Source organism: Candidatus Omnitrophota bacterium (assembly GCA_016209275.1).
Lineage (GTDB): Bacteria > Omnitrophota > Gorgyraeia > Aquiviventales > Aquiviventaceae > JACQWM01.
Genome location: JACQWM010000040.1, coordinates 1 through 44,947 on the forward strand (window position 1 = coordinate 1; position 44,947 = coordinate 44,947).

Annotated in this window: 45 protein-coding genes; all 45 read right to left on the reverse strand. The window is 60.7% G+C overall.

Annotated features, from left to right (window positions below):
* On the reverse strand, positions 1-656 hold a 656-nt coding region (locus HY737_05535; GenBank protein ID MBI4597845.1), incomplete at its 3' end, for a PhoH family protein.
* On the reverse strand, positions 656-1,177 hold the full coding sequence (locus HY737_05540; GenBank protein MBI4597846.1) for a LysM peptidoglycan-binding domain-containing protein: 522 nt from the start codon (positions 1,175-1,177) through the stop codon (positions 656-658). The genes HY737_05535 and HY737_05540, both read right to left, overlap by 1 nt.
* Before the next feature lie 18 nt (positions 1,178-1,195).
* Entirely contained in the window at positions 1,196-2,590 is a 1,395-nt protein-coding gene (gene aspS, locus HY737_05545) for an aspartate--tRNA ligase (protein MBI4597847.1), read from the reverse strand.
* A complete protein-coding gene (locus HY737_05550) occupies positions 2,581-3,867 on the reverse strand; it encodes a histidine--tRNA ligase (GenBank protein MBI4597848.1) in 1,287 nt (428 codons plus the stop codon). Before HY737_05550 ends, aspS begins: the two co-directional genes overlap by 10 nt.
* A 26-nt stretch (positions 3,868-3,893) precedes the next feature.
* Complete coding sequence (locus tag HY737_05555) at positions 3,894-4,172, reverse strand: integration host factor subunit beta (protein MBI4597849.1); 279 nt, start codon at positions 4,170-4,172, stop codon at positions 3,894-3,896.
* A gap of 40 nt (positions 4,173-4,212) precedes the next feature.
* Positions 4,213-7,728 (reverse strand): DNA polymerase III subunit alpha, encoded by a 3,516-nt coding sequence (locus HY737_05560; protein MBI4597850.1) that lies wholly within the window; start codon positions 7,726-7,728, stop codon positions 4,213-4,215.
* 21 nt (positions 7,729-7,749) lie between these two features.
* Entirely contained in the window at positions 7,750-8,805 is a 1,056-nt protein-coding gene (locus HY737_05565; protein ID MBI4597851.1) for a TIGR00730 family Rossman fold protein, read from the reverse strand.
* A gap of 111 nt (positions 8,806-8,916) precedes the next feature.
* Positions 8,917-9,543, reverse strand: coding sequence for a cation transporter (locus HY737_05570; GenBank protein MBI4597852.1), 627 nt, complete (start codon positions 9,541-9,543; stop codon positions 8,917-8,919).
* 12 nt (positions 9,544-9,555) lie between these two features.
* Positions 9,556-11,829: a heavy metal translocating P-type ATPase gene (locus HY737_05575; protein MBI4597853.1), complete on the reverse strand. Its 2,274-nt coding sequence runs from the start codon at positions 11,827-11,829 to the stop codon at positions 9,556-9,558.
* Position 11,830: 1 nt separating this feature from the next.
* Entirely contained in the window at positions 11,831-13,513 is a 1,683-nt protein-coding gene (glgP, locus tag HY737_05580) for an alpha-glucan family phosphorylase (protein MBI4597854.1), read from the reverse strand.
* A complete protein-coding gene (pfkB, locus tag HY737_05585) occupies positions 13,510-14,631 on the reverse strand; it encodes a 1-phosphofructokinase (protein MBI4597855.1) in 1,122 nt (373 codons plus the stop codon). The genes glgP and pfkB overlap by 4 nt, the downstream gene beginning before the upstream one ends.
* 40 nt (positions 14,632-14,671) lie before the next feature.
* On the reverse strand, positions 14,672-14,827 hold the full coding sequence (locus tag HY737_05590) for a hypothetical protein (protein MBI4597856.1): 156 nt from the start codon (positions 14,825-14,827) through the stop codon (positions 14,672-14,674).
* A 127-nt stretch (positions 14,828-14,954) separates the two neighbouring features.
* The gene (locus HY737_05595) at positions 14,955-16,415 is read right to left on the reverse strand and encodes a PilT/PilU family type 4a pilus ATPase (protein ID MBI4597857.1); all 1,461 of its coding nucleotides are present in this window, start codon (positions 16,413-16,415) and stop codon (positions 14,955-14,957) included.
* 11 nt (positions 16,416-16,426) lie between these two features.
* The gene (locus HY737_05600) at positions 16,427-16,939 is read right to left on the reverse strand and encodes a hypothetical protein (GenBank protein ID MBI4597858.1); all 513 of its coding nucleotides are present in this window, start codon (positions 16,937-16,939) and stop codon (positions 16,427-16,429) included.
* A 135-nt stretch (positions 16,940-17,074) separates the two neighbouring features.
* Complete coding sequence (locus HY737_05605) at positions 17,075-17,470, reverse strand: hypothetical protein (protein MBI4597859.1); 396 nt, start codon at positions 17,468-17,470, stop codon at positions 17,075-17,077.
* Between the two features lie 23 nt (positions 17,471-17,493).
* A complete protein-coding gene (locus tag HY737_05610; protein ID MBI4597860.1) occupies positions 17,494-17,682 on the reverse strand; it encodes a DUF2934 domain-containing protein in 189 nt (62 codons plus the stop codon).
* Between the two features lie 16 nt (positions 17,683-17,698).
* Positions 17,699-17,947, reverse strand: a complete 249-nt coding sequence (locus HY737_05615) for a hypothetical protein (GenBank protein MBI4597861.1) — start codon at positions 17,945-17,947, stop codon at positions 17,699-17,701.
* Between the two features lie 205 nt (positions 17,948-18,152).
* Positions 18,153-18,488 carry a hypothetical protein gene (locus HY737_05620; GenBank protein MBI4597862.1) on the reverse strand — a complete coding sequence of 112 codons (336 nt, stop codon included), beginning with the start codon at positions 18,486-18,488 and terminating at the stop codon, positions 18,153-18,155.
* Between the two features lie 22 nt (positions 18,489-18,510).
* Positions 18,511-18,777: a YHS domain-containing protein gene (locus HY737_05625; protein ID MBI4597863.1), complete on the reverse strand. Its 267-nt coding sequence runs from the start codon at positions 18,775-18,777 to the stop codon at positions 18,511-18,513.
* 185 nt (positions 18,778-18,962) lie between these two features.
* On the reverse strand, positions 18,963-22,319 hold the full coding sequence (locus HY737_05630) for an efflux RND transporter permease subunit (protein ID MBI4597864.1): 3,357 nt from the start codon (positions 22,317-22,319) through the stop codon (positions 18,963-18,965).
* Positions 22,309-23,727, reverse strand: a complete 1,419-nt coding sequence (locus HY737_05635; protein MBI4597865.1) for an efflux RND transporter periplasmic adaptor subunit — start codon at positions 23,725-23,727, stop codon at positions 22,309-22,311. Before HY737_05635 ends, HY737_05630 begins: the two co-directional genes overlap by 11 nt.
* The gene (locus HY737_05640; protein MBI4597866.1) at positions 23,724-25,013 is read right to left on the reverse strand and encodes a TolC family protein; all 1,290 of its coding nucleotides are present in this window, start codon (positions 25,011-25,013) and stop codon (positions 23,724-23,726) included. The genes HY737_05635 and HY737_05640 overlap by 4 nt, the downstream gene beginning before the upstream one ends.
* A gap of 428 nt (positions 25,014-25,441) precedes the next feature.
* Positions 25,442-25,711, reverse strand: coding sequence for a metal-sensitive transcriptional regulator (locus HY737_05645; GenBank protein ID MBI4597867.1), 270 nt, complete (start codon positions 25,709-25,711; stop codon positions 25,442-25,444).
* An 81-nt stretch (positions 25,712-25,792) separates the two neighbouring features.
* Positions 25,793-26,344 carry a DUF2231 domain-containing protein gene (locus HY737_05650; protein ID MBI4597868.1) on the reverse strand — a complete coding sequence of 184 codons (552 nt, stop codon included), beginning with the start codon at positions 26,342-26,344 and terminating at the stop codon, positions 25,793-25,795.
* A gap of 142 nt (positions 26,345-26,486) precedes the next feature.
* A complete protein-coding gene (locus tag HY737_05655) occupies positions 26,487-26,957 on the reverse strand; it encodes a DUF2231 domain-containing protein (protein ID MBI4597869.1) in 471 nt (156 codons plus the stop codon).
* Positions 26,958-26,962: 5 nt separating this feature from the next.
* On the reverse strand, positions 26,963-27,364 hold the full coding sequence (locus HY737_05660; protein ID MBI4597870.1) for a hypothetical protein: 402 nt from the start codon (positions 27,362-27,364) through the stop codon (positions 26,963-26,965).
* A 33-nt stretch (positions 27,365-27,397) separates the two neighbouring features.
* Positions 27,398-28,891, reverse strand: a complete 1,494-nt coding sequence (locus tag HY737_05665; GenBank protein ID MBI4597871.1) for a copper oxidase — start codon at positions 28,889-28,891, stop codon at positions 27,398-27,400.
* A complete protein-coding gene (locus HY737_05670) occupies positions 28,888-30,258 on the reverse strand; it encodes a TolC family protein (GenBank protein ID MBI4597872.1) in 1,371 nt (456 codons plus the stop codon). Before HY737_05670 ends, HY737_05665 begins: the two co-directional genes overlap by 4 nt.
* 699 nt (positions 30,259-30,957) lie before the next feature.
* On the reverse strand, positions 30,958-31,137 hold the full coding sequence (locus HY737_05675) for a twin-arginine translocase TatA/TatE family subunit (GenBank protein ID MBI4597873.1): 180 nt from the start codon (positions 31,135-31,137) through the stop codon (positions 30,958-30,960).
* A gap of 48 nt (positions 31,138-31,185) precedes the next feature.
* Positions 31,186-31,521, reverse strand: a complete 336-nt coding sequence (locus HY737_05680; protein MBI4597874.1) for a hypothetical protein — start codon at positions 31,519-31,521, stop codon at positions 31,186-31,188.
* Positions 31,522-31,539: 18 nt separating this feature from the next.
* The gene (locus tag HY737_05685; protein ID MBI4597875.1) at positions 31,540-32,076 is read right to left on the reverse strand and encodes a hypothetical protein; all 537 of its coding nucleotides are present in this window, start codon (positions 32,074-32,076) and stop codon (positions 31,540-31,542) included.
* A gap of 13 nt (positions 32,077-32,089) precedes the next feature.
* Positions 32,090-33,457: a polysulfide reductase NrfD gene (gene nrfD / locus HY737_05690; protein MBI4597876.1), complete on the reverse strand. Its 1,368-nt coding sequence runs from the start codon at positions 33,455-33,457 to the stop codon at positions 32,090-32,092.
* Positions 33,458-33,459: 2 nt separating this feature from the next.
* Entirely contained in the window at positions 33,460-34,125 is a 666-nt protein-coding gene (locus tag HY737_05695; protein ID MBI4597877.1) for a 4Fe-4S dicluster domain-containing protein, read from the reverse strand.
* A 140-nt stretch (positions 34,126-34,265) separates the two neighbouring features.
* Positions 34,266-36,536: a molybdopterin-dependent oxidoreductase gene (locus HY737_05700; GenBank protein MBI4597878.1), complete on the reverse strand. Its 2,271-nt coding sequence runs from the start codon at positions 36,534-36,536 to the stop codon at positions 34,266-34,268.
* Between the two features lie 7 nt (positions 36,537-36,543).
* Complete coding sequence (locus HY737_05705) at positions 36,544-37,068, reverse strand: cytochrome c3 family protein (GenBank protein ID MBI4597879.1); 525 nt, start codon at positions 37,066-37,068, stop codon at positions 36,544-36,546.
* Positions 37,069-37,090: 22 nt separating this feature from the next.
* Entirely contained in the window at positions 37,091-37,978 is an 888-nt protein-coding gene (locus tag HY737_05710) for a slipin family protein (protein ID MBI4597880.1), read from the reverse strand.
* Positions 37,975-38,385 carry a hypothetical protein gene (locus HY737_05715; GenBank protein ID MBI4597881.1) on the reverse strand — a complete coding sequence of 137 codons (411 nt, stop codon included), beginning with the start codon at positions 38,383-38,385 and terminating at the stop codon, positions 37,975-37,977. Before HY737_05715 ends, HY737_05710 begins: the two co-directional genes overlap by 4 nt.
* Positions 38,386-38,403: 18 nt before the next feature.
* Positions 38,404-38,673: a cytochrome c gene (locus tag HY737_05720; GenBank protein MBI4597882.1), complete on the reverse strand. Its 270-nt coding sequence runs from the start codon at positions 38,671-38,673 to the stop codon at positions 38,404-38,406.
* 19 nt (positions 38,674-38,692) lie between these two features.
* On the reverse strand, positions 38,693-39,946 hold the full coding sequence (locus HY737_05725; protein MBI4597883.1) for a hypothetical protein: 1,254 nt from the start codon (positions 39,944-39,946) through the stop codon (positions 38,693-38,695).
* Between the two features lie 150 nt (positions 39,947-40,096).
* Complete coding sequence (locus HY737_05730; protein MBI4597884.1) at positions 40,097-41,488, reverse strand: HAMP domain-containing histidine kinase; 1,392 nt, start codon at positions 41,486-41,488, stop codon at positions 40,097-40,099.
* On the reverse strand, positions 41,489-42,169 hold the full coding sequence (locus HY737_05735; protein MBI4597885.1) for a response regulator transcription factor: 681 nt from the start codon (positions 42,167-42,169) through the stop codon (positions 41,489-41,491). It abuts the gene before it with no gap.
* 163 nt (positions 42,170-42,332) lie between these two features.
* Positions 42,333-42,482 carry a hypothetical protein gene (locus HY737_05740; protein MBI4597886.1) on the reverse strand — a complete coding sequence of 50 codons (150 nt, stop codon included), beginning with the start codon at positions 42,480-42,482 and terminating at the stop codon, positions 42,333-42,335.
* 69 nt (positions 42,483-42,551) lie between these two features.
* Positions 42,552-43,595, reverse strand: a complete 1,044-nt coding sequence (gene pyk / locus HY737_05745; protein ID MBI4597887.1) for a pyruvate kinase — start codon at positions 43,593-43,595, stop codon at positions 42,552-42,554.
* Positions 43,595-44,113 carry a hypothetical protein gene (locus tag HY737_05750; protein ID MBI4597888.1) on the reverse strand — a complete coding sequence of 173 codons (519 nt, stop codon included), beginning with the start codon at positions 44,111-44,113 and terminating at the stop codon, positions 43,595-43,597. The genes pyk and HY737_05750 overlap by 1 nt, the downstream gene beginning before the upstream one ends.
* Positions 44,114-44,205: 92 nt before the next feature.
* A partial coding sequence (locus tag HY737_05755; protein MBI4597889.1) for a prohibitin family protein occupies positions 44,206-44,947 on the reverse strand: 742 nt, incomplete at its 5' end.

Below are 44,947 nucleotides of genomic sequence, written 5' to 3' on the forward strand. Positions count from 1 at the left end.
AAGGCCAGCGGAGCCACCTCAATAATGCCGCGGTTGATGTATCGCTGGACCATATCGAATTCCATCATCTCATACAGCGCATCATAGAGAGGTCGAAGGTAGGGATTAATCTTTTCGGCAAGATCCCCTGGCAGAAACCCGAGTCGCTCCCCGGCTTCAACCGCTGGCCGCGTCAAAATGATTCGTGACACTTCACCTTTGGTCAGCGTTTCGACCGCCATCGCCACAGCCAAAAAGCTTTTCCCGGTACCGGCAGGGCCAATGGCAAAGACAATATCGTGCGCCCGCATGGCTTCGACATAGGATCTTTGGCCCGGGGTGCGCGGAATAATAAACCGGCGCTTGGAGGGCACATCGATCCGCTGCTGATACATCTGGTTCAACTGCATCAGATTCGGATCGGAGAGGGTACGCAGCGCGTAATCGAAGTCTTCTTTATGCAAGGGCGAGCCGCCGCGCACGATCACCAGGAGATCCTCGAAGAGCTTGGAGGCCTTGGCCACGGAAGATTCGGCTCCGGTCACCTTCACCTCTTCCCCGCGCCAGACCACCGAGACGCTCAGGGCCTGCTCGATGCGCCGCAAATGCTGGTCGTGCTTGCCGAAGAGGGTTTGGGCTTCTTGGGTATTGCGGAGCGTCAAACGATGTTCAGCCATTATTTCTTCAATGCCGTTCCTTCGTCGTTCTGCTGGGTCGTCTTGCCACGGGGAATCTTGAGCACCATGCCGGGACGGACCTGATCCGGGGTCTTGAGGATATCGCGGTTGGCATCATAGATGCGGCGCCAGCGCGTGGCTTTGCCGTACACCTCCGGCTTGGCCGCGATAGACCACAACGACTCGTTCTTCTTCACGGTGTAGGTGTCATAGGGGCCGGGCTCCACCGCGGCTGGAGCGGCGTCCTGTTCCGATAAATCGACTTCGGGCGGGGCCACCTCCTTCAGCACCTTGCCGCCGCCGGGCTTCGGTTGATACAGGCTGGGAATTTCCACGTCGGTCTGGACCATTTGCCGGCTCGTCTTCTGCTCCATCGGAGGAGGGGGTGTGCCGATCAGGTAGCCTCGATTGCCGCCTTCAAGGACGAGATCAACCCGCGGCACATCGGCCACGCGCGTCGCCGTCCGGCATCCTGCCATGAGCAATCCGACCGCGCTGATGAACAATGTTCGCTTGACCATGTCTGTTCGCTCCTCCTCTTATGATTTTTTGGGTACCAATACGGCGATGTGCAATTCTTTCAATTGTTGATCGTTCGCCGGCGAGGGCGCATTCGTCACCGGATCAACCGCCTTCGCCGTCTTGGGAAACGCAATGACGTCGCGAATCGACGGGGACTGCGTCATGAGCGCCACGAGCCGATCCAAGCCGAACGCAAAGCCGCCGTGCGGCGGGGCCCCGTAAGAAAACGCCTTGAGCAAAAATCCGAACCGCTCCTGCACTCGCTCATTGGATAATCCCATCACCTTAAACACCTGCTGCTGTATCGGCGTTTGATGGATACGAATGCTGCCGGAGCCCAGCTCCATCCCGTTGAGCACGAGATCATAGGCGCGCGCGCGCACCGCGCCAGGGTCGGTTTCGAGCCGCCCCGCATCCTCAGGATGCGGCGCGGTAAACGGATGGTGCTCCGCATCCCAGCGCTTGCCCTCAGCATCCCACCGGAAGAGCGGAAAATCCGTCACCCAGCAGAACGCCCAGGGCTGCTGCTCCGTGTGCAGGTCTGGCTTGTCCGTCTGGTGCTTGGCCATCGCCTCCTGATGAGTCATCCGAGGAAATGGGATGGGCAACTCGATGCTGAGTTCGGCCTTGAAGACGCGGCCGATGACCTGCTCAACGATCGTATACACGTCCTCTTCGTCGACGAACGACATCTCCAGGTCGAGCTGGGTAAACTCCGGCTGGCGGTCCGCGCGCAGATCCTCATCGCGGAAACAGCGCGCCACCTGAAAATACCGCTCCAGGCCGGAGACCATCAGCAGCTGCTTGAAGAGCTGCGGCGATTGCGGCAGCGCAAAAAAATGGCCGGGATTCACCCGCGACGGCACGAGATAGTCGCGAGCGCCTTCCGGGGTGGATTTCGTCAGAATCGGCGTTTCGATTTCCAGAAACCCCAACTCGTTCATGGTCTGGCGAACGTTGTGGATGATGCGATGGCGCGCGATCAATTTCTGCTGGCTGGCGGGCCGCCGCAAGTCGACATAGCGCCATTGCATGCGGACTTCTTCGGACGCTTCGATGTGGTCATCGATTTCAAAGGGGGGCACCGTGGCGGTATTGAGCACGATTATCGCCGTCGCTGCCACCTCCACCATCCCTGAGGGAAGTTTCGGGTTCTCCGTGCCTTTCGGCCGCGCGCGGACCGTGCCCGTGACCTGCAACACATACTCCGGGCCAAAACTCTTGGCCTCTTGATGCAACGCGGCGTTGGTGTTGGCATTGAGCACCACTTGAGCCAGACCTGAGCGGTCACGCAGATCAAAGAACGTGAGTCGGCCGTGGTCGCGCCGCCGGTGCAGCCAGCCGCACAGCGTCACGGTTTGGCCGACGAACGCTTCTTTCAGCTCTCCACAACCATGCGTTCTCAATGACATGAAGGCTTCAGCATGTTGGCGACTTCATCGACAAATGCCTCAAGACGTGCGGGGGTTTCTTTGCCCTGTTCCAGGTCTTTGATCGCAATCGTCTGCTGCTCCAGCTCCTTCGGCCCAAGGACCGCCACGAATCGGCACCGGGCTTTGTCCGCCTCGCGCAATTGGGCTTTGAGGCTCTTGCCGTCATAATCCATGAGCGCGGTCACCCCGCGAGCGCGCAGCTGCTGCACATATCGGAAGCCCTGGGCGATCAGCGTCGGCTGCGCGACCGCAAGGTAGATGCCGTGACGAGGCGGCACGGTTTCAGCGCTGGGTGCGGCGGACTCCATCGTGAGCAAGACGCGCTCAATGCCTGCGGCCCACCCCACGGCTCCAAGTGACGGCCCGCCGAGCTCTTCCACCAGATGGTCATACCGGCCGCCGGCGGCCACCGCATCCTGCGCGCCAAGGCCCTGAGCCCGGACTTCGAACACCGTGCGCGTGTAGTAGTCCAACCCGCGCGCAAAGACTTTGGTGTCATCGAACGGGATGCCGGCATCGCGCAGTCCCTGGCGAACCGCATCGAAATGTTTCTGGCAATCCTCGCACAGCAGAAACGGCGAGCCGGTGATCGGTTTCCAGACCAGATCATGGCAGGCGGGATTCTTGCAGTCCAGCACACGGAAGATATTCTTCTCAAAACGCGCTTGGCATTCTTTGCACAGTTTCGCCCTATGCGGAGCCAGGCGCTCCCGCAGCAGGGCTGCGGAGCGCTCCTGATCCTTGCGGCAGCCCATGCTGGAGAGCCACACGACAAAATCTGCAACACCGCACTCTCGCAAGATATGGCAGGCGAGCACGATGACCTCCACATCCACCCAGGGACTTGCAGACCCGATGGCTTCAACCCCATACTGATGAAACTGCCGGAACCGCCCGGCCTGCGGCCGCTCGGCACGGAACATCGGTCCGACATAAAAGAGCTTGGCGAACCCTTCGGTTTTATCAAGGTTCTGCTCAAGGTACGCGCGCACGACCGACGCGGTGCCCTCGGGACGCAGCACAATGTCATGGCCGCCTCGGTCCTCAAAGCGAAACATCTCTTTCTGCACGATGTCGCTGGTCTCCCCCACCGAACGCAGAAAGAGCCCGGCCTCTTCGATGAGGGGAGTGCGGATGTCGTGATAGCCGTAGCAGCGCGCGAGGCGCTTGGCCGCGTGCTCAACCACAGACCAGCGTTTCAGCTCGGCGGCGAGCACATCGCGTGTTCCGCGAAGGGCTTGGAATTGGCGGGTCACAGTTGCAGGGTCGTTTCGCAGAGAGGTTACTTGATGTCCTGGCGCATCAGCAGGCCAGGTTTAAACACGACAACCCGCTTTGGCGGCACAGGCACTTCTTGGCCGGTTTTCGGATTGCGCCCCCGGCGGGGCGCTCGCTGCCGCACCTTGAAGACGCCGAAGTTGCGCAGCTCAATGGTGTTGCCTTCTTTCAGGCTTTGCACCAAATGATCAAGCGTTCGCTGAACAACCCGCTTAACCTCCACCTGGGTAATGCCGGTCTCCTTGGAAACCAACAGCACTAAGTCCTTCTTAGTCAGCGTCATAGGATGAGTTAGGCTAACACAGCATCAGAAGGCTGTCAAGCTATTCGTCGAAGGTGCGGCTGGATTTGAAGGAAGGCTGAAAGGCCGCGGGCGGTTTTGGCGGCTGGCGGGTGATCACCACGGACTCATCACCCAGCAGCCGGCCAAGCTCATCGAGCAGCTCGGGTTTCGGCTCCACCTTATACTGGTCGGACAGGCGCAGGCGCATCAGGGGCTGCTCCGTTCCCTGCACCCGCAGGTAGGTGGGGACGGCGCCTGGGAATTTGGCCAGCAACTCCTTCAGCTGCCCTAATAACTCCTTCTCCCCGCGTTTGTTATTGAGAATGAGATCCAACGCCTGGGCCAGTTTGCCGACGCCCTGCTCCAGCGGCACAATTTGCTGGGCAATGAGCCTCGGCCGATCATCGCGAATCGCCACGCGGCCTTCGACAAAGACAACCGCGTTGGGCTTCAGTTGGGGCGCGAGTTGGATAAAGGTGTTGGGAAAGACCAGAACTTCAACGTCGCCTTGCAGGTCTTCGAGCACGCAGACGGCCATCTGCTCATTGGTTCTCTTGGTCGTGGTATGCTTGATTTTCGTCAGCATGCCGCCCACGGTCGCCGCAGCCCCTTCTTCTTTCTGGAGCAGCTGCTGGGACGTCGCGGTTCCAAACGCTTTGATGGTGCGCTCATAGCGCGCCAGCGGGTGTCCCGAGACGTAGAATCCCAGCAGCGCTTTCTCAAACGCCAGCTTTTGGCTCTCAGGCCAGTCGCGCAATCGGGCGGGGGATCCGGCAGCCCCTGGGCCAGCCGCAGGCGGCTCTGGAGCCAAGCTCTCGAAAAACGTCAGTTGGCCGCGCACCCGATCCCGCTGCGCGCTGGTCGCCTCCTCCATCGCTTGATCAAGGCTCGCCAGGAGGCCTGCGCGCGAGAGGCCCATGCTGTCGCAGGCCCCCGCCTTGATCAGGCTCTCGCACACTTTGCGATTGACCAGCCGCAGGTCCGCGTCGCGGCAGAGCTGCTGCATCGAGGAAAATCGTCCGACCGCTCGGCGGGCCGTCACGATCGACTCAATCGCGGAGAGACCGACATTTTTGATCACGCCAAGCCCGCAGCGGATGGCGCCGTCTTCCACGACGGTAAAGTTCGCGTCGCTTTCATTGACGTCCGGCGGCAGGATGGTCACCCCCATGCGCTTGGCCTCATCTAAATAGATGACGAGCTTATCCGTATTGCCCATTTCGCTGGTGAGCAGCGCCGTCATAAACTCGACGAGATAATGCGCCTTCAGGTAGGCGGTCCGAAACGAAATCATGGCATACGCCGCGCTATGTGATTTATTGAAGCCATAAGAAGCAAAATGTTCAATGAGTTCGAACATCTTCGTCGCCACGCGTTCACTGATATGATTTTTCTTACAGCCATCCATAAAGGTTTTGCGCTGCTTCTCCATGACCTCGGGGATCTTCTTGCCCATCGCGCGGCGCAACAGATCAGCTTGGGCCAGCGAAAACCCCGCAAGCTCATTCGCCACGCGCATCACTTGCTCCTGATAGACAATGATGCCGTACGTCGACTTCAGCACCGGCTCCAGGCGCGGATGCTCGTACTTGATGGGGATCTGCCCATGCTTGCGCCGCATGAAATCATCCAGCATGCCCGAGCCCATCGGCCCCGGGCGGAACAGCGCGATCACCGAGATGATGTCTTCAAACTCGGTGGGTTTGATTTTCCGTAAGAGATCGCGCATGCCGCCGCTTTCCAGCTGGAACACACCCATGGTCTCGGCGCGCGCGAGCAATTGGTAGGTCTTGGCGTCATCAAACGGCAGCGTGTCGATGTCGACGGCCACACCGTGCCGCTGCTGAATGAGCTGTTGGGTTTCGCTGATGACGGTCAGCGTGCGCAAGCCGAGCATGTCCATCTTGAGCAACCCGATATGCTCAAGCGACGTCATGTCAAAGCCGGTCGTGATCTGATCGTCGTTGCTCTTAAACAGGGGCGCGTACTCGGTGAGCGGCTTATCGGCGATGGTAATGCCGGCGGCATGCGTTGAGGCATGGCGCGTGAGGCCCTCGAGCACCATGCCGGTATCAACCAATTGGCGGATCTGCTCGTTCGTCCGATAGAGATTCGCCAGCTCCGGCACCTCGGCCAGCGCCTGCGAGAGTGTCATGTCGAGCTGATTCGGAATCAGTTTGGCCAGCCGATCCGCCTCGTTATACGAGAACTTCATGACGCGCGCCACATCCCGGACCACCGCCTTGGCCTGCATGGTCCCGAAGGTGATGATTTGGGCGACGTTCGTCTTGCCATATTTCTGAATCACATAGTCGATCACTTCCCCACGGCGCTCATAGCAGAAGTCGATGTCGATGTCCGGCTGGGTCACGCGCTGGGGATTCAGGAATCGCTCAAACAGTAAATCGTATTTCAGTGGATCGATGTCGGTGATGCCGAGGCAATAACTCACGATGCTGCCGGCCGCCGAGCCGCGCCCGGGCCCCACCGGGATGCCGCGCGATTTGGCGAAGCGGACGAAGTCCCAGACGATTAAAAAGTAGCTGTTGTAGTTGGCCTGATGGATGACCGACAGCTCGTATTCCAGGCGATCGGTCATCGTCTTGGTCGGCGCGCCATACCGACGAGACAAGCCCTCGGTGCACAATTCGCGCAGATACTGCGGCTGCGTCTTGCCCGCCGGCGGCTCGTAGTACGGCAGATGGAGTTTGCCCAGGGCGAGTTCCAGATTGCAGCGCTCGGCGATTTCCAACGTGGTCTTGACCGCCTCCGGGGCCTCCGGAAACAGCGCGCGCATCTGGTCGGCGGATTTGAGATAAAACTCCGGCTGCTCATAGCGCAGCCGGTGGGGATCATCGATCGTGGTTTGCGTCTGGATGGCCATGAGCGCGTCATGTGCCTGGGCATGTCCCTGCTCGATGTAGTGCACATCATTGGTGGCGACGCACTTCAGCCCCGCGTCCGCAGCCAGCCGCTGCAACAGCGGGCGGACTTTATGCTCCAGCGGAAGGTTGTGGTTGTGGAGTTCGATATACACATTGTCCTTCCCCATGATGTGGATGAAGTCATCCAGTTCCCTCCGCGCTAAGTCATACTGATCTTGCGTCAAATACACATTGAGCACCCCTTTGAGGCAGCTCGTCAGGATGATGAGGCCGTCTTTGTGTTTGGCGAGCGTCTCTTTATCGAAGCGGGGCTTATAGTAGAAGCCTTCGAGGTAGCCGATCGTGACGAGCCGCATGAGGTTGGCGTAGCCGACCTCGTCTTTGGCGAGGAGCACGATGTGGGCGTTGCTCTCGCGGATCCCCATGCCTGATTTGTCGAAGCGACTCTTGGGGGCGATGTAGCCTTCCACGCCGATGATGGGCTTGATCCCCTCTTTCTGGCACGTCTCGTAGAATTCGACGGCCCCGAAGAGGTTGCCGTGGTCGGTCATGGCGATCGCGGGAAACTTCAACTCGACCGCCTTCTTGATCAGCGGCCCAACCCGGCACGCGCCATCCAGGAGGGAGTAGTTCGTGTGGAGATGCAGGTGGGCGAATTCGCTGTGGAGCATGACCTTGCTAGTCTACGACTTCTACGTCTTGGTAGCAAACTCGTTGATGCGGTAAATCAATTGCATGAGGCGGCCGAATTGCTGGCGGTTGAAATTGAACACCAGGCGCGGCAGCAGCGCGAGCTCCGGTTCATCGGCTTCTCCGGGAAGGACCGACCCCTGCACGATGGCGCCGGAGGCGAGCAGATCGCCAAATTCACGGGTCAGTTGAGCGGGGGCTTGGGTTGGCAGCGGATGCTGCAAGCGCAACACCAATTTGTCCCCCACATACCGCATCGAGTGATAGATGCTGTAAAAGCGCAGAATTTTTCGGGCCGCCTCCTCCGGCGAAGACGCCATTTCGTAGATCGCGCGATCGCTCTCTGAAATCATCTTTTCATGGATGAGCTGCCGATCAAAAAATTTCAGCAGCGGTTTCCAAAACGTCTTCTTCGGCGGGTCGACAAACACGATCGGGCGCGGATCAGATTTTCCTGTCTGCACCAGGGTGAGGGATTCGAATCCTTCGTCGAGCGTTCCGAAGCCGCCGGGAAACAAGGCCGTGGCATGGGATTCCTTGATGAACAGCAGCTTTCGCGTGAAAAAGTACTTGCAGTTAATCAGCTTCGAGTCTGTGGCGATGACCGGGTTGGCCTCCTGCTCAAACGGCAGGCGGATGTTCAAGCCGAAACTCGCGGAGCGGCCCGCGCCCTCATGGCCGGCCTTCATGATGCCGCTGGCGGCTCCGGTAATCACCATCCAGCCGGCCTTGACCATCAGCCGCCCGAACTCTTTCGCCATGCCGTAGGCCGGATGCTGGCGGCCAACCCTGGCGGAGCCGAAGAGGGCGACTTTCCGCAGATGCCGATACGGCTGAAAGATCTTGAAGGCGTACCGCAGCTCCTTGAGCGCCGCGTTGATGATTTTCAAATCGCCTGTCGAGGCGCGATCCGCCCCAAGACGGTACACCGACACCATCAGCTCCGTCAACAGGCGCCGATCTAACTCGTCTGGCACTTGCTTGACGAGACTGGCGATTTGCGCATCGATGGCTGCGTTATGCGTGGTGTAGATGCGTGTCGAGGGTCGAAGCGCCATCGTTACCTCCGCTGTCTGCTCCTTACTTCCATAGGTGTAATAGTATGCCCACTCCTGCGACCAGAGGCAATGCCACAATGCTCAACCACACGACGGTGCGCCGACCGATGTTCATCCACTTTCACAGGTCGCCTCCCACCCCTCTTTCACCATCAGCGGCACCATGGCTAGGGCGGCCGCCGGATCGGCCCACCACCACCCCCAGAAGGCGTTCAGGCTCAATCCCAAGAGCAGCGTGAACGACAGATAGGTGCAGATCAAGGTCTCGATGGCATCAGCCGCTAATGCCCGACTGCCAAGTCGCTTGGCGAGCACTCGCTGGCGCGCCGCGGCGAGCGGCATCATGACCAACGACAGACACGAGAGGATGATCCCAACGAGGCTGACCTCAGGCGGCTGGTGTTGTGCGAGTGTGCTTCCAGCCTGATACAGGACATAGGCCGCAAGCAGGAAGAACGTCACCCCGACGATTCTCAGCGCTTGCTTTTCCTTGGCCGTTTCCTCATCCGGGGAACCCCGATGAGACAGGCGCCACACCAGCATGCCAGCTGCCAAGACTTCAATGACACTATCGATCCCAAATCCGACGAGCGCAATGCTCCCAGCGGCGATGCCCGCCGTGATGGCGATGAGCCCCTCCAAGACGTTGTAGCCCACCAAGAACCATTGGATGAATAGCGCCTGCTTGAGCAGCTCACTGCGTCCAGCGCCCTGTGAACTTTCAGGTTCCCGGTTCATACGAGACCCCCCTCAGAGCTTGATGTTGCGTAAGCGCAGGGCGTTGCTGATCACGGACACGGAGCTGAACGTCATGGCTGCACCCGCCAGCATGGGGCTCAGGAGCACACCGCAGAATGGATAGAGCGCCCCAGCGGCCACCGGCACACCCAGGGCGTTATAGATGAAGGCGAAGAATAAATTCTGCCGGATGTTGCGCATGGTCGCCCGACTCAAGCGTCTCGCTCTGGCAAGGCCACGCAGATCGCCCTTCACCAGCGTGATGTCCGCGCTTTCCATCGCGACATCGGTGCCTGTGCCCATGGCGATACCGACGTTCGCCTGCGCGAGGGCCGGCGCGTCGTTGACCCCATCGCCGGCCATGGCGACGATGCGGCCCTCGGCTTGCAGTCGCTTGATCAACGCGCCTTTCTGCTCCGGGAGCATGTCCGCGTGCACGTGCTTCAGGCCCAGTTGCCGAGCAACCGCCTCCGCCGTGGTGCGACCGTCTCCGGTCACCATCACCACCTGCACGCCGGCTCGGCGGAGAATCTCCAAAGCTTCAGGGGTTGAGGATTTGATCCGATCGCCGATCCCCAAAAAACCCGCCAGTTTCCGATCCACGGCCACGAAGACCACCGTATGTCCCTCGTTGCGCACGGCCTCGGCACGATCCGCGAGCGCCTCGACGGCGATTCCACGGTCCTCCATGAGTTTCTGGCCGCCGACAACAATGGCACGTCCGTCGATGGTTCCGCTCACCCCTTTGCCTGTGAGCGATTGAAACGCTTGAGGCTGCGCCAACGTCAACTCCCGGGCCTTAGCACCCTCCACAATCGCCGCGGCCAGCGGATGCTCACTGCCACGCTCAAGGCCGGCCGCCGCTCGGAGGAGGTCTGATTCGCTCCAGCCGGGTGCCGGCACCACAGTGAGCACTCGCGGTTTGCCCTCGGTGAGCGTGCCGGTCTTATCGACGATCACCGTATCCACACGTCCCATGACTTCCACGGCCTCCGCGTTCTTGATCAGGACTCCTACCTGCGCACCGCGACCCACCCCCACCATGATGGACATCGGCGTGGCCAGCCCCAACGCGCAAGGACAGGCAATGATCAGCACCGCGATGGCGCTGATCAACGCATGGGCGAGCCGCGGCTGCGGTCCCACCAGATTCCAGACGAGAAAGGTGCTGAGGGCGATGACGACCACGGCGGGGACGAACCAGGCCGAAACCACATCAGCAATCCGCTGGATGGGCGCTCGGCTGCGCTGGGCTTCGCTGACGAGTCGCACGATTTGCCCCAACAAGGTTGCCTGGCCCACCCGTTTGGCTTCCATCACAACGCCGCCGGTGCCGTTGACGGTTCCTCCGGTCAGCCAGCCACCAAGACGTTTCTCGACGGGCATAGGTTCACCGGTGATCATCGACTCATCGACGGAGCTTGTGCCTTCGATGACCATCCCATCAGCGGGAACGTGCTCACCGGGCCGCACGCGGAGCCGATCTCCAACCTGAACCTGCGTTAGTGGCACATCCACTTCACGCCCGTCAGTCTCTAGGCGTCGAGCGGTCTTCGGCGCAAGATTCAGCAAGACCTTGATGGCCTCGCTGGTGCGGCTCCTGGCTCGAAGCTCCAACACCTGCCCTAAGAGTACGAGCGTGGTGATGACGGCGGCTGCCTCGAAGTAGACCGGCACGGTCCCGTGCGGTCCGACCACGGAGGCTGGAAACAGGCCCGGCGCGAAAACGGCCAACACGCTATAGCCGTAGGCGGTGCCCGTGCCAATCGCAATCAGCGCGAACATATTCAGGCGTCGTCGGACGATGGACTGCCAGCCTCGTTGAAAGAACGGCCCACCGCCCCACAGCACCACCGGCGTGCTGAGTAAGAGTTGCAGCCACAGGCTGAGGCGGACGGAGATCACGTGTCCCAGCGGATTGCCGGGGATCATCTCCGACATGGCCAGCGCCAAGACTGGAATGGCGAGGACGAGGCTCAGCCGAAATCGGCGAGTCATGTCACGCAGCTCAGGGTGTGTCGGCTCCTCGGCGATTGGCTCGAGCGGCTCCAGCGCCATCCCACAGATCGGACATGCGCCGGGTCCGGGCTGACGAATCTCAGGATGCATCGGACACGTGTAGACGGCGTGGGCGGCTGGCTGAGCGGCAGCCGGCATCTGTTGCCGTCGCTGCCGTCGCTCAAATTCGGCGGCGCAACGCTCGCTGCAAAACCATCGGCCATGACGCTCAATCGTGCCGGTCATCCCGCAGATGGGATCTCGAATGGCAAGCGGGGGAACGGTCATCTTAGCGAGTGTACGCGTTCATCACATACTGCTGGAGCATCCGCTGCGTATTGAAGAATGCGCCATTGATGGCGATCGCATGGCGCATCACATCGATGAACCGGTCTCGGTTGCGATAGAACAAGGGCGCCACGGTCTGTTCCAGCGCGTCGTACAGAAAAGCGGCGTCCTGCGCAGCGTCTCGTGGCGTTCCCTCGTTACCGCCATCCTGGCCAATCGCCCAGCCTGTGATCCCTTCAATGTGACCCTCGAGCCACCAGCCATCGAGAATGCTCAGACTCGGCACCCCGTTGAGCGCGGCCTTCATGCCGCTGGTCCCCGAGGCCTCGAGCGGTGGCTGAGGGGTGTTCAACCACACGTCCACCCCCGCCGTTATGAACTGGCCCAGCTCCATGTCGTAGTTCTCCAGGTAAGCCACTTTGAGGTAGGGTTGCAGCGCCTCCTTGGCCTTGATGATGCGCTGAATGAGCGCTTTCCCTTCCTGATCCTGTGGATGCGCCTTGCCCGCATAGATCACTTGGATCGGGCCGGTTTTCGCCACGATGCGCTTGAGCCGCTCCAGATCGTGGAATAGCAAGTCGGTTCGCTTGTACGTCGCCGCCCGCCGCGCAAACCCAAGCGTGAAATGATCGATGTCCATCCCCAGATTCGTCTGGTCGTTTACGTACTCGAGGAGCCGCTTCTTGGCCTGCAGATGGGTCGCCCACAACTCTTGTCTTGAGATGTTCAGGGCATAGCGAAGGCTGAAGTTGTCCCCTCGCCAGCCGGAGATGTAGCGATCGAATAACTGCTGAAAGGGTGGTGAGGTCCATGTCGCGGCGTGGACGCCATTGGTGATCGCATCGATCTTGTAGCGGGCGAACATGAGCTGGGAGACTTCTCCATGGCGCTTGGCGACCCCGTTGACGTAGTGGCTCAGGTTCAGTGCCAGATAGGTCATATTCAGCAGCCCTTCGCAGCAGAACACCTCGTGCATGTCATACACGTCGCGGCGCCCCAGCACCTGGATGACGAGGTCCATCGGAAACTTGTCATGCCCGGCCGGCACCGGGGTGTGGGTCGTGAATACGCATTGCTTGCGGACGACGTCGACATCGTCATGCGTGATGGCTGTTCGTCCTGCCTGCGTGGCCGCCTCATCGAGCAATTCCAAGGTCAACAAACTTGCATGCCCTTCGTTCATGTGGAACCGCGTGATCTGGTCATGGCCCAACGCCCGGAGCATCCGCACCCCGCCGATCCCGAGGACAGTTTCCTGGCAGAGCCGATAGTGCTGGTCCCCGCCGTAGAGGTAGTGGGTCAGCGTCCGATCACCCTCGGCATTCTCCGGCAGGTCAGTGTCGAGAAGAAAGACCGGCACGGTAAATCCCTCGGCACCCTTGACGTCGTACTGCCAGGCACGGATGTGGACGGCGCGTCCCTCAATCATGACTGTGACGCGCTGGGACCGTTCGGTCAGGTAGTCCTCGATCGCCCACGCCACCGGCTCTTCTCGCTGCCAGCCAGTGGCATCCAGCCGCTGGTAGAAATATCCTTTCCGATAGAGCAACGTGACCGCGACCAGGGGAATCTGAAGATCAGCCGCCGAGCGAATCGTATCGCCCGCCAGCACGCCCAACCCACCGCTATACGTGGGAATCCCGTGTTCCAAGCAGATCTCCATGGAGAAGTAGGCGATGCTCATGCCGTAACGTTCCTGACGAATCGTTGGGGAGCTGCCTCAAATTGTTGCTGGCACTTGAGGGAACAGAACTGATAGACCGTCCCTCGATCGGTCGCTGAAAAACCAGAGAGCGCGGGGTCCACGTCCATGCCGCAGACGACATCTCGCACGCTCGTCGTCTCTGCTAGCACCTGGGACGATGCGGCAGTTTTCAGCGGCGTGATCGTGATCTGATCCACCAGTCGCTCCACATCTTCTCTGCGGCAAAGCTGGGTGCCCTCGTGCATGACCGCGGCTGTGCCGGCGGCGGTGCCCAGCCTCACGGCCGATTCCAGTGATTGCCCGTGCGAGAGCGCGAGCACAACGCCCGCGAGGAAGGAGTCGCCAGCCCCGACCTTGCTGCGGACTTCCACATCAGGGCTCGCGACGTGAAGAGCCTTTCCTTGGCTGACGATCAACGCACCCTTGCGCCCTAACGTGATGGCCACGACCTGAACCCCGCCGGCGATGACTTCTTGAGCGGCGTCGATCAAGGACTGTTCCGTGGGCAGCGGACGGCCGATCAGACGGGCAAACTCATGTTCGTTTGGTTTGATCAGGTATGGGTTGGCTTGCAAGCCGAGTTTCAGGGCTTCGTCATCGGCATCCAGCAGACATTTCGCGCCGCGCTGCTGGAGGCTGCTGATCACTCTGGCATAGAAGTCGTCCGGAACGCCCGGCGGCAGGCTGCCGCCGAGGACCCACCACGCCGGAAATGGTTCACAGCTCACGATCTTGGCGGTGAACTGCTCAAGCTCTGCCAGCGTGATCCGAGGACCTGGCGCGCTGATGCGGGTTTGCGTCCAGTCGGACCGGTCGGTGAGGATCACGTTGATGCGGGTCTCCTCCGGGACCTCGATGGCCTCACATGGAATGCTATGCTCGGCCATGAGGTTCTTCAGCATGTACCCGGCGCAGCCGCCGGACACCCCGAAGGCCACCGTCTCGCCACCAAGCTCTTTCACAACCCGCGAGACGTTGATCCCCTTCCCGCCTGGGTCTCGGCGAATCTCGCGCGCCCGGATGGCGTCATCCTTCGTCAGCCTGTCGATGAGAATGTGCTGATCGATGGATGGGTTGATGGTAACCGTGCCGATCATCGCTGCTTTCCCTCGAGATGCGGTACGCTCTCAACTGCTTTTACTGGCAGTCGCACGTCTTGCCCTGCGCACAGTCCGGGCAGCAATAGATCTTGCCGTTGATTGTGACTGCGGCGGTCTTCAGGATGCTCCTCTCGCAGCTGCTGCATTTGACATATTCCTGCTGTTGTGTGGCCTGGTCCTTTCGCTTCGCCATCTCAACCTCCCCTCTGAAGCGGCTGCCATCAGGGCAGCCGCGGCCGGAGCCCTTCCGGCTCCGGCACTCCGCGCCGACCCTGATGGTCGGCGCTCTGGAATACCGAGCGCGGCGGGCGCTCGGCCTTCTACTTGACGCCCAGCCAGCGGCTCAGTGTTGGTCGCTTCCGCGGTTCCTCATCCGATTCGATCGGTCCCACCAAGGTTGAAGCCGCCTCGCGCAACGCCTCCTCTCCGACGATCCCCTGCGTGACCAGCGACTTGATGCTGCTTTCCAGCGCGTGCATCCCTTCATGGACTCCGAGCTCGATGTAGCCGCGCAGCTCATGCAGCGCGTTGCGGCGGATGACGTTGCGCACCGCCAAGGTGGCCAGGAGCACCTCGGTCGCCGCGACCATCCCGGAGCCATCCCGTCGTTTCAGGAGGCGTTGCGCCACAATGGCCTGCAGCGACTGCGTCAGTTGAATGCGGATTTGTCCCTGGAGCTCGGCCTCGAACACGTCCAGGATCCGCGTGACTGCCTGAATCGTCGTCCCACTGTGGAGCGTGCCCAGCACCAGGTGGCCGGTCTCCGCCGCCCGGACGGCCAGCGCGATACTCTCCCGGTCCCGCAGCTCCCCGACCATGATGATGTCCGGGTGTTCGCGCAGGGCGCTGCGCAACCCATCGGCGAAGGACCTGGTATGCGCGTCCAACTCCCGCTGGTGAATCAAGGAGCGCTTGTTGGGAAACACATACTCAATAGGATCCTCAATCGTAATGATGTGCCGCTCATCCTGCTGGTTGATGGCATCAATGAGAGCCGCCAGCGTCGTGGACTTGCCGCTTCCCGCAGGACCGGTTACCAGGATGAGGCCCCGCGAGCAGCGGCTGAGACTCTCGAAGATTGGCGGCAGTCCCAACTCCGCCAAGGTTGGAATCCGATGGGGCAGGGGACGAAACGCGATGGCCTGCCCGTCTTGTTCCCGGAAAACGTTTACCCGGAAGCGTGAGAGGCCCTCGATCCCGATCCCCACATCCACCTCACGGCCTTCGAGGAATTGCGCTCGCTTAGCCTCCGGCAACAACGCCTCGATGATTTGGGACATACGGTCTGTGGTCAGCGGAGGTTCATTGAGCGGCTTAAATGAGCCATACACCTTGAGCGTGGGCCGATCGGCGACAGCCAGGAAGAGGTCGGATGCATGCTGCCGAACCGCCTGTTCCAACCATGGCAGCAGTCCGCAGTGAGTCAGGCGTTCGATGAGGTTGTCCGGCTGCTGGGCACTTTGAACAAGAGATGGTACGGGGCGTTCGCCAGATTGACTCAGAAACACTGAGGCACAGGTCGGACAGCAGAACTGGTACGTTGATCCCCGAATTGTGAGCGGGGAAACCGTTTCACCCACGTGAATCGTCTTGCGGCACAGCTCACAATGTCCTGTGGGCGCTTGCGGCTGCTGAGCGAGAAAGCGCTCCGGCTTCATGAGGAAGACACGTCGGCAGGCCTCAGCACAGAAGACATACCGTGTGCCGGCGTGGTCCTCAGAGAACTGCGCTTGCTCGCCCTGTTCGACCACCACCTCCATCCCACATACGGGATCACGCATTGGGACCTCCTTCACTCACGCAGGGCTTTAAGGAGCGCCTCGAGCCCCTGATCGTCGTACAAACGCTGTAGTCGCTTTCGCTCCGTCCGAAGCGCGGCATCAGCTTCAGGGGTCTGAATCTCCTGCATCGCCGGAAGCCAGATGGTCCCATCTTGGAAGCGCACCATTTTCACCATCAGGAGGGCTTTCACCACCTCATCAGCCTTGGATATTTGCTGTTCCCACCGGCGATCATGTGTTTCCCCGGGGGCAAGCTCTTCGCTGTCCGTCACCTCGACAACCCACTGGGGCTGATCGAACGCGTCGAGCAACTTCCACTGAAACCGGACGGCACTGACGCTCCGTTTACTGCGGTTGCGATACTGAAGCCGACCCTCCCAGTGGGTGAACTGCGCACTCTCGATGTTCACCGACTTCGTCTGCGTGTGCCGCGAGACACCGACCCGCGAAGGGACCGCTTGATACTCCAGGAGCTGCCCTGTGGTATCGAGCACGTCGATCGGTGCATCAGGCACCTTCGCCACCCCAACCGGAACCTCCTGATCAGCAAGCGCACGCCCCAATATTGAGCCATACAACATGGTGGCCACAACCAGCCATCTGAGTAACCGGCGCACGGCGTGTTTTGGGGATTGCCTCTCGCTTCGCATCACACCCTATCACCAACCCTTCAGCAACTCCTGGAGCCCTTCCAATCCTTCCGCGTGTCCTTCGTGCTCTTCGGCCAGCGCCTCAGCAGCCTCGGCCGCCTCGAGGTACTTCTTGCTCAAATACTCGCAGTGCGCTAGCCACTCGTCCCGCTCCCGCGGCCCGCTCCACGACGGGTTGGCGCGGACCTTCTCCGCCATCGCCGTGTGGTAGGCCGCCCGTTTGCGAAGCGTCGCCGCTTCTTTGTGATAGGCGGACGCCAACCGCTGATGGGTCTTTGGATTCAGGGAGTGCGCGGCCGTCTTCTCATACCACGAGAGCGGCAGTCCGCTGGTCGCACAGCCTTGGAGGGTGAACGCGAGGAGCCCCATGATCACCGTCAGGAATACACGTACACGCTGACCCATCGTCCCCCTCAACGCAGATTGATTCAGTTCCGCACGCCAGATTGAGCTCTCACCAACCGCTCAGCTTCCAGCCAGTGCTCCAAATCCCGACCTTCCACGCGGCCGCTCTGCTCGTACAGCTCATACGCCTTCTTCGCGACCAGTTGTTGCAGGTCTTGATTTGTCCCTACCTGCTGAGTCGCGAACCTTGCGTCTTTCCGAGATTGCGCCATTCTAATCTGCCTCCCCTCAGCGTGTTGGTTGCTGCGCAATGTGCCCCATCGGACACCACCCGATCCGGTGGTGGAGCGCAGGGCAAGCGAGAAACGTCCACACCAGCATGACCCCGGTAGCCGCCACCAGCGTCCACATCAACAACCGGCGGTACCGCCCTCGCACGCCCGCCACGACTCCGCGAAAGAACGACTGCTCAGCCAAGCGCAGCTCAAGATTGGCTTGTTCCACGTCTATCCCTGTATGCCCCTCTCGCGTATCCATCGATTCCCTCCGTGCTAGTGGCAGCTCCGGCTTTGATCCTTCGGCGCGTCCTTGTCGTCACCTTTCCCCATGCCGCAACAGCCACCCCGCCGCATGAACCAAATTGCAACACCGATCACGACGAGCATCAGCAGCATCTGCCACATCGCATATTCCTCCTTGCGGTTGAACTCCCTCGATGTTTACCGTCCTGCAATGTCACCGCCTAATCGTGACAGGTGCACTCTCCCGATGAACAGCGACATGGCGCCAGGGCATTGGCCGCCAATTCAGTCTGGGTTTGCTCCGCGGCCGCCACCGCCTGTTTCAAGGTGCTCGCCAGCACTGACAGGCCTGTGACCTCACCACTCAAATCCCGTCCTGCCGCGTCAATGCGCTCCAAGAGCGCAACCCGAGCGCACGCAGTACACGGAGGTAATGTCTGCAAGGCGTTCTCAAATGCTGCGGCAAGGCCCTGAACTCGCACTAGGGCTTGCCGCAGCTCATCGAGTCCGACACGCCGCCAGAGATCTTCGCTATTCAACTCCGGTATCGTCGCCATTGTGACACCCCCGCTCCTTCGCTCAATGCTGATGCTCAAGAGGCGCCTCATCACCGGATGACGGCTGTGTCTGCCGCAGAAACTGCGCGGGCTCCTTAGCAAATGCCCCGAGATGCGCTTCATTGGCGAAAAAGTAAGCCTGCCCCTCGTAGCCATAGATCAGCGCTTGCGCCTTGTCGACTGGCTGGCCACTGACCGGGTCTGTGGCATGGCTAAACCGCTCCGGGTCGCTGCCGAATCGCTTCAGACAGCCGGCGCAACAGAGGTAGTAGGTTTTGCCTTGGTACATGTATTCCAAGCCTGGTTGACTCTGAAGGTTATCATCAATCATGCAGACACGACTGCGGTCTTCCACTCGACCTGACGGGATCGCCGTGGTCGGCACACCTTCTGCGCTTGCGAAGGCCATGAGTAATCCAGACACTCCAATAGACAGCACGAGTCTAGTTAGTAGTCTCATGTGCTCCTCTCATGTTATGACACCGCCGCCTGCCGAGCCACCCAGTCAGCCTTGCCCTCTTTCATCTCAAACTTCCATTTCCAAATCGCGTAGACGGACGGGTAGACCAACAGCTCCATGATGAATGACGTGAAGAGGCCGCCAACCATGGGTGCTGCGACGCGCTTCATCATGTCCGCTCCGCTTCCGATCGACCACATGATGGGCAGCAACCCCATGAAGGCCGCCATCACGGTCATCATTTTCGGCCGGACCCGTTTCACCGCGCCATGGATGATCGCTTCTTCCAGATCGTGCTCGTTGCGCATCTTTCCCTTCTGAATCGCCTCATGATACGACAGGTCCAAAAACAGCAGCATGAACACGCCGGTTTCCGCATCCAGCCCCATCAACGCAATCATACCCACCCAGACCGCGATGGAGATGTTGTAGCCGAGAAACCAGAGCAGCCACACCGCGCCGATCAGGGAAAACGGCACCGCCAGCATGACGATCGCCGTCTTCACCATGGACTTCGTGTTCATGTAGAGCAGCAGACAGATGATGAAGATGGTCAGCGGCAGCACGACCTTCATCCGCTCTTTGACCCGGATCATATTCTCGTACTGGCCGCTCCACGTCAGAGCGTAGCCAGCGGGAAGCGCGAGCTCCTTCGCCACGATCTTCTTCGCCTCGGTCACATAGCTGCCGATGTCTCGTCCGGCCATGTCGACGTAGACGTACCCCGCCAACAATCCATTTTCATTTCGAATCATGGCGGGGCCGGAGACCGGCCGGATATCGGCCAACTGCACCAAGGGGATGTGCTGACCCGCCGGGGTGGGTACGAGGACGCGCTTCAATTTCTCGATGTCATCCCGAAACTCCCGGGAGTAGCGGACATTGACCGGATACCGCTCGCGACCCTCAATGGTCGTCGTGATGTTCTCCCCGCCAATCGCGGACATGATGACCATCTGGACCTCACCGACGGAGAGGCCATACCGGGCCAGCTCGTCGCGCTTGAGATCAACATCCACGAAGTAGCCGCCCGCCACACGTTCGGCGTAGATGCTGCGCGTGCCGGGCACGTCCTTGAGGACCATCTCCAAGTGCGTGCCAAGCTCCTCGATCTTCTTCAGATCCGCGCCGAAAATCTTGATGCCGATCGGCGTGCGCACTCCGGTCGTGAGCATGTCAATACGATTCTTGATCGGCATCGTCCAGGCGTTCGTGACGCCGACGATCTTGAGTGAACGGTCCATCTCATCGATGAGCTGTTCATACGAGATATGGCAGGGCCAAAACGGCCGAAAGGGTGCCTCCATCCAGTCCGGCAGCCACGAGTACCACCGCGTAACCTTGCGCCATTCCCGCTCCGGTTTCAGCAGGACGACCGTCTCCATCATCGAGAAGGGTGCGGGATCGGTCGAACTCTCCATACGGCCCGATTTACCGAACACCCGCTCGACTTCAGGAAAAGTCTTGAGCACCTGGTCCTGCTTTTCCAGAAGCGCTTGGGCTTCAGTGACCGAAATCCCCGGGAGGGTGGTGGGCATGTACAGGAGGCTGCCTTCCCGAAGCGGCGGCATGAACTCTGAACCCAGCCGCAAGTAGATAGGAATCGTGGTCAGAACCAACCCGAGGGCCGTCAAGATAGTCGCCTTGCGGTGCTTGAGGACGAACCGGCAGGCCGGCTCATAGATGCGGAAGAGCACTTTACTGACTGGATGCTTTTCCTCTGGATAGTAGGTGCCGACGGCAATCGTCGTGGCGATTTTAGACGCCATCCCCCGGATGCGCTGCGGGATCCAGCGGGTTTTCAGCGTGATCGGCTCCATGCGGGTGAACAGCATCCGCATGGCGGGATCAAGCGTCACGGCCAGAATCGCCGCGATCGCCATCGCCAGGTTTTTTGCCCAAGCGAGCGGCTTGAACAGACGCCCCTCTTGATCGACCAGCGTGAAGATCGGCATGAACGCGACGGCGATCACGAGCAGCGAAAAGAAGACCGAGGGGCCCACTTCCTTGAGCGCCTTAAGCCGGATGGCATGATAGTCGCCCTTGCGGCCGCCTTCAATCCACTGCTCCAAACGTTTATAGGCGTTCTCCACCTCGACGATCGCCCCATCGACGAGTACGCCGATGGAGATGGCAATCCCCGATAAGGACATGATGTTGGAGGTCAGCCCCATCCCGAAGAGGGGGATGAAAGAGAGAATGACGGAGACCGGGATCGTCACAATCGGAATGACCGCAGAAGGAAAATGCCAGAGGAAGATGAGGATGACGATGCTGACGATGATCATCTCTTCCACAAGCTTTTCCTTCAGATTCTTGATGGAATGCAGGATCAGCTCGGAACGATCATACGTCACCTCGACCTTAACCCCGGCCGGCAGCGAGGGCTCGATCTCGTTCAGCTTGGCTTTGACTCGGTTGATGACATTGAGGGCGTTTTCGCCGAAGCGCATGATGACGGTGCCACCTACGACGTCGCCACGGCCGTCGAAGTCCGCCAAGCCGCGCCTGATCTCAGGACCCAGCACCACGGTCCCGATATGTTTCACAAGGATCGGGGTGCCCTTTTGATCCGTCCCGACGACGATTTTCTCAATGTCCTCGACGGACTTCAGATACCCGCGGCCTCGAACCATGTATTCCGCCCCGGAGAACTCCAAGAGTCGGCCGCCGACCTCCTGGTTTCCCATTCGGATCGCGTCGACCACCTTTGTCAGCGGGATGTTGTAGGCGAGTAACCGGTTGGGATCGATCGTGACTTGATACTGTTTGACGAATCCGCCGATTGAGGCGACTTCCGCGACACCCGGAACGCTCTGGAGGTAGTACCGCAGATACCAATCTTGGAAGCTCCGAAGTTCTTGCAGGTTATGCTGGCCGGACTCATCGACGAGGGCGTACTGGAACACCCAGCCAACCCCTGTCGCGTCCGGTCCCATCTCCGTTTTGACACCTTCGGGAAGCCTCGGGATGATCTTGCTGAGATATTCCAGAGTGCGGCTGCGCGCCCAGTAGATGTCGGTGCCGTCCTTGAAGATCACATAGACGTAGGAGAAGCCAAAGTCGGAGAACCCGCGGATCGCCTTGACCCGTGGAGCCCCCAGCATCGCGGTGACGATGGGATAGGTCACCTGGTCTTCGATGATGTCCGGGCTGCGATCCCACCGGGAGTAGATGATGACCTGCGTGTCGGAGAGATCTGGAATGGCATCAAGGGGAATGTTGCGCATCGCCCAGATCGAGGCAACCAGGGCGAAGGCTACGAAGATCAGGACGAGGAATTTATTGTGTGCCGAGAATTCGATGATTTTCTCGATGAATCCCCCCTGGCGCAGGGATGGAGACTGGCCGGCTTCGGTTTCACTGGCCATGTTGGTGCCCTCCACTTCCGCTCATCCCTTCCAAGGCGGCTTTGAGGCGGCTCTCCGAGTCGATCAGGAAATTGCCGCTGGTGACCACGAGTTCCCCTTCGGCGACACCACTCTTAATCTCGTAGGAACCCTCTGCCTTGATTCCGACCGTCACATCACGCGGCTCAAAGAGCCCCTCGCCTTTGTCGACGAAGACGACCCGCTTCGTTCCCGTATCAAACACCGCCTCTTCGGGAATCGCAAGCACCTCGCCTGCAGCGATCTGAATTGAGGCGTTTACGAACATCTCTGGCTTGAGCGCACCTTCAGAGTCGGTGAGGATCGCGCGGACCCTGGCTGAGCGTGAGGCCGGATCCAACACCGGGTCGATGGAACGGATGATCCCCTCCCAGGTCTTGCCTGGCACCGACGCTGATTCGGCGACAATGGTTTGTCCGATCTGGACGAATGGCAACTCGAACTCATAGATGGGGGCGTAGAGCCATACCTGCCCGCTGGGATCGGCCAGGAGCAGACGCTGGTCAGGCCCGGTCCAGCTCGCCATCTCATCGATCAGCTCATGGCTCAGACCCAATCGACGCAGCCGCAGGCGGCTGGAGTCGACGAGCCGCTGCGCTCGCTCAGTCACCTCTGGCATGGTGCCGGTCTTGGCTTGTCCCAAGGCTTTCAGCGCCTGAAGGTATTCCTGCTGCGCTTGGTAGAGTTCCGGGTCGTTGGCGATCTGGCCCACGGTTCGGATGATTTTGTTGATCGTCCGCCGCTGTACGGGTGCTGTGGTCACACCGATGAACTGCCGTTTCTGCGGCGCGACCAGGATCGGCGCATAACCCTCAGGAGCCGCGGCGGTCGCAGCACCCGGAGCGCCGTTTTCCTCGTAGACTGGAATCAAATCCATCCCCATGGGCGATTTGCCGGGCTTGTCCGATTTGTAGCCTGGCAGCATCGGATCAGTCCAGTAAAGAGTTTTCTTCTCCCCCATGGCCGGTGTGACGGACGGACCGGTCGCTGCCTCGGCCACATGGGTTCCACAGATGGGGCAGACGACTTTCTCGCCCGCCTTGGCCACGACGAGCATCGGGCATTGTTGGCCCGGCTTCATCATGGGGCAGTTGTGCATGTAGCAAATGTCTTTGGCAGCTCTGGGCTCTGGGCTCTGGGCTCTGGGCAGGCTCGGTTGGCCCTGCGCCCCCAACCCCGAACCCTGAGCTTCTCTTTTCACCAGCGTCATATTGCAGATCGGGCAGCTCCCTGGACGGTTCGAGGTGTACGTCGGATGCATGGGGCAGTAGTAGACCACAGCCTGATGCGCGCCATGGCGCCTGCCGCTCCTGGCGACTACGGCACCGACCCCGATGAGCAGCGCGGCGGCAAGGCCGATGATGAGCACTTGTTTTCGACTGGGCGTCATGGTCGTCCTCCTTGAGATGTCAGATCCGTTCCAATGGCCCGCTCGAGGGCTGCGAAACTTTTCATCGCCTCGGCCAGCGCTTGGTAGTACGCGACTTGGGCGTTGAGATAGACACGTTCGCTGTCAATAAGATTCAGCACATCGACACGGCCGGCCTCATATCCGGCTTGATCAGATTGGAAGGCGACCTGCGCTTCTGGGATCAGGGCGTTTTGATAGACTTCCACCACTTGCTTGGCCGCCGTGAAGCGGTAGTAGGCATCCTTGACGTCGTACTCGGTGAGGTTCTCGGCCTGTGCGAGTCTGGCCTGGCTGGCCCTGAGGTTGCGCTTGGCTTCGAGCACACTGGGAATCAGGCGGTTTTGCCACAGCGGCACGTTGATCTTCAGCGGCACCATCCAGGCATCGCGTCCGTCATTGGGCTCGGTCGTCATGCCGGCGCCAATTGTGGTGTATTGGAATCCCACGGTCAGATCCGGCACATACTCCAACTTCGCCAACATATTCGCATGCTTCTCCCGCTTGACCATTGCCGACGCCTCTCCTAATTCAGGGCGGGATTTCTGCGCCATGGCCAAGAGCTCCTCAAGTGTTGAAGACAGCGTCGGCAGCTCGGGTTTCTCAGCGTGTCCTACCGGCGTATGAGGATCGCGGTCGAGCAGCGCGTTGAGCAGCGCCGCAACGGTCTGGCGTTGCTGACGCAGCATTAACAACCGCTGAAGCACATCGGAGACTTCCGTCTGCGCCTTGGCCACATCACGCTGCGATCCGCCTTGAGCCGCGTAGCGCGCCTGCGCGATCCCCTCGAATTTCTTCAACGCCTCGTCGATTTCTTCGACCGCACCAGTCACAGCATCGACGGCGTAGAGGTCGTAGTACACGTCGGAAACCTTGAGGATCACGTCGCGCTCCGTCATCCGCAACTTGGCTTGTGAGGCTCGGGCTTCCGCACCGGCGATCCAATGCTTTTCCCAGAGTTTGCCGGGAAACGGAATCATCTGCTCCGCTTCATAGACGTTCATTTGGGGCCCGACCCTGGTTTCCAGGTCTGGTCCCATGATGGCGTAGCCCACGGTTGGGTCGGGGAGCGCTGAGGCCTGCGGGATGCGCAATTTCGCGGCGTGCCACTCTTCCTTCGCCGCCTTCAGTCCAGGATTTCTCTGGAGCGCCTCAGCAATGATATCCTGCAGGCCAAGCTCCTTCGACGGCTGGTCATTCGCCGCAGCATCAGGCAACCGCACCGCCTGCAGGACGAGCATTAGGACCCACAGAAGAACTCCCCGCATCCGCAACCTCCTTCTCAAACGTCCCCCATTCATGTGGTGAACCAGCGCCTAGACACATCTTCTCAAGAAATCGTGCGCAGCACAACCTCTTCGGGAGGATTACAGGCGAAAAATACAGGCCAGGAGATACCGCCGCAAAGGCGGGGCGTGAAGCGAAGGTGGATCATACCGTGCGGGTTGAAGCCTTACGGGAGCAAGGTCGGGAGAACGTACTGCAACCATCGCGACCAACGGCGTGGGTGAGCTGGTCAACATCGGTGCCGGGGTGATTTCGGTTGCGACTGGCACAGCCGGCTGAATCGAACACGGCATATGGCAAGGGACGGAAGATTGTGACGCTGGCTCGCAACAACATGGGTGCTGCGCAGCCGAGGCCAACGGAGCCGCCAGAAACACCGTGGTCAGCACCAGCGCGAGAGTTTGTCGAGTCATTTGACGAACCTCGTAATCGTCTGCATCAACTCGTTGATCTTCCCTGCTCCCTCGCGCTTACGGATGGCCTCGCTCACGCACGTATTGATGTGGCTGTTCATGATCTGCAGTGAGACTTGATCCAAGGCCTTGCGGGCCGCCGTGAGCTGCTGCACGATATCGATGCAGTAGCGCCGGCCCTCCACCATGCGCGTGATCCCTCGAATTTGGCCTTCGATCCGCCGAAGCCGAGGTACGACGCTGTTATGTCGAGGATACCTGGCCATCCTGATATACACCTGGGGAGTATATACCATACTCCCCAGGGGTATGTCAAGCCAAAAAAAGTGTCTGACACTTTTTACGCCTTAGTGGCTGTGCTGATGCCCTTCTTCGTGATGGTGCTGTGGCTCAGCCTCCGCTTCCCTGTGGTCATGTTGATGGCTCTTGTTGATCACGGGGATAGCGGCCTTGACACCAGCGCCTTCAACAAAAACCATCCGGGCCCCGAGATCGGCGGTTTGAGTCACCAAACCGGTGACGACGGTGAGCGTCAGCAAAAAGCCGTAGCGGAAGGTCGGCTGCTGGGCCTTGTGCCGGAAGCTCCAGCCGGTCAACAGCAGCGCCAGTGGAGCGATCGTGAGGCCGAGTGTCCTGTGCGTCATCATCAGGTGATGGATGCGTTCGTTATGCGGGATGCTTTGGGCGGTCAAGCCCGTCACCACTGCGATGAGAGTCCCGGCGGTCGCCAGATACAGGCACGCCCGCCCAGCGATACACGCCGCGCGCCAGTCCAGCACAATGCCGAGACCATACAGGAGCAACGCGCTTGGAAAGAGGGCGATGGGGAAATGGACGAATACCGGGTGCACATTGAAGACTTCCCGCAGCCCTTGTAGTCCGAACAGTAATGGGTCCATTTCCACCCTGCTGCTCCCAGCGACTCAGTGGCTGTGTCCCGAGTGCCCGTCTCCGCACCCGGTCACCATCAGGACCACACTCACCACCATCAACAATGTCGGCCAGTGCCGAAGATACGTCAGGTACATTGAGTCCTCCTCCTTATTTCGTAAACTGAATCGGTTGCCGGCACGCCGTGCCGCCGGCGTTGTAGTCATAGACCATCCGCCCGCCGAAGTCGGCTCCCACCGTCATCACCCCGATCATCGCGAGCACCAGGAGCAGAAACAGCGGTCGGCCCCTCTTGGGAAACGGCCGTGCCGAAATCGCCCAAATGGTGAGAACCGTACAGATCGCTGTGGTCGCCAGCATGTAGCTCTTGTGCGGCGTCAGCAGCGCGTCGCGGACCGAGAGGGCCAGCATGACGCCTTGTTCCGCGTAGAGACCCGTCGCTACGGCTCCCACCAGAGACAGCGCACCCAGGATCAGCACCACAAAGGCCGAGTGCGCGAAGCGTTCGCTCTTCAACAGCCACGCCGCCACGTACAGAAGCGCAGCACCGCACAGAAACGCGATCGGAAAGTGGATCACAAGCGGATGGACATTCTGTAGGTGCTGCGCTCCGGATAACATCGTCGTTACTCCACCGACTCGACGGTCACGTAGCGTTGGCCGCCGTTCTCATAGAGATCACCTTTCAGGGTCACGGGCTCTCCCATCTTGTTGATCACATCCGCCGGATAGCCGGTCTTGTCTTCTTTGGGCAGCACGGTGTAGAGCTTGCCGGTCCCATCTTCCAGGATGCTGATCGGAATGCCGGCCTTCGCGCAGTCGATTGCGCACTGCTTGTGTCCGGCCCCTTTGGCGTTCATTGCCACGTAGCAGAGCGAATCCACCAACTCGCCCTTGATGGTCACCGCTTGCATGCCCTGGCCGTGCGCGTGCTCATGCGCGGCGTGGTCGTGTGCCTCCTCCGCCCATCCTGATGCTGCACCCACGAGTAACGCGATCCCAACGACTCCTCCTACAACCTGCTTCATTCGAACTCCCTCCTCTATTGAGGCCATCCTGGCCTAGTGATGATGCATTCCTTCATGATGCTCCTGTGATCCCATTGGCTCTCTTGATTCAGACTGGCGATTGCCATCTCCTTCTTCCGCTGGCTCTGCCTTCTGGGGTTTGAGGGTCATGCCGCACTTCGGACAGGAGCCGGGCTCTGACTGTCGGACTTCGGGGTGCATCGGACAGACGTATGCGCCGATCTTCTGCTTGCCGAAGTCGGGATTGATCGACTCGGCCACCGTGCCCGGTGGGTTGTCGTACCAGCCTCCATCATCCGGCAATTGGATCTGTTTGGTGTAGTCGTCCGCAGTCGCAAACCGCGGCGCATTCTCGTGGACTTTGAGCACCGTAAACATCCCGCCCATGCCGATCGGTCCGAACGGCCCCTGGCCGCCCATCATCGGCAGCGTATTCGGTGGGCCGGCCATGTGCTTGGCATGCTCCGCGTGCTCATGCATTCCGGTCTCGCCCATCGCCATGTAGCCGGGCACGAGCGCTTGGATTTTCTCTTCCACGCCAGCTTGATTGACCCCGAGGACATTCGGGATGTCATGGCCCATCGCATTCATCGGATGATGCCGCAGATGACAATGTAGCGCCCAGTCGCCGGGAATGGCGATGAACTCGTAGTCCCGCGTTTGTCCCGGGCCGATGGCGACGGTGGTTTCCATCCACTGAGCGGTCTCAGGAATATCGCCGCCGTCGGTCGCCACGATCGTGAAGGAGTGCCCGTGCATGTGAATAGCATGAAAGTCCTGTCCGACATGGCCCAGCCGGACGCGGACGCGCTCCCCGGGTCTGGCCAAGAGCGGCGCTGTACCGGGAAAGGCCCGGCTGTTGAAGGTGAAGATATTGAAGTCGGTCATGACATTGGGATCAGGCCTCGCCGTGCCCGGCTGGACGAACCATTCGTTGAGAAAGATCGCATAGTCACGATCGATCTTATGCGTCGGTCGCTTCGGGTGGATGATAAAAAATCCCATCGCGCCCAGACCGATCTGCACCATCTCATCGCCGTGCGAGTGATACATCTGCGTGCCATGCTGCTTCAGCGTGAACTCGTACTTGAAGGTGTCCCCTGGCGGGATGGGCCACTGGGTGAGTCCGGCAACACCATCCATTCCACTCGGTAAAATCACTCCATGCCAGTGGACCGCCGTCGGCTCGGGCAGCTTGTTTTCTACCAGAATTCGCACGCGATCGCCCTCGACGGCTTCAATCGTCGGGCCTGGTGTTTGGCCGTTGTAACCCCACGCCTTAACGACCATCCCCGGCGCCATTTCCCAGGTGATCTCTTCCACCGTCAGATGGAACTCCTTTGTCCCGTCGACCATCTTCCATGGCAGTGTAGAGCCGTTGAGCGTCACGACCGGGGTGTAGGGCAGGTCCTTGACCGTCTCGGAGGTCAACGATGTTTGCCCACTGACGACCCGCTGAGCAAGCACCGTCGCCATACTGAGGACGACAACGACCGCTCCAAACAGAATGAGTCGCTTTATGCTCATGACCCACCTCCCTCAGGCAACCGGCCGCCGACGGCTCGCTCCAACTCGGCCCGCGCCATCCAATAATCCCGCAGCGCCTCAATGGAGGCCTGCTGCGCGGCGATCTCTTGCTGTTTGAGCTGCAGGAGCTGGAACGCTCCGATGAGCATATAGTTGAAGTGCCGTTGGGAGGAAGCGACGATTTGGCGACGCAAGGGCAGCAGTCGATCCTGGTAGCGCTCCACGAGCTGCCGCTGTGCCGCAAGACGGTGAGATGCGATGCGGACCTCTGAACGGACCGCCACTTCAAGGGCGGCCAGTCGATGCTGGCTCTGCCGCAGCTGCGCCTTCAGCCGTCCGCGTCTCGCCTGCCCCCAATCGAAAATCGGCACTTCCACATCCCACATCGGACCGGTCACCCGGTCGCCGTCAGGCTCGGTCTCCGTATTGATCGCCGCAACGGTTGCAGGAAGCATCCCAAAGCGAGCCGCGGTCAGTCCGCGTTGCAGGACTTCCAATTCTTGCCGTGCCGCTGCCAGATCGAGCCGCTCGCGCATCGCCAGCATTTCCAATTCTTCTACCGACGGATCGTGAACAGGAAGAGCCGGCAGGACGGTGGCCACCCACCAGGTCCCGGTGTCTGAATGGGACAGTCCTAAGATCTTGGTCAGGGCTTCCCGGGCAGCGATCCGTTCAGTTTGAGCGTGAATCAACTCGGTCTGGGCCTCCTCAGCGGCAGCTTGTTCAGTCGCCAGATCGAAATCCCTGATGTTGCCCGCGTCATACTGCCGTTGGGCCAACTCTGCGGCAGCTTCTGCAGCCTGCAGCACGGTGCCTCGCATGGTGACGAGTTGTTCTGTCGCTTGCACGGCGTAGTAGGTCGTTTTGACCTCAGCTAAGAACCGCAGAATGGCATCGGTCACCTGGAGTTTGATCTGCTCAAACTGGGCGCGAGCCACCCGCTGGCGTAAGGGAAGCAACAAGGTTTCGACCACCGACTGAGCGAGTGCTAATTCCAGGTTTGTCTTGCCTTCGTCTTCCGGCACCCTGGCATGGCCCGAGAAGACGGGGTTGCTGAGCAGGCTCACTTGGATCGCATCCGCTCGGGCGATCCCTAAGGCTTCCAACGTCGCTTGAAGCGATCGATTATTCAGCAGCGCAATCTGCACGGCCCGATCAAGGGTCAGCTCTTCACGCAGCAGATCATGGATCCTTTCAGCGACGAGGCCCGTCGGTGCGCCAGTGTATTGTTGGATGCGCACGCCAGTGCGCTGTTCAATGGTCTTGACCACCTCAGGAAGGCCTGTCTGTCGGGGAATGATCGCGCAGCCGAAGACCAGACCTGCGCTGAAGACGACCCCAATGAACGCTCTCGCGCTATGCCGCATGAAGCCTCACGTCGTTAATCGCAGAAGACAACTCAGGAAATGAGGAAAAGCGACGGACCAGGACTCTCACAACCTTGAGAGCCCCACTTAGGTGAGACGTACTGGGGGCGCGTGGTTCGCGTAGGTCGTGCGGTAGAACGGTCTGACTGATGTCGGTTCTCGCGGAGGAGGGCTTAAGCCGCTTGCCGCACGAATGGGGTCAAGGAGTGAAGTGAGCCACGATGCCCGCACCATGAGAGGATGCAGCTGCCATGCCAGATTCGATGTCAGGTGGAACGCTATCTTCGGGCTCGTCACAGCCTGCACTGCCGCGCAACAGGCGTCCGACGCATCCTCGTGATCATGCGCCGGCGTTGAAGAAGCGTCGTTGTCCTGATGCTCTGACGCCGTGGCGTGGTGAGAACGCTCGCTGTGCGCGGGATGCGCCGCGACCGCTTCCAGATTGCAGTAGTTGCTCGCTCCAAAAAATGCCACACTGCAAAGGATACCGAACCAGGGACTGCTACATTGCTTTCCGCGGCCCATGCTCATTGGGGTTCTCATGATCTTGTTTTTAGTATATACCCCGCCGGGGTACGTTTGTCAACTTTACCGCATCCCGATGCTCAAAACTCCAGGGCGACCCCGGTTCGGATCAGATCATCACTTACCCCTGGCAGTCCGAAAGCTGCCCCGACATGGATACACGGCTTCCACGAGTTACGTCTCGTCGGTCTTGGAATGTTCCAGCTCTTTTTCGACGCTCTTGAGGCCCTTCTTAAACTCCAGGATCGACCGGCCGAACGAGCGGGCAATCTCCGGCAGCCGCTTGGCGCCGAAGAGCAACAGCGCGATCAGCAGGACGATCAAGAGTTCCGGAACACCGATCCTTCCGAACATCACGCTCACCTCCCTCCTCAGGTTGGCTTCAACCGTCGTCGTGGCGTGTTATGGCTGTTCGCCTTGCACCTCAAAGATCGCTTCAATGACCAAGGGAAGATACCGATAGAGACAACACTCAGCTTGCTCCCGAACGGGGCAGCGGTCCTCGGCAGTCAGGTTGCCGCACTGGTGGCACACGCGCTCGCGCATGACCGCCTCATAGTCGGCCAGGTTGTCGCTGCGAATCTGGCGAACCATCTGGACCAGCTCCGGGAGGAACCGGTCGATGCGGCACCCCGCCTCGGTATCGATCACGGAGGTCGGGTCCAGGTTGCGATCGAGGCAGACGGCATGCACCTTGCGTGCCAGGGCGTCCCGATAGGGCTGTAGTGGGTCGCTCATCAGTACCCCCTCTCGATTTTACCAGAGCTTGGCTGCGTCATCCTCAAGCTCGTCATACAGTTCTTGGTATCGCTCAGGATATTTCTGCTTGAATTCTTCCAAGAGCTGTTTGCGAAGGGCCTCGAACGCTTCTCGCCGGTCAAGCTTGCGCACCTGCGAGTCGTAGCTAAGGAACTCCCAGATCTGCCTGGCCTCCACCCCGTTGATTCCTGTCCCGGGCTTGTGCCACATCCGCTTGACGTACTGTTCCCAGAACGGGGGACTCGCCCACTGGGAATTGATGGGCCGGGCCAAGGTATGACACCTGGAGCACTTCTGGGCGAACAGCCCGTAGGACTGCTGCATCTGGCGTGGATAGGCCGACACGTCGATCTGGTCCGGCCCAAGGTCGTTGGCGTACGGCCGCTTCGCCGCTTCTTTGACGTCTTCCTCCACCAGTTGCCGTTCCATGAGTCGATCTGGCTCAGCCTCCGGCGGCGCGGCCGAGACCGAGGTGATCGCAACGCACAGGGTTGCCAGCGTCACAGCCTGCAGACGCTGATGAGCGGCCCTCATCTCGCCTCGCGTGTCATCGCCATACGCCCCATCGTTCCGTCGCTGGCTGCGCTGCGCCAGCCGGTCCTTCTGTTGGGAGATAGGTCTTCAGCCGCTCCACCGTCTCTGGAATGCCGCGCTCCTGTCCCTCTCGAATTTCCCAGATCGCAATGACCGGGAAGAGCTTCGCAAAAATGCAATAGAACAAGAGGAACATCGCAAACGCACCCGCTGTGATGGCGCCCTCGACCCACGTCGGATGGTAGATTCCACCGCGATACGGGAGTCGCGGATTGATCAGCGAGGGCACCACGATCAGAAACCTCTCAAGCCACATGCCGATCAAGACCAGCACTGAGGCGATGACGGTGCCAGGGATCGACCGTCCTTTCCGCAAGGCCAGGATCGGCACCGGAACCACAAAGCAACACGCCACCATCGTCCAAAAATAGGGGGCGTACGGTCCGGTGATCTTCGACCAGAAGACCTGCATCTCGTCCGGCTCGTTGCCGTAGAACGTCGTCAGATACTCCGCAAACGTAAAATAAAACCAGCAGCAGGCCATGACCAGCAACAACACAGCTAGGTTGTTGAAGTGGATCGGCTTCAGATACGCCTCCAAGCGATAGGCCTTGCGGATCACCGCCATCGCGATGATGAGGGCGGCGATCCCGGAGAAGATCGCGCCGACGACGAAGTAGGGGCCGAAGATGGTGCTATGCCACATCGGCTGCACCGTCATGGCGAAGACCCACGAGACCACGGTGTGGACGGTGATCGCGATGGGGATCACGAGCACCGCCATGATCGAGATGGCGACTTCGAGCCAGTGCTGCTGTCGTGGCGTCCCGGTCCAGCCCAAGGCCAGCAGTCGATAGAACCACCGGCGCTTCGGGACGCGGTCCCTGAGCAGCGCGAGGTCCGGGATGAGGGGCAGATACAGGTACAAGGTGCTCGCGGTCAAGTACGTTGTGATGCTCGTCACGTCCCAGAGTAGCGGCGAGCGGAAGTTCGGGTGGAGGAGGACGTTCAGCGCCCGGTCCGGCCGGCCTAGATCCATAAGGATGTTGCCAGCGCCGATGAACAGCACCAGCACGGTGATCGCCTCCGCCATTCTGGTGATTGGTCGTCGCCATTCCGCCCGGCACAGCCGGAGGATGGCCGAGATCAGCGTTCCGGCGTGGCTGATCCCGATGAAGAAGACGAAATTGGTGATGTAGATGCCCCAGAATACCGGGCGGTTGAGACCGGTCATCCCTAAGCCGAACACCAACTGGTGGAGCCAGGCATAGGCTGCCACCGCGATCACCACCAGGAGACAGCCGATCACTGCGAAGAACCCGGGCGAGAACCGGGTGATGGGGGTGATCAGATCCGACTCCAGGCGGGAGGGTTGGCTCATCGTCAGGCCTCTGACAAGTAGGTCACCTTCGGCTTCGTGCCGAGTTCTTCCTGCAATAAGAAGCGACGCGGGTTGTGCCGCTCCGCAGAGACGGCGCTCTTGGGATCCTCAAGGTCGCCGAACCGGATCGCCTGGGCCGGGCAGGCCTGCATGCAGGCCGGCACATAGTCTCCCTCGCGCAGCGGACGGCCTTCCCTCGCCGCACGCTCCTTGGCTTGCTGCAGACGGTGATGGCAGAAGCTGCACTTTTCAGTAACCCCTCTCGGCCGAACCGAGACGTCCGGGTTGTGCATCGCGGCCATCTGTCCCGGCCACTGCGGCGCAGACCAGTTGAAGAACTTGCACGTGTACGGGCAGGCGTTGACGCAGTACCGGCAGCCGATGCAGCGGGGATAGATCTGCGCCACCAGGCCCTCGGGGTTCTTGTACGTCGCAAACACCGGACAGACCGCGGTGCATGGGGGGTCCTCACAGTGTTGACACGGGATCGGCAGCAACCGTTGGCGCACCGCCGGGTATTCGCCTTCCTGGACCGGGAGCACCTTCATCCACTCGATCACGCGACCCTCTCGATGCATCGTCGGATCGGGCAGCGGCTGATTGTTCTCCGTCCAGCATGCCACCATGCAGGCCTGACAGCCCGTGCATTTATCCAAGTCGATGACCATGCCCCACCGATGAGGCTGAGGATCGGCTGGGCCTGTCGGACGTTCCTCGGCGACGGCTTCGGTTTTCAGAAACCAGCGAAACAGGACGAGCGATGCGCTGGCGGTCAACGCCCGTTTCAACAGGGCGCGTCGGGAGAGCCTCAGGCCTGCCATGCCTTGACACGGGTTCCTTGCCATGCGGTCCCTTGCGTACGCGCCTCTGATCCGTCGGCCAGCAGCTCCAATGGATTCGACCCGATCCCCTGAGCCCAGCGGCCCAGCGCCGTATGACCCAGCCCGATCGGAACCCCCACCACGCCTGGCGTCACCCCTTCATACCACCGCGCTCGGACTCGAATGCGTCCAGACGAAGAGGCCAGCCAGATCCCCCTACCATCCTGAAGACCGTACTGTCGCGCCGTCGTCGGATGGATTTCCGCCCAGGTCTCCCACGCCTCATGCAGCTGGCTGCCTGCGATTTGCTGCAAGTGGGGCAAATGCGCCCCTGAGCCGTTCAAAAACGCCAGAGGCGTGTAGAGGTACAGCTTCAAGGGGTAGCCCTTCGCCGCCGCGTCCGGTTGATCCACAGACGATGATGCCTCGTGAGCCCGAAGCAGCGCTGCGATCTGTTTGGGGAAAAACTCGAACCGTCCAGATGGGGTTTGGAAGGCCGGCCACGGAGCGGCCTCGGCGGGCCAGACCAATCCGCCCCTAGCTAGGATCATGTCCCAGAATTCATCGAAATCCACCGGAGGCTCCTCCTCTTCGGGAGACAGCCGGCCCGGCAGGGTCACCTGGGGCAGCAGCGTTCCTTCCCGCGCATCGTAGAGTCCCCGGACGTGCTCACGCACCATCTCTTCCATCGATGTCCAAGGAACCACGTCCGCCGCGGGCGAGCCCAGCATACCCGCCAACTGCAGGATGATGTCCTCGAGCGGCTTGGTTTGGCCTCGCGGAGGCAACGCCGGCTGGCTGATGTTCGCGACCACCGTGCCGTCCGTGGCGATCACCGGTGTGAAGTGCCATCGCTCCAGGGCGGTCGCCATGGGCAGGACCACGTCAGCGTGTAGCGCCGTCTCGTCCAGGAACGACGTGAGCACGACGACGAACGGAACCCGGCCCAACGCGTCGCTCCAGCGAGCGGGCGCGGGGCTGGCAAAGCACGGGTTGGCATCGGAGATAACCAGGGTGTCGATGGACGCCAACCGCGAGACGATGCCATCAGCCCAGTCATCCGCCCCCGGCCCCGGTTGTCTCGACGTGGGCGGGGATGTTGCTGGGCGCTCGGAAGGAAGGGCATGCGACAGCCCCCGCGGCTGCCAGCGCCTGAGCACCCCGCCGCGTGCGTCGAGATTACCGACCAAGCCGTTCAACGCCATGACAGCCCACTGTGCGAGCAGGTCGGTTCGCGGTCCCAGCGCCAGGCCGCGTTTGAGGCCGAACTCTTTGGCCAGCCGCCTGAGCGTGTCTGGCGATATGCCGGTGCGCTGTGAGACTGCGTCAGGGTTCCCGCGCGATTTGACGAGCTGGGTGAAGGCCTCGAAGTCCCCGGCGGCCTCGCGGACGAACCGCTCGTCAAAGAGCCGCTCCCGGATGATGACGTGCGCCAGTGCCAGCGCCACATCAGCGACGTGTTCGGGCTGGATCGGGATCCACTCGTCGCTCTTGGCCGCGGTCATCGACAGGCGGGGCTCCATGTGGACGATCCGCACGCGGCGATCCGCTCGCCCGCGCCGCAACATCCCGTACGCCCGCGACGCCTCGACAGGCGAGGGAAACGCCTGCAGCCAATCATGGCTGAACGACAGCACGAAGTTGGCCTGCGACAGGTCGTACAGCGGCTCTCCGGCTTCATCGACCATGAGCCGGAAGGCGTCGATTGGGAGCTCGCCAAGCGGCCAGCGCATGGAGTACAGATGCGATGATCCCAGCACCGCCAGAAATCGGCCCACGAGCTGTTGGCTCATTCCACTGGGTTGGCCCATCAGCCACGCGAACCGACTGCCGCTGCCGTGTTGCTGGAGGCGATCGACCACCAAACGCATCGCCTCGTCCCAGCCGATCGGTTCAAACGCTCCGCTGCCGCGCGCCCCGACGCGTCGCAGCGGCTGAAGTAACCGGTCCGGATGGTACAGCTCGGTGACGCCGGCAAAACCTCGGGGACACAGACTCCCCTGATTGATCGGGTGAGCCGGAAGCCCTTCGACCTTCACCACACGTCCATCGATGATCCGAGCCACAACCCCGCACCCGGCCGGACACAGCTGACACGCCGAGGGTGCCCAGCGCTCCGGCTCGCGCGAGACGACCGACCCTTCCTGGAGGGGCACCGGCAGGCCCAGTAGTCGGTATTTGACGAAGTTCGACAGCGCCCCCCACACGGTCGTGATGAGCCAAGCCAGGTCGAGGAACTCGCGTCGCGTTAGGTGCATCCCATCGCTATCGGTGACAGGCCAAGCAGTCCGTCGTCACGCGCTCCTTCCGGTGGCACTCGAGGCACCGTTCCATGTTGATCGGCACCGTCTGCCGATCAACCGGCCGTGTCACGTACTTCATCTCGCCGTGGCAGACGGCGCAGTCGAGCTTGGCCGTCGTCACATGGCGCTGGTGCGAAAAATATACATGCGGCTGGACCCGGTGGACCTGCTGCCACGGGATCTCCTTTCCTTCGGCAGCGATCGCTTTCAGCTGCGGATCGATCCGACTCAACTCCGGGGTCTTGGCGCGCCACGACGCATGACACTCAAGACACTCCTGCACCGTGGGGATCCCTGCGAACGGCTGCGAGTTGACGTAGACGTGGCAGCCCGCGCACTTGAACCCGGCTGCGATGTGTTTCTGGTGATTGAACGGGATGGACGGTTGGACAACGGCGGGACGGCGGGTTCGGCCCTGGCGCTCAGCGTACAGGACCGCGCCCGCGAGGAGGATGACGCCGACGAGCAGCAACAGTCGTTCCCTCATTGGGCCCCGCGCGAGGGAACGCCTAAGCCGAAGGCGCCGGCGGTTTAGGCGATTCCTTCAAGGCCTCTTTGGCTAACGCAGTCAACCCCGCGGCGGCTCCCAGCCCCATCGTCTCCACCGCCGTCGATGGGACGATGATCACCGTCGAGCTTTGCCGCATCCCCTCCAGCAGGATGTTCATCGCACGCAGGTGCAGAGCGGTGGGATTCTCCACATACGATCGGGAGGCCTCAGCAAACGACATGGCCACTTGACGCTCTGAATCCCCTAAGATGATCCGGGCCTGTCGTTCCCGCTCGGCCTGGGCCTGCATGGACATCGCATTCTGCAGGGCGGGTGGAATCTTGACATCCCGGATCTCCACGGAGTGCGCCTTGATCCCCCACGGCTCGGAACGATGATCGATCATTTCGCACAGCAGGGCGTCGATCTTTTCCCGGCCCACCAGCATCTCCGAGAGATCGGTCTTGCCGATGACATCCCGAAGAGCCGTCTGAGAAGCCCAGGCGATGGCCTCTCGATAATTCTCAACCTCCAGCGCTGCCTTCATCGAATCGATCACCCGCCAAAACAACACGGCGTCCACATCGACCGGGATGCTATCCTTTGTCAGGGTCTGCTCCGCCGTGAATGGGGTCGTGATCGTCCGCACATCAATCCAGTACGGCACAGTGTCGATGAACGGAAGCACTACGAAGATCCCAGGCCCCTTGAGCTGGTAGAACTTCCCGAGTCGAAGGACGACGGCCTTCTGCCACTGCTTGCCTACTTTGATCGACACCCCCAGCAGTAGCCCGATGCCCGTGCCGACCGCAACAGCCCAGGCGTTGCCCGAAACCCCACACGCCCACAAGCCGGCGATGACGGATACGAGGAACAGCAAGACGGGCAACGGATGCGCACCCATCATGGTTGACCTTTCTGGTCGCCCGACGGCGGCGTCATGTACTGGGGTTTGCGGATTTGCGTGTCGTACACGAGAAACTCATAGATCTCCCGCTTGTCCTTCTTGCCAACCTCGCTGCCTTTCTTACGCATCATTTTGTCCAGGTAGCCTTCCCATTCCTGCGGTGTGAACTCCGCGTTGATGGGGCGGGAGAGGTTGTGGCATTTGGCGCACTTTTGCGCGAAGAGCTCGTAGCGCTGCTGCATCTCGGGTGGGTACGCGGAGATGTCAATGGTCTGCGGCCCTTGATCCCACCTGGCCCGGCGCTCCTCCGGGGTTTCCTCTGACTGCGCCAGCGCCAGCCCGGCCACAGCCAGGCCGGCTAGCGGCGCCAACAGTCTGAGCACTCGCTGGGGCGTTAATCTGGCCATCGTTCCTCCATGGGTTCGTCAGTTGGAATTCTGCAAGTACTCGAGAATTTTCTGGCTTTCCTCTGCGGTCAGATTGGCCCGGACGCGCATGTGTCCCATCACGATCTTCCAGCGCTTATCCGAATGCTCCACCGGAGGCCGCGCGGCATGGCACCGGGCGCACGTCGCCTCGTACAGCCGCGCGCCCGTCCAGCCGGTTGAGGATTTCTCCTCCTTCGCCGAGACACCTCCTGTGGCGGCAACAAGCCCCAGCACCGTCAGGAGAACGCCGAATACAAACCGTCTCATCATCTGTCCTCCCCTGCGATCAGAAGCCATACGCGATCTGCGTGATGAACAGGTCATCGTCCACCTTCGCGGTGCCGGCATTCTCCTGGCTCCATTCATATGCCAGACGCCACACCAGGCTCGGGCGGAGATAGTAGTTCACGCCGATGCCGAACTCATGCTGGTTGTCGGTCCCGCTCGTCGTCTCGAGCGCCGCTTGGCTGAATCGCCCGACGAGCTCCGTGTTGCCGAGGTATCGGCTGCCGGGAAGATCGCCCAACCAGACGGCGAGATCGTTCAGGGAATACGCGGCTTGGAGGTACCAGCCTTTCTTCAGCAGGTCTTCCTGGTCGGTGTTTGGGGTCGCCACCTCCTGGAACGTGAGGATGTATTCACCGCGGATCTCGAGCGATTCGGTCGGATGGGCCGCCCAATCCAAGCCCCACATGTTCAAATCCAGCGTGCCGTCGGTCGTGTAGGCGCCACGATACCAGGAGGTCCCGATGCTGCCCCACGGGAGCACCCGCAGCCCCCACCGGGTGCCGACGGCGATGTTGTCGTTGCTGTCCGTCACGTTATCGCGCAGGTCGCGCAAGCTTGCCCCAGATGCGCCTTCCAAGCCGTTCGTCAGATACGCGGTGTATTCCACGTCGACGGGTCGGTCCGTCCCGAGGAACTTGTTGATCCCGACCGCGCCTCGTGCTTGGGCGCCGATCTCAGTCCATTCACCTGGCAGCACCTCGTCGAAGATGATGGGCCGAGTGGGGAACTTGTTGATCCACGTCGGATGGAGCCGGTCGTTCCACTCGCCGAAGGGCATAAGGAACTTGCCGCCTTCGAGCGTGAGGTAATCATTGACCATCCAGTCGATCGTCGCGTACTCCAACATCTTTTCATCGCCGCCATTCTCATACTCGAGCTCGGCTTGCATCAGGACGTTCTCGCCCAGCATTCCCAAAAAGATCGGGTTGAAGTGGCCGTTTTCGAATGTCCGAGAGGCGCTTTCGTTCGCCTGGTATGCCAGATCCACTGCGCCGGTCACCATGACGCCGGTGTTCTGTCCCAGGTCGAGGCTTCCCAGCGGCCCGTGGGCCGCTTCCTTGACGGAGGCCAACTCCTTTCGGTCAGACTCTCGCTGCTGCTTGAGCTGATCGAGCTGGCCTTGGAGCGCACGCACCTGCGCTTCCAATTGGGCGATCTTGTCGTCCGTCGTATCAGCCCACACCGGCCCGCCGGCAACGCAGAGACCGCCGATGAGCGCAACCGCTCGCCATCCCCCCGCTCTCCCCATCATCTCCTCCCCTCCCGTGCCTGATCCGTCCTCACCGAACTCGTCCGCTGCGACGCTCGCGTTGGCGCACGACGGATGGAACGACACTCCGACAGTTGCCGGTAAGAATAGCGGGGGCACCTGAAGAAATGCTGAAGAATTGCTTAAGGTTTCTTAAGCAAGCGGCAGGCGGATGCGGAAGGCAGTGCCTTGGCCCGAGGTGCTCTCGACACGGATGGTCCCCCCGTGAGCCTCGGCAATCATCTGGCAGATCGCCAAACCCAGTCCATGGCCGCCAACGGCACCATCGCGGCTCTGGTCGACCCGGTAGAACCGATCAAAAATATGCGGGAGGTGTTCAGGGGCGATGCCGATGCCAGTGTCTTTGACCGTCAGCTCGACATGTTCGTCGCTGGCCCAATATCCAAGGATGATCCGTCCTCTCTCAGGAGTGTACTTGACCGCGTTGTCCACGAGGTTGAGTAAGAGCTGCTTGAGCCGCATCTCATCGGCACGCACGATGATATCGCGGCCGTTCACGACGTCCACCTCAAGCTGCTTCGCTTCGCCGAGGAGCCGAGCGTCTTCCGCCATCTCGTGGATCAGCCTCGATAGGGAGACCGACTCCCGCTCGAGCTCCAGCCGACCGCCATCCGCCCGCGAAAGAAGCAGCAGGCCGTCGATCAGGCGGGTGAGTCGGTCAATCTCCGTCATGCAGTTCTGCAACGTCTCCTGACAGCGGCCCGGGACCGGGCACGCGCTGATTCCGGTTTCGATCTCCCCTTTGAGGACCGCCAGCGGCGTGCGCAACTCGTGGGACGCATCCGAGGTGAACTGGCGCATCTGGGCGAACGACCGGTGGAGCCGTCCGGCCATCTCGTTGAACGTGTTGGCAAGCCGCTCGACTTCATCGCCGGTCGCCGGCACCGGAATGCGTCGGTCGACGACGTTGTCCGCTTGGATCGCTTGCGCGCTATCGATCATGTGTCGCAGCGGTGCGAGCGCCCGATTGAGCAGCACCCATGCTCCGATGCTAGCCACGAGAAAAATGATAGGCACGAGAATCACCAGGGTTTCGAGCAGATGCCAGAGGCCTTCTTGCACGCCGCGAAGCGGCATCGCGACAGTGCCTACATAGGCTAGCCGACCGTCTTCGCGCACTTCCTGCCGAAGCGCACGCCATCGCCCGGCGTGCGGCAGCCGGACGGAGACAGGTCGACCAGTACCGGCCTCTGCGGACACTCGCAGGGTGTCACTCACATCAAGCGGCAGCACGGCCGTGTCGTACAGGGTTTTGCCGGCGCCATCGGTGATGTGCACGTAGAGCTCGCGCTCGACCCCGTGGAGATCGGCCATCTCCTTGACGACACGGCCGACCTCGATCCCTTTGTGCTGGGGCAGCAGTTCAACCAAGCATCCCGTATAGGCCGCCAGCTGCTCATCGAACTCGCCATACAGCCGAGCGGACATGCGGTGATACAGGCTGGTTCCGACGACACCATGCACCAATCCCAGACTGACAACGTACCAGGTGATCAGACGAACGCGGATGTTGCGCACGGTCATTCAGGCGACACAGGCTGGGTCGTGGATCGTATAGCCAGTCCCGCGGATCGTGTGAATCAGTGGCACCTGGCCACTCTGGTCCACCTTCCGCCGCAGATGGCTCAGGTGCACTTCGACCAAATTCGTGCCGCTGTCGAAGTCGTAGTTCCAGACGTGCTGCTCGATCATGGTCCGGGTGACGACCTGGCTGGCGTTGCGCATTAGGTATTCCAACAGCGCGAATTCGCGCGGCGTGAACTCGAGCTGCCGACCGGCCCGGGTCACTCGCCGGGTCGCGGTATCCAGGACCAGGTCACCTACCTGCAGGAGATGCGTCTGGGGTGTGCGGCGTCTCAGCAGCGATTGCACTCGGGCCACGAGCTCGGCCACTGCGAATGGTTTGCTCAGATAGTCGTCACAACCAGCGTGCAGTCCCTCGACCCGGTTGTGCACGGCGCTTCTCGCGGTCACCGCCAGCACGGGGGTCGCAATCCCTTGTTGCCGCAGGGTCTTCACCAGGGCCAGTCCATCGAGCTTCGGCAGCCTCAGATCCAAGATGATCGCGTCGTAACTGGTGGCCTGCGCGAGGTCCAGTCCGGCCTCACCGTCGTGCGTGCAGTCCACCGCATAGCCGACCTCCGCCAGACTCCGCCGGATAAAGCTGGCGACCCGTTTCTCATCTTCCACGACGAGGATGCGCATATCGGAAAAATTGTAAGGAACCGCACCTCTTCAATCTATGATCTGTGTCATGGGGTCGCTACGGTCCATGACGCATCTGAACGGTTTAGCTTCGTGGGACATCTCGCCACCATGCAGAAACGGTGAGGGCGGCTTTCGACCACCCTCACCTTACGCCATGAGGTCACAACTTCGCGAGCTCGCCCTGCTGGATTTTCTCCACCAGCGTGTTCCAGGCCTCTTTGGGAAGGCGGACGAGATTGCCTTCCTCGCCAATTCGGACTTCATCATTGGCCACGTCCCCGAGACAGCAGGAGCCCTGCGGATTGGTCACTTCGCAGTAGCAGTTGCCAGCTTTCCAGAGGTGTCAGACGCTTCCTGAACGGGCGGAAGTGTCTGACGCTTAACGGGTGCGGCGGGGGCCGCGGTAGGGGGCGTGGCGCTCGGTGTACTCGATGATCGTGCGCATCATCTTCACCGTTTCCACCGGATACCGGCCCATCGCGGTCTCGCCGGAGAGCATGACGAAGTTGGAGCCGTCGATCACCGCATTGGCCACATCGCTCACCTCGGCGCGCGTTGGCTGCGGATGGTCGATCATGTGTTCCAGCATTTGGGTAGCCGTGATCACTGGCTTCTTGTAGTGGTTACAGGCGGCGATCATCCATTTCTGCAGGATCGGGATTTCGTGGACCGGCAATGAGATCCCCAGGTCGCCGCGCGCGACCATAATGCTATCCGCCCGCCTGAGAATCGCCGCTAGGTTCTGCACCCCTTCCCGGTTCTCGATTTTGGCGATGACCTGGCAGTGCGGCAAGGTTTCCCGCAGCAGCCGCTTGACCGCATCCACATCCGCCGCGTTGCGCACGAATGATTGCGCCACATACTCGACCTTATGTTGAATGGCAAATGATAAATCGGCCATGTCCTTGCTGCTGATCGCCGGAAAATCCAGGTGGGTGTCCGGAATATTCACCCCTTTACGCTCGCCCAATTTGCCCCCTTGGATCACCTGGGTCACGACATGGTCCTCAAAACTTCGGAGCACGTTCAAGTGCAGATTGCCGTCATCGATGTAGATCATCTGTCCGGGTTGAATCCGGGTGAAGCGGCCGGTGTAACTCAGCGACACCCCCTCCCCTGTCCCTGTCCTGGGCTTGCGGTAGAGGATAAATCGCTGCCCTGTTTCCAGCAGGATGGCGCGGTGGCTGCGGAGCACTCCAGTGCGGATGCGATGGCCGGCCAAGTCTTGAAGGATGGCGATCGGACGGCTCAGGCCTCGCTGGGCCTTGCGGATCTGCGAGAGCATCCGCTCATGATCCTCCAGCGTGCCGTGGGAGAAGTTGAACCGGAAGACGCTGACCCCCTCCCGGATCAATTGGCGCAGAACCGTAGCGCTCGCGCAGCTAGGACCAACGGTGGCAATAATCTTTGTGCGCGTCTGCATCAATCGAACACCGCTGCGCGTGGGGAACGCGCTGGCGGCTCAGGGCTCACAGGCAACGTGAGATCGAGGGACGCCTGGCCGGGGATGCACAGCTCCTTGCAGGCAAGCCAACTCACGGTCGCGTTGAGAGGAAGCTCGGTGTAGGCGTCTCTCACCGTCTGATACCGAAGCTCGCTGATCAGCGTGACGTCCTTCTCATAGCCAAATGTCTTGATGTTTCCCGGGTCCATAAACCGTTTGGGGTTCGGCCACTGAAGCGGCCCGAACCAACACCCTGACGGCGCTGACCATTCGATCTTGGTGGGCAACCCCGCGTCGCCAGGGGTCTCATAGTAAATATGCCAGCCTGGCTCTATCGTAAAGCGCACCCCGACTCTCGTGGCGCCTCCGGGTTGAATCGTCGTGTGCTCGGCGATCAACTCAGCGTTGACCGGATGAGGGGCGGCGACATCAGGTTCCTTGCTGGGCGATTCATCCGCATCGGTGGCGGCCCGCCCGCATGCGCAGACCGTCAACAATAGAAGTGTCAGACACTTCCTGAACAGGCGCAAGTGTCTGACACCTGTTGGATCAGCGGACATCAGCGTATCGATCCGCGTTGATCAGCGATCTAGGGCTTGCCTTCACGCTTCATGGCGCTGTCGATGGCGCCGCGCACGCGGCCGGCTTCGGTAATCGGCAGGTTCGCCTCCGTCGGCACGTAGATCACTGCGTTCTGATTCTTCTGCAGTCCCTCAATCCATTTATAGCGCAGATACGGATCTGAGAGGCTGGCGGCGATGATCTCATTGCTCTTCGCGACCCCTTGCGCTCTGGCAATTTCAATCTCGGCGTCTTTTTTGGCCTTGGCCAGCTCAAACTCCTTTTGGAACGACTCTTGCTCGGCTCTGAGCTTGGCTTCGATGCTTTGGGCAAACGTCGGCGGCAGCCGCACATCGCGCAGCAGCACATCCTGCACCATGATGCCGCGCTGCTCCAGCTTATCCCGCAAAAACTTGAGGATGTTTTCGCCGATTTCCTTGCGGCCGGCATCGCTGTAGAGCGCCTTCACCGCATAGCCGCTGACGACGTTGCGGATGGCTTCGCGGACATACGGCTCCAAAATGGTTTCACGATACCCGCCCCCGATCGTTTTGCGCACTTTGACCGCCTGCTCGCGCGGGATGTTATAAATCACGGACACATCCAACTGTGAAATCAGCCCTTCAGACGAGGGCACCTGGGCGGTCTCTTTGATCTCTTGCGTCTTCACATTCCAGGTCTCAACCCACGAGGTAAACGGGATATAAAAATGCCACCCGGAGGCCAGCGCCTCATCCGAGATCTTGCCAAAATCGGCCTTGACCCCGACC

Bases quoted from the DNA above. Each gene is read 5' to 3' on its own strand.
- HY737_05735 (MBI4597885.1), bottom strand. From the start codon at position 42,169: ATGCGCATCCTCGTCGTGGAAGATGAGAAACGGGTCGCCAGCTTTATC.
- HY737_05570 (MBI4597852.1), bottom strand. From the start codon at position 9,543: ATGAACCGGGAACCTGAAAGTTCACAGGGCGCTGGACGCAGTGAGCTG.
- HY737_05635 (MBI4597865.1), bottom strand. From the start codon at position 23,727: ATGACGCCCAGTCGAAAACAAGTGCTCATCATCGGCCTTGCCGCCGCG.
- HY737_05630 (MBI4597864.1), bottom strand. From the start codon at position 22,319: ATGGCCAGTGAAACCGAAGCCGGCCAGTCTCCATCCCTGCGCCAGGGG.
- HY737_05590 (MBI4597856.1), bottom strand. From the start codon at position 14,827: ATGGCGAAGCGAAAGGACCAGGCCACACAACAGCAGGAATATGTCAAA.
- HY737_05610 (MBI4597860.1), bottom strand. From the start codon at position 17,682: ATGGCGCAATCTCGGAAAGACGCAAGGTTCGCGACTCAGCAGGTAGGG.
- HY737_05555 (MBI4597849.1), bottom strand. From the start codon at position 4,172: ATGACGCTGACTAAGAAGGACTTAGTGCTGTTGGTTTCCAAGGAGACC.
- HY737_05575 (MBI4597853.1), bottom strand. From the start codon at position 11,829: ATGACCGTTCCCCCGCTTGCCATTCGAGATCCCATCTGCGGGATGACC.
- HY737_05675 (MBI4597873.1), bottom strand. From the start codon at position 31,137: ATGTTCGGAAGGATCGGTGTTCCGGAACTCTTGATCGTCCTGCTGATC.
- HY737_05660 (MBI4597870.1), bottom strand. From the start codon at position 27,364: ATGAAGCAGGTTGTAGGAGGAGTCGTTGGGATCGCGTTACTCGTGGGT.
- HY737_05540 (MBI4597846.1), bottom strand. From the start codon at position 1,177: ATGGTCAAGCGAACATTGTTCATCAGCGCGGTCGGATTGCTCATGGCA.
- HY737_05605 (MBI4597859.1), bottom strand. From the start codon at position 17,470: ATGGGTCAGCGTGTACGTGTATTCCTGACGGTGATCATGGGGCTCCTC.
- HY737_05620 (MBI4597862.1), bottom strand. From the start codon at position 18,488: ATGGCGACGATACCGGAGTTGAATAGCGAAGATCTCTGGCGGCGTGTC.
- aspS (MBI4597847.1), bottom strand. From the start codon at position 2,590: ATGTCATTGAGAACGCATGGTTGTGGAGAGCTGAAAGAAGCGTTCGTC.
- nrfD (MBI4597876.1), bottom strand. From the start codon at position 33,457: ATGAGCCAACCCTCCCGCCTGGAGTCGGATCTGATCACCCCCATCACC.
- HY737_05565 (MBI4597851.1), bottom strand. From the start codon at position 8,805: ATGGCGCTTCGACCCTCGACACGCATCTACACCACGCATAACGCAGCC.
- HY737_05640 (MBI4597866.1), bottom strand. From the start codon at position 25,013: ATGCGGGGAGTTCTTCTGTGGGTCCTAATGCTCGTCCTGCAGGCGGTG.
- HY737_05695 (MBI4597877.1), bottom strand. From the start codon at position 34,125: ATGGTCATCGACTTGGATAAATGCACGGGCTGTCAGGCCTGCATGGTG.
- HY737_05720 (MBI4597882.1), bottom strand. From the start codon at position 38,673: ATGAGACGGTTTGTATTCGGCGTTCTCCTGACGGTGCTGGGGCTTGTT.
- pfkB (MBI4597855.1), bottom strand. From the start codon at position 14,631: ATGATCGGCACGGTTACCATCAACCCATCCATCGATCAGCACATTCTC.
- HY737_05625 (MBI4597863.1), bottom strand. From the start codon at position 18,777: ATGTACCAAGGCAAAACCTACTACCTCTGTTGCGCCGGCTGTCTGAAG.
- HY737_05730 (MBI4597884.1), bottom strand. From the start codon at position 41,488: ATGACCGTGCGCAACATCCGCGTTCGTCTGATCACCTGGTACGTTGTC.
- HY737_05725 (MBI4597883.1), bottom strand. From the start codon at position 39,946: ATGATGGGGAGAGCGGGGGGATGGCGAGCGGTTGCGCTCATCGGCGGT.
- HY737_05615 (MBI4597861.1), bottom strand. From the start codon at position 17,947: ATGGATACGCGAGAGGGGCATACAGGGATAGACGTGGAACAAGCCAAT.
- HY737_05650 (MBI4597868.1), bottom strand. From the start codon at position 26,344: ATGGACCCATTACTGTTCGGACTACAAGGGCTGCGGGAAGTCTTCAAT.
- HY737_05670 (MBI4597872.1), bottom strand. From the start codon at position 30,258: ATGCGGCATAGCGCGAGAGCGTTCATTGGGGTCGTCTTCAGCGCAGGT.
- HY737_05685 (MBI4597875.1), bottom strand. From the start codon at position 32,076: ATGAGGGCCGCTCATCAGCGTCTGCAGGCTGTGACGCTGGCAACCCTG.
- pyk (MBI4597887.1), bottom strand. From the start codon at position 43,595: ATGCAGACGCGCACAAAGATTATTGCCACCGTTGGTCCTAGCTGCGCG.
- HY737_05645 (MBI4597867.1), bottom strand. From the start codon at position 25,711: ATGGCCAGGTATCCTCGACATAACAGCGTCGTACCTCGGCTTCGGCGG.
- HY737_05655 (MBI4597869.1), bottom strand. From the start codon at position 26,957: ATGTTATCCGGAGCGCAGCACCTACAGAATGTCCATCCGCTTGTGATC.
- HY737_05715 (MBI4597881.1), bottom strand. From the start codon at position 38,385: ATGGCCAGATTAACGCCCCAGCGAGTGCTCAGACTGTTGGCGCCGCTA.
- HY737_05700 (MBI4597878.1), bottom strand. From the start codon at position 36,536: ATGCACCTAACGCGACGCGAGTTCCTCGACCTGGCTTGGCTCATCACG.
- HY737_05665 (MBI4597871.1), bottom strand. From the start codon at position 28,891: ATGAGCATAAAGCGACTCATTCTGTTTGGAGCGGTCGTTGTCGTCCTC.
- glgP (MBI4597854.1), bottom strand. From the start codon at position 13,513: ATGAGCATCGCCTACTTCTCCATGGAGATCTGCTTGGAACACGGGATT.
- HY737_05705 (MBI4597879.1), bottom strand. From the start codon at position 37,068: ATGAGGGAACGACTGTTGCTGCTCGTCGGCGTCATCCTCCTCGCGGGC.
- HY737_05595 (MBI4597857.1), bottom strand. From the start codon at position 16,415: ATGCGTGATCCCGTATGTGGGATGGAGGTGGTGGTCGAACAGGGCGAG.
- HY737_05560 (MBI4597850.1), bottom strand. From the start codon at position 7,728: ATGCTCCACAGCGAATTCGCCCACCTGCATCTCCACACGAACTACTCC.
- HY737_05710 (MBI4597880.1), bottom strand. From the start codon at position 37,978: ATGATGGGTGCGCATCCGTTGCCCGTCTTGCTGTTCCTCGTATCCGTC.
- HY737_05680 (MBI4597874.1), bottom strand. From the start codon at position 31,521: ATGAGCGACCCACTACAGCCCTATCGGGACGCCCTGGCACGCAAGGTG.